The sequence below is a fragment of the Halorubrum ezzemoulense DSM 17463 genome, from assembly GCF_002114285.1.
Taxonomy (GTDB): Archaea; Halobacteriota; Halobacteria; order Halobacteriales; family Haloferacaceae; genus Halorubrum; species Halorubrum ezzemoulense.
Map to the genome: position 1 here is coordinate 1 of NZ_NEDJ01000009.1, position 54,385 is coordinate 54,385.

The 54,385-nt window shown below is 70.8% G+C and carries 58 protein-coding genes (1 of these 58 cut by a window edge); 30 read left to right on the forward strand and 28 right to left on the reverse strand.

Going from position 1 to position 54,385, the window contains the following annotated elements; all coding sequences use genetic code 11:
* Nucleotides 1–269: 269 nt before the first annotated feature.
* From B9H04_RS04305 to B9H04_RS04315, 3 genes are all read left to right on the forward strand, one after another.
* Complete coding sequence (locus B9H04_RS04305; protein ID WP_049930326.1) at nucleotides 270–800, forward strand: DUF5817 domain-containing protein; 531 nt, start codon at nucleotides 270–272, stop codon at nucleotides 798–800.
* Between the two features lie 65 nt (nucleotides 801–865).
* Nucleotides 866–1,885, forward strand: coding sequence for a DUF7490 domain-containing protein (locus tag B9H04_RS04310; protein WP_085682478.1), 1,020 nt, complete (start codon nucleotides 866–868; stop codon nucleotides 1,883–1,885).
* Nucleotides 1,882–2,355, forward strand: coding sequence for a hypothetical protein (locus B9H04_RS04315; RefSeq protein ID WP_049930323.1), 474 nt, complete (start codon nucleotides 1,882–1,884; stop codon nucleotides 2,353–2,355). The genes B9H04_RS04310 and B9H04_RS04315 overlap by 4 nt, the downstream gene beginning before the upstream one ends.
* A gap of 39 nt (nucleotides 2,356–2,394) precedes the next feature.
* Here B9H04_RS04315 and B9H04_RS04320 read toward each other — a convergent pair whose 3' ends face one another.
* Together B9H04_RS04320 and B9H04_RS04325 are read right to left on the reverse strand one after the other, a co-directional pair.
* The gene (locus B9H04_RS04320) at nucleotides 2,395–2,784 is read right to left on the reverse strand and encodes a hypothetical protein (protein ID WP_049930320.1); all 390 of its coding nucleotides are present in this window, start codon (nucleotides 2,782–2,784) and stop codon (nucleotides 2,395–2,397) included.
* A 118-nt stretch (nucleotides 2,785–2,902) separates the two neighbouring features.
* Entirely contained in the window at nucleotides 2,903–3,742 is an 840-nt protein-coding gene (locus tag B9H04_RS04325; RefSeq protein ID WP_049930318.1) for a Rieske (2Fe-2S) protein, read from the reverse strand.
* A gap of 243 nt (nucleotides 3,743–3,985) precedes the next feature.
* Here B9H04_RS04325 and ppc point away from each other — a divergent pair, with 243 nt between their 5' ends.
* Nucleotides 3,986–6,688 carry a phosphoenolpyruvate carboxylase gene (gene ppc / locus B9H04_RS04330; RefSeq protein WP_049930316.1) on the forward strand — a complete coding sequence of 901 codons (2,703 nt, stop codon included), beginning with the start codon at nucleotides 3,986–3,988 and terminating at the stop codon, nucleotides 6,686–6,688.
* Between the two features lie 14 nt (nucleotides 6,689–6,702).
* Here the strand turns inward: ppc and B9H04_RS04335 are convergent, their stop codons facing one another.
* The 6 genes from B9H04_RS04335 to B9H04_RS04360 all read right to left on the reverse strand — a co-directional run bounded on the left by B9H04_RS04335 (nucleotide 6,703) and on the right by B9H04_RS04360 (nucleotide 13,693).
* On the reverse strand, nucleotides 6,703–7,179 hold the full coding sequence (locus B9H04_RS04335; RefSeq protein WP_049930314.1) for an MOSC domain-containing protein: 477 nt from the start codon (nucleotides 7,177–7,179) through the stop codon (nucleotides 6,703–6,705).
* Nucleotides 7,180–7,437: 258 nt separating this feature from the next.
* Nucleotides 7,438–7,893 (reverse strand): 30S ribosomal protein S19e, encoded by a 456-nt coding sequence (locus tag B9H04_RS04340; RefSeq protein ID WP_049930313.1) that lies wholly within the window; start codon nucleotides 7,891–7,893, stop codon nucleotides 7,438–7,440.
* 136 nt (nucleotides 7,894–8,029) lie between these two features.
* A complete protein-coding gene (gene hmgB / locus B9H04_RS04345; protein ID WP_085682479.1) occupies nucleotides 8,030–9,373 on the reverse strand; it encodes a hydroxymethylglutaryl-CoA synthase in 1,344 nt (447 codons plus the stop codon).
* 112 nt (nucleotides 9,374–9,485) lie between these two features.
* On the reverse strand, nucleotides 9,486–11,039 hold the full coding sequence (locus tag B9H04_RS04350; protein WP_049930310.1) for a carboxypeptidase regulatory-like domain-containing protein: 1,554 nt from the start codon (nucleotides 11,037–11,039) through the stop codon (nucleotides 9,486–9,488).
* 459 nt (nucleotides 11,040–11,498) lie between these two features.
* Entirely contained in the window at nucleotides 11,499–13,343 is a 1,845-nt protein-coding gene (locus tag B9H04_RS04355; protein ID WP_049930308.1) for a hypothetical protein, read from the reverse strand.
* Between the two features lie 158 nt (nucleotides 13,344–13,501).
* Nucleotides 13,502–13,693, reverse strand: a complete 192-nt coding sequence (locus B9H04_RS04360; protein WP_049930306.1) for a hypothetical protein — start codon at nucleotides 13,691–13,693, stop codon at nucleotides 13,502–13,504.
* Nucleotides 13,694–13,879: 186 nt separating this feature from the next.
* On the opposite strand from B9H04_RS04360, the gene B9H04_RS04365 reads away from it, so the two are divergent.
* Entirely contained in the window at nucleotides 13,880–14,605 is a 726-nt protein-coding gene (locus B9H04_RS04365; RefSeq protein ID WP_049930305.1) for a nucleoside phosphorylase, read from the forward strand.
* Nucleotides 14,606–14,632: 27 nt separating this feature from the next.
* On the opposite strand, the gene B9H04_RS04370 is transcribed toward B9H04_RS04365, so the two are convergent.
* Nucleotides 14,633–15,079 (reverse strand): UPF0179 family protein, encoded by a 447-nt coding sequence (locus tag B9H04_RS04370; RefSeq protein WP_049930303.1) that lies wholly within the window; start codon nucleotides 15,077–15,079, stop codon nucleotides 14,633–14,635.
* A gap of 136 nt (nucleotides 15,080–15,215) precedes the next feature.
* Here B9H04_RS04370 and tmcA point away from each other — a divergent pair, with 136 nt between their 5' ends.
* Nucleotides 15,216–17,573, forward strand: a complete 2,358-nt coding sequence (gene tmcA, locus B9H04_RS04375) for a tRNA(Met) cytidine acetyltransferase TmcA (protein ID WP_085682480.1) — start codon at nucleotides 15,216–15,218, stop codon at nucleotides 17,571–17,573.
* A gap of 375 nt (nucleotides 17,574–17,948) precedes the next feature.
* Here tmcA and B9H04_RS04380 read toward each other — a convergent pair whose 3' ends face one another.
* Together B9H04_RS04380 and B9H04_RS04385 are read right to left on the reverse strand one after the other, a co-directional pair.
* Nucleotides 17,949–18,278 (reverse strand): 4Fe-4S dicluster domain-containing protein, encoded by a 330-nt coding sequence (locus B9H04_RS04380; RefSeq protein WP_049930300.1) that lies wholly within the window; start codon nucleotides 18,276–18,278, stop codon nucleotides 17,949–17,951.
* A gap of 102 nt (nucleotides 18,279–18,380) precedes the next feature.
* Nucleotides 18,381–20,153, reverse strand: coding sequence for a glutamate--tRNA ligase (locus tag B9H04_RS04385; RefSeq protein WP_049930299.1), 1,773 nt, complete (start codon nucleotides 20,151–20,153; stop codon nucleotides 18,381–18,383).
* A 431-nt stretch (nucleotides 20,154–20,584) separates the two neighbouring features.
* On the opposite strand from B9H04_RS04385, the gene B9H04_RS04390 reads away from it, so the two are divergent.
* A complete protein-coding gene (locus tag B9H04_RS04390; protein ID WP_080508553.1) occupies nucleotides 20,585–20,824 on the forward strand; it encodes a hypothetical protein in 240 nt (79 codons plus the stop codon).
* An 81-nt stretch (nucleotides 20,825–20,905) separates the two neighbouring features.
* On the opposite strand, the gene surE is transcribed toward B9H04_RS04390, so the two are convergent.
* Together surE and carA are read right to left on the reverse strand one after the other, a co-directional pair.
* Nucleotides 20,906–21,793, reverse strand: coding sequence for a 5'/3'-nucleotidase SurE (gene surE / locus B9H04_RS04395; RefSeq protein WP_049930297.1), 888 nt, complete (start codon nucleotides 21,791–21,793; stop codon nucleotides 20,906–20,908).
* Nucleotides 21,794–21,981: 188 nt separating this feature from the next.
* Nucleotides 21,982–23,043, reverse strand: a complete 1,062-nt coding sequence (gene carA / locus B9H04_RS04400; protein WP_085682481.1) for a glutamine-hydrolyzing carbamoyl-phosphate synthase small subunit — start codon at nucleotides 23,041–23,043, stop codon at nucleotides 21,982–21,984.
* 96 nt (nucleotides 23,044–23,139) lie between these two features.
* Here carA and B9H04_RS04405 point away from each other — a divergent pair, with 96 nt between their 5' ends.
* Nucleotides 23,140–23,553 (forward strand): Lrp/AsnC family transcriptional regulator, encoded by a 414-nt coding sequence (locus B9H04_RS04405; protein WP_006114390.1) that lies wholly within the window; start codon nucleotides 23,140–23,142, stop codon nucleotides 23,551–23,553.
* A gap of 64 nt (nucleotides 23,554–23,617) precedes the next feature.
* Here the strand turns inward: B9H04_RS04405 and icd are convergent, their stop codons facing one another.
* The 3 genes from icd to B9H04_RS04420 form a co-directional block, all read right to left on the reverse strand.
* Complete coding sequence (icd, locus tag B9H04_RS04410; RefSeq protein WP_049930294.1) at nucleotides 23,618–24,880, reverse strand: isocitrate dehydrogenase (NADP(+)); 1,263 nt, start codon at nucleotides 24,878–24,880, stop codon at nucleotides 23,618–23,620.
* Between the two features lie 156 nt (nucleotides 24,881–25,036).
* A complete protein-coding gene (locus tag B9H04_RS04415; RefSeq protein ID WP_049930293.1) occupies nucleotides 25,037–26,041 on the reverse strand; it encodes a glycosyltransferase in 1,005 nt (334 codons plus the stop codon).
* Nucleotides 26,042–26,098: 57 nt separating this feature from the next.
* Nucleotides 26,099–27,628 carry an HTTM domain-containing protein gene (locus B9H04_RS04420; RefSeq protein WP_049930290.1) on the reverse strand — a complete coding sequence of 510 codons (1,530 nt, stop codon included), beginning with the start codon at nucleotides 27,626–27,628 and terminating at the stop codon, nucleotides 26,099–26,101.
* A 122-nt stretch (nucleotides 27,629–27,750) separates the two neighbouring features.
* Between B9H04_RS04420 and B9H04_RS04425 the strand changes: the two genes are divergently transcribed.
* The gene (locus tag B9H04_RS04425) at nucleotides 27,751–28,689 is read left to right on the forward strand and encodes an isoaspartyl peptidase/L-asparaginase (protein ID WP_049930288.1); all 939 of its coding nucleotides are present in this window, start codon (nucleotides 27,751–27,753) and stop codon (nucleotides 28,687–28,689) included.
* Nucleotides 28,690–28,744: 55 nt separating this feature from the next.
* On the opposite strand, the gene B9H04_RS04430 is transcribed toward B9H04_RS04425, so the two are convergent.
* Nucleotides 28,745–29,260 (reverse strand): hypothetical protein, encoded by a 516-nt coding sequence (locus tag B9H04_RS04430; protein ID WP_049930286.1) that lies wholly within the window; start codon nucleotides 29,258–29,260, stop codon nucleotides 28,745–28,747.
* A 195-nt stretch (nucleotides 29,261–29,455) separates the two neighbouring features.
* Here B9H04_RS04430 and cofD point away from each other — a divergent pair, with 195 nt between their 5' ends.
* From cofD to B9H04_RS04470, 8 genes are all read left to right on the forward strand, one after another.
* Entirely contained in the window at nucleotides 29,456–30,508 is a 1,053-nt protein-coding gene (gene cofD / locus B9H04_RS04435; RefSeq protein WP_049930284.1) for a 2-phospho-L-lactate transferase, read from the forward strand.
* A complete protein-coding gene (locus B9H04_RS04440; protein WP_049930282.1) occupies nucleotides 30,505–31,359 on the forward strand; it encodes a tRNA-dihydrouridine synthase in 855 nt (284 codons plus the stop codon). Before cofD ends, B9H04_RS04440 begins: the two co-directional genes overlap by 4 nt.
* 47 nt (nucleotides 31,360–31,406) lie before the next feature.
* Nucleotides 31,407–32,408 carry a triphosphoribosyl-dephospho-CoA synthase gene (locus tag B9H04_RS04445; protein WP_049930679.1) on the forward strand — a complete coding sequence of 334 codons (1,002 nt, stop codon included), beginning with the start codon at nucleotides 31,407–31,409 and terminating at the stop codon, nucleotides 32,406–32,408.
* On the forward strand, nucleotides 32,405–33,040 hold the full coding sequence (locus B9H04_RS04450) for a DUF447 domain-containing protein (protein ID WP_049930281.1): 636 nt from the start codon (nucleotides 32,405–32,407) through the stop codon (nucleotides 33,038–33,040). The genes B9H04_RS04445 and B9H04_RS04450 overlap by 4 nt, the downstream gene beginning before the upstream one ends.
* A 104-nt stretch (nucleotides 33,041–33,144) precedes the next feature.
* A complete protein-coding gene (locus tag B9H04_RS04455; RefSeq protein WP_049930279.1) occupies nucleotides 33,145–33,339 on the forward strand; it encodes a 30S ribosomal protein S17e in 195 nt (64 codons plus the stop codon).
* Between the two features lie 83 nt (nucleotides 33,340–33,422).
* Nucleotides 33,423–34,658, forward strand: a complete 1,236-nt coding sequence (locus tag B9H04_RS04460; RefSeq protein ID WP_049930277.1) for a tripartite tricarboxylate transporter permease — start codon at nucleotides 33,423–33,425, stop codon at nucleotides 34,656–34,658.
* 121 nt (nucleotides 34,659–34,779) lie between these two features.
* Nucleotides 34,780–34,959, forward strand: coding sequence for an HVO_2753 family zinc finger protein (locus B9H04_RS04465; protein WP_049930276.1), 180 nt, complete (start codon nucleotides 34,780–34,782; stop codon nucleotides 34,957–34,959).
* A 1-nt stretch (nucleotide 34,960) separates the two neighbouring features.
* Entirely contained in the window at nucleotides 34,961–35,227 is a 267-nt protein-coding gene (locus B9H04_RS04470; RefSeq protein ID WP_049930274.1) for an elongation factor 1-beta, read from the forward strand.
* A 98-nt stretch (nucleotides 35,228–35,325) separates the two neighbouring features.
* On the opposite strand, the gene B9H04_RS04475 is transcribed toward B9H04_RS04470, so the two are convergent.
* Nucleotides 35,326–35,763, reverse strand: coding sequence for a DUF5809 family protein (locus B9H04_RS04475; RefSeq protein ID WP_049930273.1), 438 nt, complete (start codon nucleotides 35,761–35,763; stop codon nucleotides 35,326–35,328).
* 36 nt (nucleotides 35,764–35,799) lie between these two features.
* Entirely contained in the window at nucleotides 35,800–36,255 is a 456-nt protein-coding gene (locus B9H04_RS04480) for a DUF5810 domain-containing protein (protein ID WP_085682482.1), read from the reverse strand.
* A gap of 182 nt (nucleotides 36,256–36,437) precedes the next feature.
* Here B9H04_RS04480 and B9H04_RS04485 point away from each other — a divergent pair, with 182 nt between their 5' ends.
* From B9H04_RS04485 to B9H04_RS04505, 5 genes are read left to right on the forward strand one after another with little or no spacing between them, the layout of a single operon-like run.
* Nucleotides 36,438–37,682, forward strand: a complete 1,245-nt coding sequence (locus B9H04_RS04485) for a translation initiation factor IF-2 subunit gamma (protein ID WP_049930268.1) — start codon at nucleotides 36,438–36,440, stop codon at nucleotides 37,680–37,682.
* 1 nt (nucleotide 37,683) lies between these two features.
* On the forward strand, nucleotides 37,684–38,145 hold the full coding sequence (locus B9H04_RS04490; RefSeq protein ID WP_049930267.1) for a DUF188 domain-containing protein: 462 nt from the start codon (nucleotides 37,684–37,686) through the stop codon (nucleotides 38,143–38,145).
* Nucleotides 38,146–38,166: 21 nt separating this feature from the next.
* Nucleotides 38,167–38,742, forward strand: coding sequence for a DNA-directed RNA polymerase (locus B9H04_RS04495; RefSeq protein WP_006114408.1), 576 nt, complete (start codon nucleotides 38,167–38,169; stop codon nucleotides 38,740–38,742).
* Nucleotides 38,742–38,939 carry a transcription elongation factor subunit Spt4 gene (gene spt4 / locus B9H04_RS04500; RefSeq protein ID WP_006114409.1) on the forward strand — a complete coding sequence of 66 codons (198 nt, stop codon included), beginning with the start codon at nucleotides 38,742–38,744 and terminating at the stop codon, nucleotides 38,937–38,939. Before B9H04_RS04495 ends, spt4 begins: the two co-directional genes overlap by 1 nt.
* A gap of 28 nt (nucleotides 38,940–38,967) precedes the next feature.
* Entirely contained in the window at nucleotides 38,968–39,606 is a 639-nt protein-coding gene (locus tag B9H04_RS04505) for a GTP-dependent dephospho-CoA kinase family protein (protein WP_049930264.1), read from the forward strand.
* Nucleotides 39,607–39,638: 32 nt separating this feature from the next.
* Here B9H04_RS04505 and B9H04_RS04510 read toward each other — a convergent pair whose 3' ends face one another.
* The gene (locus B9H04_RS04510; RefSeq protein ID WP_049930263.1) at nucleotides 39,639–40,223 is read right to left on the reverse strand and encodes a hypothetical protein; all 585 of its coding nucleotides are present in this window, start codon (nucleotides 40,221–40,223) and stop codon (nucleotides 39,639–39,641) included.
* A gap of 149 nt (nucleotides 40,224–40,372) precedes the next feature.
* Between B9H04_RS04510 and B9H04_RS04515 the strand changes: the two genes are divergently transcribed.
* The 4 genes from B9H04_RS04515 (at nucleotide 40,373) to B9H04_RS19410 (ending at nucleotide 43,084) form a co-directional block, all read left to right on the forward strand.
* On the forward strand, nucleotides 40,373–40,678 hold the full coding sequence (locus tag B9H04_RS04515; protein ID WP_049930261.1) for a 30S ribosomal protein S24e: 306 nt from the start codon (nucleotides 40,373–40,375) through the stop codon (nucleotides 40,676–40,678).
* Nucleotides 40,679–40,687: 9 nt separating this feature from the next.
* Entirely contained in the window at nucleotides 40,688–42,430 is a 1,743-nt protein-coding gene (locus tag B9H04_RS04520) for a bifunctional N(6)-L-threonylcarbamoyladenine synthase/serine/threonine protein kinase (protein WP_085682483.1), read from the forward strand.
* A gap of 113 nt (nucleotides 42,431–42,543) precedes the next feature.
* Nucleotides 42,544–42,846, forward strand: a complete 303-nt coding sequence (locus B9H04_RS04525) for a DUF5808 domain-containing protein (RefSeq protein WP_049930257.1) — start codon at nucleotides 42,544–42,546, stop codon at nucleotides 42,844–42,846.
* A gap of 103 nt (nucleotides 42,847–42,949) precedes the next feature.
* Nucleotides 42,950–43,084: a hypothetical protein gene (locus B9H04_RS19410; protein WP_004597316.1), complete on the forward strand. Its 135-nt coding sequence runs from the start codon at nucleotides 42,950–42,952 to the stop codon at nucleotides 43,082–43,084.
* Here the strand turns inward: B9H04_RS19410 and B9H04_RS04530 are convergent.
* From B9H04_RS04530 to pyrH, 4 genes are all read right to left on the reverse strand, one after another.
* Nucleotides 43,068–43,979, reverse strand: coding sequence for a sensor histidine kinase (locus B9H04_RS04530; protein WP_049930254.1), 912 nt, complete (start codon nucleotides 43,977–43,979; stop codon nucleotides 43,068–43,070). The two genes, B9H04_RS19410 and B9H04_RS04530, sit on opposite strands and share 17 nt — an antisense overlap.
* A gap of 105 nt (nucleotides 43,980–44,084) precedes the next feature.
* A complete protein-coding gene (locus B9H04_RS04535; RefSeq protein WP_049930252.1) occupies nucleotides 44,085–44,348 on the reverse strand; it encodes a DUF7573 domain-containing protein in 264 nt (87 codons plus the stop codon).
* Nucleotides 44,349–46,076: a lysine--tRNA ligase gene (gene lysS, locus B9H04_RS04540; protein WP_049930251.1), complete on the reverse strand. Its 1,728-nt coding sequence runs from the start codon at nucleotides 46,074–46,076 to the stop codon at nucleotides 44,349–44,351.
* Nucleotides 46,073–46,792: a UMP kinase gene (gene pyrH, locus B9H04_RS04545; protein WP_049930250.1), complete on the reverse strand. Its 720-nt coding sequence runs from the start codon at nucleotides 46,790–46,792 to the stop codon at nucleotides 46,073–46,075. The genes lysS and pyrH overlap by 4 nt, the downstream gene beginning before the upstream one ends.
* Nucleotides 46,793–46,922: 130 nt before the next feature.
* Here pyrH and B9H04_RS04550 point away from each other — a divergent pair, with 130 nt between their 5' ends.
* The 4 genes from B9H04_RS04550 to B9H04_RS04565 all read left to right on the forward strand — a co-directional run bounded on the left by B9H04_RS04550 (nucleotide 46,923) and on the right by B9H04_RS04565 (nucleotide 50,587).
* Entirely contained in the window at nucleotides 46,923–47,780 is an 858-nt protein-coding gene (locus B9H04_RS04550) for a molybdopterin synthase (protein ID WP_049930248.1), read from the forward strand.
* A 357-nt stretch (nucleotides 47,781–48,137) separates the two neighbouring features.
* A complete protein-coding gene (locus B9H04_RS04555; protein ID WP_049930246.1) occupies nucleotides 48,138–48,398 on the forward strand; it encodes a DUF7123 family protein in 261 nt (86 codons plus the stop codon).
* A gap of 196 nt (nucleotides 48,399–48,594) precedes the next feature.
* On the forward strand, nucleotides 48,595–49,743 hold the full coding sequence (locus B9H04_RS04560; RefSeq protein ID WP_049930244.1) for a site-2 protease family protein: 1,149 nt from the start codon (nucleotides 48,595–48,597) through the stop codon (nucleotides 49,741–49,743).
* Nucleotides 49,744–49,750: 7 nt separating this feature from the next.
* Nucleotides 49,751–50,587 (forward strand): FkbM family methyltransferase, encoded by an 837-nt coding sequence (locus tag B9H04_RS04565; RefSeq protein ID WP_049930242.1) that lies wholly within the window; start codon nucleotides 49,751–49,753, stop codon nucleotides 50,585–50,587.
* A gap of 59 nt (nucleotides 50,588–50,646) precedes the next feature.
* On the opposite strand, the gene B9H04_RS04570 is transcribed toward B9H04_RS04565, so the two are convergent.
* From B9H04_RS04570 to B9H04_RS04585, 4 genes are all read right to left on the reverse strand, one after another.
* The gene (locus B9H04_RS04570; protein WP_085682484.1) at nucleotides 50,647–52,320 is read right to left on the reverse strand and encodes an ABC1 kinase family protein; all 1,674 of its coding nucleotides are present in this window, start codon (nucleotides 52,318–52,320) and stop codon (nucleotides 50,647–50,649) included.
* A gap of 3 nt (nucleotides 52,321–52,323) precedes the next feature.
* A complete protein-coding gene (locus tag B9H04_RS04575; protein WP_049930239.1) occupies nucleotides 52,324–52,698 on the reverse strand; it encodes an Hsp20/alpha crystallin family protein in 375 nt (124 codons plus the stop codon).
* A gap of 152 nt (nucleotides 52,699–52,850) precedes the next feature.
* Nucleotides 52,851–53,555 carry a DUF2391 domain-containing protein gene (locus B9H04_RS04580; RefSeq protein WP_085682485.1) on the reverse strand — a complete coding sequence of 235 codons (705 nt, stop codon included), beginning with the start codon at nucleotides 53,553–53,555 and terminating at the stop codon, nucleotides 52,851–52,853.
* A gap of 88 nt (nucleotides 53,556–53,643) precedes the next feature.
* Nucleotides 53,644–54,385: the 3' portion of an alpha/beta fold hydrolase gene (locus B9H04_RS04585; protein ID WP_049930237.1), read on the reverse strand. Its footprint extends 29 nt past the window's final position; only the last 742 of its 771 coding nucleotides appear in the window; the start codon falls outside the window, past its right edge — the gene reads right to left on this strand; the stop codon is at nucleotides 53,644–53,646.

Consider the following 54,385-nt stretch of genomic DNA (forward strand, 5'->3'; position numbering starts at 1 on the left):
TCGGCCGCTCACTCCGCTCGCGCCCTGCGGTGCTTGCGTCGCCTGCGCCCCCGCGCGACTGCCCCGGCGAGTCCCACCCGCGCGCGCCCGCGCCTCACGCCTCCCCAGCCTCGTCGCTCGCTTCGCTCGCGACTCCCTCGCGCGTGCTCCTCTCGGCCGCCGGAGGCGGCCACTCGGAGGCACGCGCCACGGCATTGTGTTGGGTTGTCGAGGGCCCGGCCGCGTCTCGGAGCCGAGGGTTCAACTTCGGGGCCGGCGAACCCCGTCGCATGTACGCGGTCGTCGGCTGCAACGAGTGCGCCAACATGTGGCTGGTCACGGACCCGGAGACGAGCGAGACGGCGAAGTGCTCGCGGTGCGGCAAGACCCACCGGACCGCCAAGCTCAAGCGCTTCTTCGAGTCCGAGGAGCGCGCGGCGGCCCGCCAGGCGCGGTCCGCGCTGCTCGCCAAGAAGCGCGGCGACAGCGCGGCGTTCGCCGAGGTGGACCACGTCGCCGACCTCGAGGCCGCCGTCGAGGACGCCGGCATCGGCGACCGCGAGTACCTCGAGTCGTCGGGCATCGACGCCGACGCCGTCGACGAGGCCGCCTCGCGCGCCGAGGGCGGCGGGGGCGGCTCCCGGAGCCGCACCGAGGTCGTCCGGGACGCGGTCGACGCCCTCGACGACCCGACAGAGGCGGCCGTCGTGGATCGCGCCGCGGCCGACGGCGTCCCCGCCGACGCGGCCCGCGAGATCCTGACCCGCCTCGCGCACCGCGGCGAACTCACCGAGTCGAACGGGCGGTATCGCCTCCTCTGAGCTCGGTTCCAAGCGCAGACGCCGACTGGACAAAGCACTTATATGACGCTCGTGAGGGGTCGCGTATGGACACCCGCACGGCCCTCCTGGCGGCGGCCGCCGCCCTCCTCGTCGCGAGCGCGGTCGGCGCCGTCGCCGTCCCCGGCGCGATCACCGACCCGCGGGAGACGAACGAGCCGCCCGGCCGGATCGACGTCGCCGGCGCGACCGTCGCGCCCGGCGAGGTGCGCGGCGAGACCGCCGAGCTCCGGCTCGGCACCGACCTCCGCCACCGCGGCTCGACAGTCGAGAACGTCACGGTCCGCCACCGCGCGATCGGCAGCGAGTCCGGCCTCCTCGTCGACGAGACCACGGTCGACGTGGGCGACGTCAACTTCGAGGGGGAGCAAACGGTCAACGGCACGGTCGACGTCGAGCGCGAGGGGGGCTACCGCATCGAGACGGTCGTCTTCGCGGACGGCCAGCGCCGCGAGGAACAGACCACTCGCGTCGGCGGCGTCGCGGCGCTCACGCCCGACTACGCGGACACGAGGGTCGGCTTCACCGACGGGACGGTCTGGCCGACGGTCGCCGTGAGCGTCACCGAGGCCGACAACGAGACGGCGACGCTGTCGGCGTCGATTTCCGTGACGAACCGCGGCGACGAGCCGAGCGACGACGTCGAACTCCGGCTCTACCTCCGGCAGGCGGAGTCGAACGTGATCGCCGGGGAGGCGACGGAGACCGTCGGCACCGTCCGCCCCGGTCGCACCGACACCGTGACGGCGACCGTCAAGGTGCCGAACGGCTACAACTACTACGTCGACGCCGCGCTGTTCGACGACGACGTGCTCGTCGACGAGACGCAGGGCGTCGCGAACCTGAACCCGCAGGAGACCCTCTCCGCGAACGAGACGGCCCGCGACGTGCAGTTCACCGTCGAGGACTTCGAGCGCGGCGAGGGGGGCGTCGGCGGCGACAGTGCCGGTGACGACGGAGCGACGCGAGACGGCGGCGCCAGCGGCGACGCGACGCCCGGTTTCGGCCCGCTCGTCGCGCTCGTCGCGCTCGTCGTCACGGCGCTGCTCGCACGGAGGCGACGATGACTGACGAACCGCCGCGTGCTGATGCGACCGACGAACCGCCACGTGACGGCCCGAGCGACGACCGCGCGACTGCCGACGGCGACCGCACCCGCGACCCACCACAGCCAATGACAGACGACACCGACGCGACCGACCGCACGGAAACGGGTCCCGACCGGACGGACCCGGAAGAGACCGACACGGACTACTGGACAGAGCCGGCCGGCTCCGGCGGCTTCGGCCGCCTTTCGACCGACGACCTCCGCGGGCTGCTCGACCGCGTCGGGCTGGCAGTGCTGTCGCTGCTCGCGGTCGTGGCTGGCTGGGGGTTCTACAGCCAGTCCGGCAACGCGATCCGCACGTGGTTCGATCCGGCCTACCAGTCCGTGGCGCTCGCGGTGTTCAACCTCGCGGTCCTGCTCGTCGCGCTCGCGGGCGTGGCCCACCAGCTCCGTCGGATCCGCTCGGCGGAGTCCGGCGGATCCGAGTAGACCGGCGCCGGAGACAGCCGGCGACGACGAGCCGGCCCGCTACTCATCGGGGATCTGCTCGGTGTCCGTCGGGATTTGTTCCACCTGCCCCGCGAGCGTCGCAGCGTCGCCGGCGACGGTGGAGGGCTCGACGCCGGCCTCGCCCGCGACCAGCCTGACGTGTGCGGCGAGCAGCGCGAGCGCGCGGAGTCCCGCCCCCTCCGGGTCGTCGTCGGTGCGCTGGGCGAACGTGGTGTCGACCTCGCCGTCGCGGACGACGCCGACGTGGACCGCGTCGATGTCGTCGCCGTCGAGCAGGTCGCGGGCGCGGGCCAGTTCTGCCTCGAAGTCGTCGCTCGCGGGGGCGTCCGCACCGCCGGCGGCCGCGGATCGGTCGTCGTCGCCGGCGGCCTTGGAGACGGACTCGTCGGAAGCGGGGTCGTCGCTCATGTCATTCCCTCGGACGAGCGAGGTGAAAAGCGCGGCGACGACTTACACGAGACATCCGAGGGACGAGCGGAGAAGAGGGCGGAGCCGCGACAGGGCGGGGTTACTCCTCGGGCTGGGATTACTCGTCGGGTCGGGGACGCGCGATGAACAGCGCCTCCTCGATGGTGAACGGGTCGTACGTCGACTGGTGGCAGACGCAGTACGAGCCGTCGGCGGCGTCGTAGCGGGCCGACTCCTCTAGCTCCTTGTAGCCCGGAATACAGCAGAAGTGGGTACAGACGTTGAGGTACGCCATGAACCCCTGATCGGTCGAGGCCTGGAGCCACTCGTCGTTCTGGGCCGCCTCCTCGATCTCCGGCGAGCGGATCACGATCGCGTTGAGGTTCGTATCGGAGTCCTCGGAGCGCCACGTGGTCATCGCCGGCTTGCCGACGCCGTCGCTGCCGATCCCGTTCCCCCACTCCTCGTAGTCGTCGAAGTCGTCGATGTGGATCCGGTCGCCGCCCGAGTAGGTGTTCGACTGCCAGTCGTACGGCGGGCCGCTCGCGGCGCGGAACAGGTTGTCGGACTCGAAGTTCGGCTGGACGTTCTCCTGCGACTCGACGCCGCAGTACTGGAACCACGCGCCGGAGTAGGTCGTCCCGCCGAGCTCCTCTTGTGCGACCTCGATCTCCTGTCCCTCCTGGGTGATGGTCGTCGTCTCGGGCCAAATGCCCTCAATGTACCCGTCGTCGTTGACCTGAACCGGGATCTGCGGGAGCCCGCGGGGCGCCGGACCGCCGGTCTGCGCGATGGTCTTCGCGATCGTCGACCCGCCGCCGACGCCGCCGGCGGTCGTCAGGGTGTTCACGGTCGCCGACCCCATCGCGCCGACCCCAGCGAGGGCCGCGCCGCCGACGACGCCTTTCACGAAGCGTCGCCGCCCGGACTCAGACGGATACTTATCGGACGCACTCATGCTCGCTACTGAGGTTGGATCGGTAAAAAGGGTGACGAACCCTCCACAGCGGCGAGAATCGGAGCCATTCCGGGTCGACGGCGACGCTTCGGAACCGGGCCGCGCTCGGGACCGACGAGTCGCCGCCGCCATCGCCTCCGGCCGGGGTCGGCAAGGAACGTTCGTGATCGAATTTACTCGGAACCGGGGCAAGCATTCGTCTAGCCCACGGATTTAACCGATCCCGACCGAACTGTCTGTGGTATGAAGTTGCATAATCGGGACGTGCGGACGGACGTTCGAGAACTCGGGGCGCTGGTGGGAGACGTCCTGGCCGCACAGGCGTCGACGGACGCGTACGAGACGGTCGAGACGCTGCGGAACGCGGCGATCGATTACCGGCGGGGAGACGCCGCGGACCGGGCCGCCCTCCACGAGGCGGTCGCCGACCTCTCGACGACACGCGAGGAGGTCGTCGCCCGCGCGTTCACGACGTACTTCGAGCTCATCAACCTCGCCGAGGAGCGCGAGCGCGTCCGCGCGGTCCGGAACGCCGACGACGGGACCGCCCTCCACGACTCCTTCGACGCGACGATAGCCGAGTTCGCCGAGGCCGGCGTCGACGCAGACGAACTGGAGGAGCTGCTCGCCGACGTGCTCATCGAGCCGACGTTCACCGCTCACCCCACGGAGGCCCGGCGGTCAACCGTGAAGTCCAAGCTCCGCTCGATCGCGAACCACCTCGGCGAGCTCGACGAGCGCAACCTCACCGACCGCGAGCGGCGCGCCGTCTGGCGCGACGTCACCGCCGAGGTAACCAGCCTGTGGGGCACCCGACAGGTCCGCCAGCGGGCCCCCGAGCCGGAAGACGAGGCGCGCAACGTCCAGTGGTACCTCGAGAACACGCTGTTCGACGTCGTCGGTGACGCCTACGAGGAGTTCGAGGAGACCATCTCGAAGGAGTACGACGACGTCGACTGCCCCAAGCTCTTCGAGTTCCGCTCGTGGGCGGGCTCCGACCGCGACGGCAACCCGTTCGTCACGCCCGAGGTGACCGACGAGACGCTCGAACGCCAGCGCGAGGTCGCCGTCGAGAAGTACCGAGACCGCTGTAAGCGGCTCTCCGCGGTGCTGAGCCAGGACGGCGACCGGTACGCCGACGGCGACGCGCTCGCGGAGTCGCTCGCGGCCGACGCCGAGCGGTTCCCGACCGTCGTCGAGGAGGCGCGCGAGCGGTACCCCGACGAGCCGTACCGGCAGAAGCTCCGGCTGATGCGCGAGCGCCTCGACCGCGTCAACGACGTCCGGCCGGGCGAGTACCCCGACGGCGACGCGTTCCTCGACGACCTCGACGTGATCGCCGAGTCGCTCCGCGAGGACGGACAGGAGTCGGTGCTGGAGTCGTTCGTCGAGCCGTTCCGCCGGCAGGTCGACACGTTCGGGCTCACGCTGGCGTCGCTCGACCTGCGCGACCACCGCGAGAACCACACCGAGGCCGTCGCCGAGGCGGTCGCGGCCGAGGGCGTCGACTACGCCGAGATGGACGAAGACGAGCGCGTCGACTTCCTCACCGAGGCGATCCTCCAAGAGGACCCGGTCGTCGACGTCGACGAACCCGGCGACGTCTCCGAGACGACGGAGCGCGTCCTCCGCCGGTTCGCGTCGTTCGCGGGCTGGCAGGACGAGTACGGCCAGCAGGCGATAGACACCTACTGTATCTCGATGACGGAGGAACCCAGCCACGTGCTGGAGGTGCTCTTCCTGGCCGACCAGGTCGGCGTCGTCTCCTTACCCGACCACTGCGCGGTCGACGTCGTCCCGCTGCTCGAGACCGAATCGGCGCTCAACGGGGCCGAACGCATCCTCGGTACCCTCTTCGAGAACGAGGCGTACGCGGCCGCGCTGAAGGCACGCGACGAGGTCCAAGAGGTCATGCTCGGCTACTCCGACTCCAACAAGGAGAACGGATTCCTCGCCGCGAACTGGGACCTCTACGAGAACCAGCGCCGGATCGCCCGGTTCTGCCGCGAGGAGGAGGTCACCCTCCGGCTGTTCCACGGCCGCGGCGGCTCCATCTCGCGCGGCGGCGGCCCGATGAACGAGGCGCTGACCGCGCTCCCGAACGAGACCGTCACCGGACAGGTGAAGTTCACCGAGCAGGGGGAGGCGATCGCCGAGAAGTACGCCAACCCGCGGATCGCCGAGCGCGAGCTCGAACAGATGCTGGACGCCCAGATCCGCGCCCGGAAGGAGGCGAACGAGGAGCCGGTCGAGAACGTCCCGGACCGCTGGGTGGAGGCGATGGAGGTCATGGCGCCCGCCGCCCGGGAGACGTACCGGGAACTGCTGAACAGCGACGGATTCGTCTCCTACTTCGAGCAGGCGACGCCGATCAGCGTCGTCGAGGACCTCAACCTCGGCTCCCGGCCCGCCTCCCGCTCCGGCGAGCGCAGCGTCGAGGACCTCCGCGCGATCCCGTGGGTGTTCTCGTGGACCCAGACGCGGCTCATCCTCCCCGGCTGGTACGCGATCGCCTCGGGGATCGACGCCTACCTCGACGAGGTCGGCGAGGAGGAGGGGATGGAGACGCTCCGCGAGATGTTCGACGAGTGGCCGTTCTTCCGGACCACGCTCGACAACGCCTCGCTGGCGCTCGCGCGCACTGAGCCGGAAATCGCCGCCGAGTACGCCGACCTCGCCGACGACGAGCTCCGCGAGCGCTTCTTCCCCGAACTCGTCGACGAGTACGAGCGCGGCCGCGAGCTAGTGTTGTCGATCAGCGGCCGCGACCAGCTGCTCCGCCGCGAGTGGCTCGAAGAGAGCCTCGACCGCCGGAACCCCTACGTCGACCCCCTGAACCTCCTCCAGGCGAACCTGCTCGGACGCACCCACCGCACCGACGAGGAGGAGCGCACCCTGCGGCTCACCGTCAACGGCATCGCCGCCGGGATGAAAAACACCGGATAACCCGGGGTCGGTCGCTACCAGACGATCTCGTCGCCGACCGCTACCGTTCCCGACTCCACGATGCGGGCGTCGAGCCCGCCGCGACCGTCGAGCGCGGTCACCGCGTCGGACTCCTCCGCGAGATCGGCCATGTAGCCGCAGGGCTCGCAGCGACCCGTCCCCTCGACGGTCGCTTCGCCGACCCGGAACCGCTCGCCGACGAGCTCCCCGAGGTCGACACCACGCGTCGTGACGTTGCGCCGGTGCGCGCCCGCCTCTAGGTCGACGCCGTGTTCGGCGGCCGCGGCCGCAAGCGTCTCGGCCTCAATCAGCGTGATGTCGCTCGGCTCCAACTCCGACTGCTCGTTGTAGATCCCGTCGCCGTCGAAGTAGCGGTCGCCGCGGAGCCCGCGGTCCGCGACCGCCTCGACCGCCTCCCGGGGCTCCGGGTCGCCGCCCGTCCCAGAGGCGACGTGAATTCGTTCGACCGTGCCGACGCGTGACTCCGTCATGCGCGACTCACGCCGGCACTCCGAGACGCGGGATCAAGAAGGTAGCGGGGGAGCGACCGAAGGAGAGCGTCCGAGGAGAAGAAGGCCGACGCGTATGTGTCGATTTACCCGATATCAGATTTTGTATAGCGGTGTTTGGTTTACGACGTGCGCAACGGGCGAACTCGCGAGACGAAGCAGCCGCTTGCGAGACGCGTGCGATGTGACCGAGAAAGCAGTCGCTACGGCGGTAAAGCGGCCAGAAACAGAGATATCGGTTTACGCGTAGCGTTCGAGTTCCGGACGGTCGAGGTCCTCGAAGACCTCGGTCGCGACCTCGGAGAGGAACGCCTCGCCCTCGTCGGAGAGGCGGCGACCCTCGCCGGAGGCGGTCGTGACGAGCCCGTCCTCTTCGAGCGCCTGGAGCGACGAACGGATGAGCTTACGCGAGCCCCCCTCGTGCTCGCCGGGGCGGACGATGTAGCGATTGGAGCCGCGCTTCTTCGAGCCGTACTCGGTCGCGAGCCGCTCGATGCCAATCGGCTCGTTCTGCGCGACCTTTCGCAGGAGGCTCGCGGATCGGACGTACCAGAAGTCGTCCTGCTCCGGCGGGAGCTCCTTGCCTGCGCCGCTTTTGGCGAACTCGACCCAGTCGGGCTCTTCGATCCGGTCCTCGAGGCGGGCGGCGACGGCCTCGATGAGGTCGTCGGCCGGCACGTCGTAGATGGTCACCATTGTGTGTCGATTCACGCCAGCGTCGTTTAAAAGCATCGTATCGCGAACGACCCGTGTGAGCCGTTTTCACGGGATTGCGGGCCGCTGCGGATGACTCACGGTTCGGTGAGCGTGCCGGTCAGCGGCGGTCGCGGCGCTACTCGGCGTACTCGTACTGGCGCTCGTTCATCCGCCCCCAGCCGGTGAAGACGAACTCCCCGTCGGGCTGGGTGAACTCCTCGACCTCGCGCCCGAGGTCGGCGTCGTACTCGTGGACGTCGTGGACGTCCTCGTACTCCTCCCACGTCAGGTCGTAGCGGGCGTCGAGCTGGTCGTCGATGTCGAGCCTCTCGATCTCGGCGCGCCACCCCTCTCGGATCGTCTCGGCGTGGATCTCGGCCTGCGCGCCCGAGCCGTAGGAAGCGACGAGCAGCGTGTCGCCGACGAACTCGCGGTCGCGGGTCAGGGCGTCTCGGAGGGCGCTCACGCGGGCAATGTGGACCGAACTGGTGTACCAGTTGCCGACCTCGCGAGAGAGGCCGAGCGTCGGCTCGACTGCCGTGTCGTACCACGTCTGGTACTGCTCGGTGGTCTTTAACTCGTCCATGTACCCGCGGATCGCCTCCTCGTAGGCCTCCCGGTCGTCGTACTCGCCTTCGCGGGGCTGGCGGCCGATCTCGTCGGCGAGCGCGTCCTCGTGTGCTGTATCGCGGATGACGTGACGGTAGGCGAGGAGCGCCGCCTTCCGGACCATGCCGGGGAACGGCGTATGGAACGGCGCGTACGCGAAGGCTTCCAGCTCGATGTCGTCCGTGACGGACTCGTAGTCTTCGAGGGCCTCGCGCATCCGGGAGAGGTACACCTGGACCGACCGCTTCCCGTCGACGCTGGGGAACTGCTGGTTCGGCTTGAGGAAGTCAGTCTCGTCCTTCGAGCCGTACCCCTGATCCGTCGAGAGCTCGACGATCGAAGGGTCCTCGTCGATCAGCATCGCGACGGCGCCGGCGCCCTGCGTCGCCTCGCCGGGGTCACCGCGAGCGTACAGCGCCGTGTCCGTGGTGATGACGAGCGCGGGGCGGTCGCGGTTCCGGCCGGCGCGAATCCAGTTGTACGCGTCGTCAATGGCCTGCGTTCCGGCGAGGCAGGCGAACTTGCGCTCGCCCTTGTTGGCGTGGGTGAAGTCGCCGTCGTACACCTGTTCGAGGCAGCCGGCGATATACGTCGACACGGGCTTCGAGTGGTCGAACGCCGACTCGGTGGCGACGTCGATCCGGCCGACGTCCTCGGGTTCGAGCCCTTTCCGGTCCATCAGCCCCTTCGCGGCGTTCGCGCCCATCGTGACGATGTCCTCGTACACGTCGGGGAACGAGGAGTTAGTGAGCCCGAGCCCCTTCGTGTACTTCTCGGGGTCGTCGCCCTTCTCCGGCGCGAACGTGCCCGGCAGGTCGAGTTTGAGCTTCCCGGTCCAGATCTCGATGCCGTCGATCCCGACTGCGGTCATACACGGACGTTCATGCGGCCGGCATATGGCTTTGTCGATGAGAAGTACGTTGATTGTGGAACACAGGCGGAGACTCTAGCGAGGAAGCGGGATGCGAGCGCGGCGATCGGCCTCAGTCCTCGTCACCGGCTTCAACGGTCGGATCGGGAGCGAACCACGCGCCGTCGGTCGTGACGGTTCCGCCGTCAGACGCGATCGCGATCGCGCCGTCGGATCCGAGCGCGGTCGCCTGGGCGCTGAACACGCCGTTCGTGAGGTCGATATCGTCCGCGGCGGACAGGTCGACGTCGCCGGGAGCCACGAGCGCCGTAGTGGTGACCGTAGCCCCGCGGGCGGCGATTCGGCCGCCCGAGTCGATATCGATGTCGCCGCCGGACAGACCGAGCCAGCCGGTGAACGAGGCGTCTATCCTCGCGCCAGCGATTGAGACATCCCCGTCCGCGTCAAGGTCGACCGACTCCGCCGACAGCAAGACCCCATCTCGAACCGTGATGCGGTCGGCCTCAGCAGAGAATTCCCCACGGATCTCTGCGTCGTCAAAGATGACGAGGTGGCCGTCGAACTCACCGCGATCCGCCAACTCCGCCGCAGAGAACGTCTCGTCGGCGGTCCCGTCCCCGTCACGGTCGACGTACGCGACGCCGTCGCTCTCGGGAGCAAGCACTTCGACGGTCGTCGTCGCCGTGTCGTTCTCGCTCGCGACCGCGAGTTCGACCGTTCCGACGTCCGTCGGGTCGGGACGCCACGTGATGGAGAGCTCTCGCCGCTCGCCGCCGGGGAGCGTGAGTGGCTCTGACTCGACGACAGCGCCGGCCACGGAAAACTCGATCCGCTGGGTCCCCTCCTCGTCGCCGACGTTCTCGACGGTCGCGTTCACGGTGACCGGCTCGGTGCCGACGACGCGAGCCTCGGTATCGTCGATCCGGACCTCGAACTCGGCGGGTTCGATGGGATCGAGCGTGACGTTGACAGTCTTCGTCCGGTTAGCTTCGACGGTGACGGACCGTGTCACCGCGAGGAAACCGGGCGCGGTCACTGAGAGGTCGTACTCGCCCGGTGCGAGCCCGTCGATCCGATATCCCCCACCGGATCCGGTCCGGGTCTCGGCGACGCGACCGGCGCCGTCGACGACGACCGTCGCGCCCGAGAGGGGAGTGGCCACCTGCCGAAGTCCGAGCGACGCACCCGAGGCGACCCGCATCGACCTCGCGCCGGGGCCGAGGACGGTCCCCTCGATCGCGCCGGTCTCGACGCTCGGTTCGGGCGCCGGCGTCAGCGTCGCCCGCTCGATCTCCCCGCCCGAACCGTCGTGGTAGAGCCGGACCTCGTTCGACGCGTTCGCGACGAGCGCGTCCGAAAACGTGCGGCGGTCGCCCGGACCGAACTCGCCCGGCGGGGGCGCGAACGGGTAGCGAGTCGCGTTGCCGTCCGTCCTGACGACGACCGTCAGCTCGTCGTTCGGGAGCGCGTCGCCTCCCAAGTGGTCGACCCGGAGGTCGCTCCCGTCCGCGCTCAAGTCCGCGGAGACGACAACCTCGTCGACGTTAGATCCTACGCCGCCGACGTAGGCAACCCCGATCGCGCTGGCGCTCACGACGAAGACGGCGAGCAGGAGGATGATTCCGACCGTCTCGGACTGAGCGCGGGCGGTTGCGGGGCGAGGCATAGAGAGAACAGTCAGGTCAACTATTTCCGGTGCGGTATTTTATTATGCGGTCGCAGATATCAACAGCGATAAGCGTAGAAACTGAGACTTACTGCTACCCAACTAGCCGTTGGTAGCCCACTGAGAGTTCATCGCTGTTCCGGCGTGCCTCGTATCAGACTGTGACGTTCTGTTGGAATCGATTCTTTTCAGATCGAGAGAGGTATCTGAGTCCTATTCAGTCAGTGTTCGCGAACCGAGTTTGGTGTCGACTTCCTGCTAAATAACGATTTGATCCCAGCCAATTTATTTCAAGATCAGCCGTTTTTACGCATAGTCTCAGCTACTCGGTTAGATCTTAATACCGCGTTCTTTACCGCGGTCGCAATTGATCGCTCGTGAACTTGAATTACCTTTTGATAAAATACGTCGGTCATGGAGAGATGGCCCGATATAATCCCGTCAGCTGAGGCCGTTCGGTTAGAGGGTCAGCAGGAATGTCTTACTGCTCCCATCACTAAATTGGAGAGTTAGTTCGACGTTTGCCTTGTTCATGTTCGCGTTCTGGTTACTGTCCCTGAACTGGCCGAGCCGGACGTCCGCGCTGTTTCCGCCCGTGATCTGGAGCGTAGGGCTCAGCGTCGCCGTAGTGCCGACATCAATTTGCCCGCTGACTAACGTGGTGTCAGTTCCAGCATTGACGAACGTGTCACCTTCGGTGTCTTCGACGTTATCGACATCGGTATTCCCTGTGTTGGTCTCAACCGACTCAACTGTGATGTCGGTTATTTCGATGCTTTGTGTGTCCGGACCGGACGATCCGATGGTGAACGTGACATCGTTGTTTCCACCCGCCGTGTCTTCTCCGGTTACAGTCGTGCGGTCGGCCATCGTTCCTTGACCGCTCTCGATGACTCGCACCAGGAGTCTATCGACATCGTCACCCGCTGCTGCGTACACGTGGAATTCATCACCGACGTCCGCGTTGTTCGGGGAGAAGACGAGGGTGTCAGAGCCGTCGTGTTCTGGAGATGATAGTGGGTTCAAACTCGGAGAGCCCCCGTTTTGTAGCGGTGCGAAAGAATAATCTATTGTGGCGTCGTTAATCAGATCCCCGCTCTGTCGGTCAAATATCTGAACTTCGAGATCCGTATCGGTGTTCTCAGTGGCGTTCACCGGCGACGATGGTATCCACCTGACATCGAACGTCTGATTTCCGGCTGTGCCGCCGCCCTCTGACACGTCGAAGGTGACCCGCTCGTAGGTCGGCCCGCCGGTCCCGTTGATCGTCGCGATGAGGGCCTCGGTCTCGTTAACTTCGAAGAACGCGCGCCCCCCGTCGCCGGTGGTGCGGTTCGCGCCGTCGAACGCGACCGTCGCGTCGGGCACCGGGTTGTTGTACCGGTCGCGCACCTCGACTGTGACCGTCTCTCCGACCGCGGCGCTCTCGGAGCCGACCGGCACGACGTACGCCGGCTCCGTCTTTCCGGTCGCGTCGAGCGACACCTCGGAGAGCGCCAGCCGATAAGGATCCGAACCGTTCGCCAGCGTGACGTTGATCGCCTCGCCGGTCGCGTTCCGCGTTGCGGTCGCGCCCGCCGGGAGCGCACCATTCCAGCGCTCCGCGAGGGCGGAGGCGTTCCCGACCGCGGTCGGGAGTTCGAGGGTGATCTGCCCGCCTCTCGGTTCGAGCGGAACCGTGGTGTCGCTCGCGGAGACGGCGCGCGGGTCGACGCTACGCGGAACGACGCCGGTTTCCGACACCGAGCCGCTCAGCGCGGTCAGCGAGATCCGCTCCTCGGAGACGACCGTCTGGCCGGTCCGGAGCAGGACCGCGTCGTCGAACTCGGCGGCGACGACGGAGTGCTCGTAGACGAGTTCGGGGGCGCCGTCGAACTCGTTGTACTCCGCGTCGTAGCGGAGCGAGCGCGTCTCGAACGAGGGACTCGTGTTCCAGAAGTCGCGGGCGTTCTGGTGGGCGCCGTCTCCGACCGTCGCGTTCAAGACCCGTATCGGCCCCGTCGGCTCCGTTTCGAGCGACCCCGACACGGGCGGCGGGTTGATGAAGAACGTCCGGGCCGGGTACCGCGTGCCGAGGCGGACCTGCGTCGACCCGGTCGAGCCCGTCGAACCGGCGCGGAGGACGTCGTTGCGGAGGTCGCCGAAGTCGTCCTCGACCTGCTGGCTGTGTTCGAACTCGACGTTCGCGTTCTCCGTCGGGACGACTTGAATCTGGAAGATTCCGAGCGCAACGATCAGGAACCCGAACAGGATCACCGTCCCGACCACGACCGACTGGCCTCGACGGTCGCGACTGAATCGCATTGTGCGGTGTCGACGCCGAGCGGGTATAAAAGTCTCCGTCGACCTCTCAGTCACGATACTCGGACGACAACTGCGGAGACCGGGGATCATCCGCCCGTCCGTCGCTCGGTTCATCCGTTCGCCCGTCGTTCGGTTCATCCGTTCGCCCGTCGTTCGGTTCATCCGCCCGTCCGTCGCTCGGTCAGCCACGCCGACCCGACCGCCACGACGCCAGCGAACCCGCCGAGCAACACCGCCTGCGTCCAGTTGAAGCCAAGCAGCGTCCCGGCGACGAGTGTCACGAGGAGGAACGCGACGGTGAGCGCACCGAGCGTCGAACCGAAACCGGCGGAGGCGTCAGCGTCGGTCATAGTCGAACGTCGCGGCCTCGGGCGATAAAACGGCCCGATCCGGTGGAGTCGGTGGTCCAGCCTGAGGGGGACCGCGGCCGTTCGATCGCTGTTGTAAATCGCATAGCGCGATATCAAATGTGTTTGCGGCGTGATCCCCGCCCGCCGACCGGTCCGTTTTTGCGCGCGGCCGCTGTTGCGGCGCGTATGGCGAAACAGCCGCACCTGCTGGTCGAGGAGGGCGATGTCCACGAGATCGCGGTCATCCCGGGCGATCCGGGTCGCGTCGACCGGATCGCCGACCTGTGTGACGACAGCGAGGTCGTCGCGCAGAACCGCGAGTACAAAGTCGTCAACGCGACCTACGACGGGGTCGACCTCACGATCTGCTCGACCGGGATCGGCTGCCCGTCGGCCGCCATCGCCGTGGAGGAGCTCTCGCGGGTCGGCGTGGAGACGTTCGTCCGGTGTGGCACCTGCGGCGCGCTCCAGCCGGAGATGGAGGTCGGCGACATGGTCGTCGCGACGGGCGCGGCCAAGGAGGAGGGGACGAGCAAGCGGTACGAGTCGGCGAACTACCCGGCGGTCCCGGACTACGACGTACTCACCGGCTTGGTCGATGCGGCCGAGGACAACGACGAGGAGATCCACGTCGGCCCCATCGTCTCGGACGACGCGTTCTACAACGAGGACGACGAGTACGTCGAGGACTGGAACGACGCGAACCTGCTCGCGATCGAGATGGAGGCGGCGACCGTCTTCTCGCTCGCGCGGCGCAAGGGGCTCGCGGCGGGCGCCATCTGTACGGTGGACGGTAACCTCGTCGCGGGCACGCAGAAGGGGGCAGACTCCGACGACGAACTACCGGAGAAGGCGAAGGACAACGTCGAGCGCGCGATCCGGATCACGCTGAACGCGATCACCTCGCTGTAAGCGAAGGGAGCGGCCCCGCGGCCGGACTCACTCCTCCGCGCGGAACTCCACGAGCGTCAGGTCGCGGTCGAGCGCGCACGTCTCGTGCGGGGGGTCGCCGAGCACCTGATCGATGACGCGCTCCTCGTCGAAGTCGGCGCCGTCGGGGACGCAGTAGCCGTGGCTCGGGCACTCGGTGTGCGGGCAGGGACCGGCGAGCGACGCCTTGCTCCCGGCGTACGCGCGCTTCGACGGGACGTTCGCCGGGACCGACGCGGGCTCGACCTCGACCGCGCGGACGCCCGCGTCGTGGACGGCGCAGTCGAGCGTCTGGGCGTTCTCGCGGATGTCTGTCACCCGGTACCGCTTCCCCTCGGTGAGGTTGAGACACTGGCCGCGGTAGGGACACCCTTCGCAGCCGGCCGATTCCCCTTCGTAGACGAACTCGCGGCCCACGTCCGCGAGCCGAGTCCCGATGAGCGTGACCGTGGTCATGCCGGGAGTGACGCGCCGCGCGGCCGTAAGCCTCCCGCCTTTGCCGGCGTCGCCGGAGCGTCGTGAACGAGCAACTCGCCTCGGCGACGCGCGGAGGGGAAGACACATGACCGCGCCTCGGCAACCACGAGCGGAGATGATCGCGGCGGTCGCGCGCGAGCTGCGCGCCGAGGCCGAGCGGACGAACGAGCGGCGCGTCCTCGGGCTGGCGGGCGACCGCGACCGGGGAACCGACGCCGCCTACGACGCGATAGTGTCCCTCGGCGTCGACGACGAGGCGGTCTCGCTCGTCTCGACCCGGGAGGGGTTCCGGTTCGAGGAGCACCGCCCGCGGAGCGCCGACGAGCTGCTCGGACGCACCCGCGAGGCGGTCGTCCTCGACTGCCACGGGCAGTTCGTCCCCAACGCGCTCGGCCGAGCGGTCGGCGCCGTCGACGGCGGTGGGCTGCTGATCCTCCTCACACCCCTCCTCGACGACTGGCCCGGGGTCCGCGACCGCTTCGACGACTCGCTCGCGGTCCCCCCGTACGGCGTCGGCGACGTGACCGGGCGGTTCCGCGAGCGCCTCGTCTCGACGCTCCGGACGCACCCCGGAATCGCGGTCGTCGCACTGGGGGACGACCCCGCGGGCGACGCCCTCGAACGAGACGGCCTGACCGCGGAGAAAGGCGACGAGCGCGGCGGTGGGGACGAACGCGGTGGCGAGGGCGAACCCGACGACGCGGACGACCGCGACGCGCCGAGCCCGCCGCCGGGTGCGGCGTTCCCCGCGGCCGCGTACGGCGCCTGTCTCACGGACGACCAGGCCCGCGCGGTGCGGGCCTTCGAGGCGCTCGCCGACCCCGGATCGGCGGTCGTCGTCGAGTCCAACCGCGGGCGCGGGAAGTCGAGCGCGGCCGGGATCGCGGCGGGCGCGCTCGCGCTCGGCGGCGCCGACGTGCTCGTCACCGCGCCCGCGTTCCGGAACGCCGCGGAGGTGTTCGCGCGTGCCCGAGAGCTGATCGAGAGCGAGACCGATTGGGAACGCGACGGGATCGACCGCGACGGCGATGCGGACGACCGCGACCTCCGGACGCCGGCGGGAGGTTGGGTACGCTTCCTGCCGCCGGCGGCCGCCGCGGCGGCGGCGGGCGAGGCGGACGCGGCGGTCGTCGACGAGGCGGCGGCGCTCCCGGTGCGGCTGCTGGAGGGGTTCCTCGACGCGCCCGCGGTCGCGTTCTGTACGACGGTCCACGGCTACGAGGGGGCGGGCCGCGGGTTCGCGGTCCGGTTCCGGGAGCGGCTGGTCGGCTCGCGGTTCGCGGTCCGAGACGTGCGGCTCGACGAGCCGATCCGGTACGCGCGGAACGACCCGGTGGAGGCGTGGGCGTCGCGGGCGCTCCTGTTGGACGCTCGCCCGGCGGTCGACGACGCGGTCGCGGACGCGTCGGTCGACGACGCGACGTATCGGGCGCTCGACCCGGAGGAACTGCGCGCGGACGAGACGCTGCTCGGCGAGGCGTTCGGGCTGCTCGTCACCGCACACTACCGGACGGAGCCGAACGACCTCGCGCGGCTGCTCGACGCGCCGAACCTCGTCGCGCGCGCGCTCGTCGCGGACGACCGGGTCGTCGCGGTCGCGCTCCTCGCGCGGGAGGGCGGGCTCGACCCCGAGACGCGGCGGCGGATGTACGAGGGCGAGCGCGTCCGCGGCAACATGGTGCCGGACGTGCTCACGAGCCAACTCCGCGACGAGGACGCCGCCGCCCCGCGCGGCCTGCGAACGGTCCGGATCGCGACCCACCACGCGCTCCGGGACGCCGGGTTCGGCTCGCGGCTGCTCGACGAGGTCCACGCGGAGTTCGGGGGGCAAGTGGCGGGCGACGGCGAAGCGACTCACGACGACGGAGAGCCGGTCGACTACTTCTCGGTCGGCTACGGCGCGACGCCGCGCCTGCTCCGCTTCTGGAAGCGCGCGGGATACCGGATCGGCCACCTCTCGACGAGCCGCAACGACGCCTCGGGGGAGCACTCCGCGATCATGCTGCGCCCGGAGACCGCGGCCGGGCGCGACCTGCTCGCCCGCCACGCGGTCGCCTTCCGGGACCGCGAGCGCGACGGGCTCTCCGACGCGCACCGCGACGTCGACCCGGACGTGATCCGCGGCGCGCTGGGTGCGTGTTCCGCCTCCGTCCCGGTCGATCTCACCGAGACCGAGTGGCGCTCCGTCGTCGGGGCGTCGGTCGGGCCGGGGATGTACGACAGCGCGCCCGGCGCGTTCCGCGACCTCGCGCTCGCGGCGCTGGTCGAGGGGACCGACCTCGACGACCGGGCGGAGCGCCTGCTCGTTCGGAAGGTCCTCCAAGGCCGGCCGTGGGAGGAAGTCGCCGACGACCTCGGCTTCGCCTCGACGAGCGCGTGTATGCGGGCGCTCGGCGACGCCTACACCCCCCTCGTGGAGCGGTACGGGACCGACTTCGCGCTCGCGGAACGGGAGCGGTTCACCGGCGAATGAGCGGATCGGCTACGGCCGCTTGCTAACAGGTCTGCGGTGGCGCGTGCCTCCGAACGCCCGTAGGGGATGAGGAGCACGCGCGAGGGACACAGTTCGCGCTCGGAGAGCGCGAACCGCGAGGCTGGGGAGGCGTGAGGTGCCGTGCTGTGCGGTCGGGGCGGGACTCAAAGGGGCAGTCGCGAGGCGAACGCAGGCGACGCAAGCACCGCAGGGAAGAACGCGGTGAGCGACCGAGTGAAGCGCACGGCGAGCGTCCGGCGGCCTCGCGGCTGGGGCTTCGGAGGGGTTCGCAGTCGATCCAATGTGGATCAATCAGAACACGGGGACTCGGTCGACAGAGACCACACGGCCTCAAAAACGACCACTTACAGCCGATTATAACCGGTTTTCGCGCCCGGGGTCCACGTCGATGGCGTCGACCGGACAGACGTCGACGCAGAGCATACAGTCGATACACTGGTCCTCGTCGGCGGGGTTCGCCTTCCGCTCGGACTCGGGGTGGTCGGGGGTGTCGGTCCACTCGAACACGTCGACCGGACAGTCCTCCAGACACGCGCCGTCGGCGAGACAGATGTCGAAGTCGACCGCGACGTGGGTGCCGCGGATCCCCTGTTTCTCCGGCGGCTCGACGGGCCCCCACACGGCGACGCCGTCCTCCTCGCCGACCCGCTCGCGGTTCGCTTCGAAGTTCGAGTCGATGGCCATCGTTGCCCTCGCTTCGCCGGTCGTGGGTTTAAATGCCCCGACGAACGGATTCGGTCGACCGAGCGCAGCGCCGCCGGGCGGCCGGACATCGCCGACCTCGGCCTACGGGTGCGCGTAGTACGCCAGCAGGTCCTCGGTTCCGTTCGGGCCGTCCTCCTCGTCGGTCGCCTCGGGATTGAACCCGTCGATCCGGGCGAAGCCGACGCGCACGAACTGGACGACCGTGTCGGGGCCGACGTCGGCGAGCGCGGGTTCGGCGATCCCGCGCACGTCGCCGTCGACGGTCCGGAGGAGCGTGTCGAGGCCCTCCTCAGCGGGCGCCCAGTGGACCACGTCCACGTCCCCCTCGCGGACGACCTCGATGCCGTCGTCGACGAAGGCGAGCTCGTCGCCCTCGTACCGGACGCAGCCGTACCCCTTGAGCCAGACGCGCTCGCCCTCGCTCGGGAGGTCGGGGGACTCGACGAGGACCCGACCGGCGGGCACCTCGCGGTCGCCACGGTCCTCGTGGTCGGGGTGGAGCGGCGGATGGCCGGCCGCGGGCGCGGGCGCGTCGCCGTCGACGACCGGGAGCGCCACGGCGGGCGCGTCGTCGCGGTCGCGGACGAAGAAGTAGCGGTCCGCCTCGTCGTCGACGAGGTCGCGGTTATGCGCGTAGACGGACGACATCGCGAGGTCGACGTCGGAGGTCGACATCCCCAGCTCCGTCATCGAGTCGACCAAGGCCTGCCCCCGGAGCCCGCGACGGCGCATCGACCGAATGGTCGGGGCGCGCGGGTCGTCCCAGCCCGTCAGTTCGCCGTCCGCGATGAGCCCCTTGATCGTCGAGGTGGAGAGCGTCACGTCGTACTCGTCGACCTGGACGTGGCCCCAGTGGAGCACCTCGGGGTACTCCCAGTCGAAGTAGTCGTAGACGAACCGCTGGCGCTTCGCGGAGTCCTGAAGGTCGATGCCGCGGATGATGTGGGTGACGCCAGTGAGGTGGTCGTCGACGCCGGACTGGAAGTCGAGCATGGGCCAGCAGCGGTAGTCGGCGGCCGCCTCGCGCGGGTGGGGCGTGTCGATCATCCGGAAGGCGACCCAGTCGCGCAGCGCGGGGTTCTTGTGCTCGATGTCGGTCTTCACGCGGAGGACCATCTCTCCCGAGCCGTACTCGCCGTCGACCATGGCCGCGAACTCCTCGCGGACCGTCTCGGCGTCCTTCTCGCGGTGCGGGCACGCCTCGCCCGCGTTCTTCAGCTCGGAGAAGTCGTCGCCGGAGCACGAGCAGGTGTACGCGCCGCCGGCGTCGATCAGGTCGCGGGCGTGCTCGTAGTACGTCTCCAGCCGGTCGGAGGCGTAGAGCACGCGGTCGGGCTCGAAGCCGAGGTACTCGATGTCGTCCAGGATGGCGTCGTACGCGTCTAAGTCGGGGCGTTTCGTCTCCGGGTCGGTGTCGTCGAACCGGCAGATGAACTCGCCGTCGTAGCGCTCCTTGTACGTCCCGATGACGGCGGGCATCCGCGCGTGGCCGACGTGCCACGGGCCGTTGGGGTTCGGCGCGGCGCGCATCACGACCTCGCCGTCCTCGGCGTTCGGGAGATCGGGGAGGACGCGGTCGTCGTCCTCGTCGTCGGCCTCCAGCTCCGCGAGCTTATCGGGGGCGAGTTCGCCGAGCCGCTCCCGGCGGGCCGCCTCGTCCATCTCGCCGACCTCCTCGACGACCGGCGCGAGGACGCCCGGGATCTCGTCGCCGTGCGGGCGGAACTCGGGGTTCTCGCCCATGATCGGCCCCATGATCGCGCCCACGTCCGGGTCGCTGCCGTGTTTGAGCGCGTTGAAAAGCGCCGCGGCCTCGCCGGCCGCCGCGACGCGCTCGCGGAGTTCGTCGTCCATGCCGCTCGCTTGTCGGGGTCGGGTCAAAAACGCCGCGAAACGGCGGGGAGGGGCGAGTCCCGGAGCGGAGCGGGCGACGCGGGGCGCGGGCGGCGTCGCCGCGGCGCCCGTCGCACCGGAACGGCGGGTAGGGGCACTCGACACGAGCCGCCGAACGGTCTTAAACGACCCAGACCGTTCACGGCGGAGAGAGCCCAGAGACGGCGTGAACGGTCGAGAGTCTTTTGACCGTGCGGGACCGAACCCACCGATCGACCGTCGCCGTGGGCACGTCCGACGGACGGTCCGGGACGACGATCGTTCCGCGGTCGCTCCGGCGGCACCGGACTCGGACGAACGGGTTCGGTTCGTCGCCTTGATGTTCGCCGGGGACGTGGTGGGCGCATGAGCGTCGCGCCGGGAGTCGTCGGAACACAGATGAGGGGATCGCGGTGGTAGGACCCATCTCCGAGTCCGAACGGGACGCGGGGAACCGGAAGATCAGGATCGCGCTGCTCGCGATCGTCACGGCCTCGCCGCCGCTCCTCGCCCTCCAGTTGGACCCGTCGCCCCTCCAGTTGCTCGCCGCGCTCGGCGGCGGCTTCCTCGTCGGGCTGGTCGTCGTGTGGTACCTCGGTCGGCTCGCCGCGGAGTTCAGCGGGAGCGGGCGACGGCCCCGGCGGCGTCGCTGAATCGATAGACCGCGCCGCTAAATCGGCAGACCGCGCCGCTGAAGTGGTCGATAGTGGTCGTACTCCGACCGACGACCGCCGTTAATCGGCTCCCGTCTCTGCGCCTCGAACCGGCTCGACGAGTTCGCCCGCCTTTTCGCCCGCGACGGCGCGCGAACTCGACAGCGGGGAGATGCTCACTTCGCCCTCCACGGCCGCGCGGCGGTCCGACCCGGGATCGTCCGCCACGTCGCCGCGCAGGAACTCCCGCCAGAAGCGGTCCCGCAGTTCCATCCCCATCTCGCCGCGGCGCTCGCCGAACTCCCAGCCCTCGGGGACGTTCTCGTCGTCGGGTCCCTCCTCGCCCGGGCGGAACTCGATCACGTCGAAGCCGCGGGCGGGCTCGGTCAGCCGGTAGGTGGGGTCCTCCGCGGCCTCGTCGTCCGCCGCCGGGACGTTGACGTTCAACACGTCGGCGCCGAACGGGAGTTCGAGGGCGCCGTCGCCGGCGTCGCGTTCGGCGCGGTCGATCAGGTCGGCGACGACCTCGCCGGCGACCGCGAAGTCGCCGTTGTCGAGCGTCGGCGGCACGGGGAGGTTCCCGCGGTCGTACAGCGACACGGCGATCGCGGGCGTGCCGAGGAACGAGGCCTCCATCGCGGCGCCGACGGTGCCGGACTGCCCGAGGATGTGCGCGCCGATGTTCGGGCCGTGGTTGCAGCCGGAGACGACCACGTCGGGGTCGAGCCCGAGCGCCACGTCCGCGACCGCGACGCAGTCCGCGGGAGTCCCCTCGACCGCGTAGCCGCGGTCCGTCTCGGTGTAGTCGACCGTCGTGTCCCACCACGAGCGCGCGCCGCCGACGCCGGACTGGTTCGTCGCGGGCGCGACGACCGTCACGTCGTGGTCGCGCGAGAGCGCGTCCGCGAGCGCCCGAAGCCCGACGGCGTCGATCCCGTCGTCGTTGGTGAGCAGGATCTCGGTTGGCATACGACGGTGTGCGGGGGGACGGGAGAAAACGTCGCCGGTCCGCGGCGAGGGGCGCGGAGACCGAAGGACGGACCGAGAGGTGAGAGCGGAGAGCGAAGACGGCGTCGCGAGCGCCGACCGGGTGGTACTCCGAGTGGTCAGTCAGAGGGCGTCGGAACCGCCGGGAGCGGGGAGGGCGGACCGTCGGCTCAGTCGGCCGCGACGCGGCGCGACGAGGTCGCCAGGTCGAGCACTTCGTCGAAGAAGCCGAGCGAGTCGTGCGGCCCGGGGTTCGCCTCGGGGTGGTACTGGCGGGTGATCACGTCGAGATCCTCGCTGTCGAGCCCCTCGACGGTGTCGTCGTTGACGTTCACCTGCGTCACCTCCAGCGGGCCGGTGTCGTCGACCGTGTAGCCGTGGTTCTGGGTGGTCATCACGACCTTGTCGGTGCGGAGGTCCTTCACCGGCTGGTTGACGCCGCGGTGGCCGAACGCCATCTTCTCGGTCGAGCCGCCGAGCGCGCTCGTGATCACCTGCTGTCCGAGGCAGATGCCGGCCATCGGCAGGTCGCCGGCGAACTCGTCGACGACCGCCTGGGCCGCGACGAAGTTCTCCGGGTCGCCCGGGCCGTTCGAGACGACGAGCACGTCGGGCCCGACGGCGGCCACGTCCTCGGGGGCCGCGTCGTACGGGAGCACGTGGACGTCCGCGCCGCGGTCGGTGAGCGAGGAGATGATCGATCCCTTGGCGCCGCAGTCGAGGAGGGCCACGTCGGCGTCGCCGCCCCCCTCGTGGACGGTCGGCTCCGCGACGGACACCTGCGCGCCGATATCGACGTGGTCGCTCATCGGCTCACACGCCTCCATCGCTTCGACGGCGTCCTCGGCGGTCGCGTCCGGGCCGGCGGCGATCCCGCAGGCCATCGCGCCCTCCTCGCGGACGGTGGTGACGATTTCGCGGGTGTCGACGTGGTCGACGGCCGGAACGCCTTCCGCGGCGAGCCAGTCGGCGACGTCGTCGGTCATCTCGCGGGCGACCGCCGCGTTCGGCCGGACCGATTCGGACTCGAACCGCTCGGTTCGGACGCCGTAGTTCCCGATGAGGGGGTACGAGAAGGTGAGGATCTGTTCGGCGTAGGAGGGGTCGGTGAGCGACTCCTCGTAGCCGGTGTACGCGGTCGTGAACACTAGTTCGCCGCGGGTCCGCCCCGGCGCACGGGCGCGCGCTTCGAGCACGCGACCGTCGGCCAGCGCGATGTAGGCGTCCGACATTACGAGAAACGTACGCGTAAAGGATAATAAATGCGTCGTTCGAAGGTTAGTTACGATATTCGTAACGGGTAAGTCGGCGGACCGAGACGGATCGGTATGGACGACCTCGACAGACGGATCCTCTCGATCCTGCGACGGGACGCGCGGACCCCGTACACGGAGATCGCGGACCGGGTGGGGACCTCCGAGGGGACCGTGCGCAACCGCGTCGACCGGATGACGGACGAGGGCGTGATCGAGCGGTTCACGGTCACGACCCGCACCGGCAACGTGAAGGCCATGATCGAGATCTCGGTGGAGATGAACGTCAACACGGACGCGGTCGGCCAGCGGATGGTGGAGTGGGAGGAGGTCGACTTCGTCTGGCAGGTGTCCGGCGAGGAGGACGTCGTCCTCGTCGTCGACGCGGTCGACACGCGCGCGGTCAACGAACTGATCACGCAGGCCCGAGAGATGGACGAGGTCAAGTCGACGAAGACGCGGCTCATCCTCGACGAGCGGTTGGGATAGGCGGGGACGCAGCGACGATTTGGAGAGAAGAGGAGTCGTTGACCGCGGGGTCGACGACGGAGCCTTACGCCAGTTCGTCGATCTTGTCGACGACGGCGTCCGCGAACTCGCTGGTGGCGAGCTTCTCGCCGCCCTCGATCTGCCGGTGGAGGTCGTAGGTGACCTTGCCCGAGGCGATGGTCTCCTCGACAGCGTCGCGCACGAGGTCCGCGGCGTCGGACCAGCCGAGGTAGTCGAGCATCTCGCGGCCCGAGAGGATCATCGCGGTGGGGTTCACCTTGTCCTCGCCGGCGTACTTGGGCGCGGAGCCGTGGACGGGCTCGGCGAGACAGCGGCCGTGACCGCGGTTGATGCCGGGCGCGATGCCGAGGCCGCCGATCTGCGCGCCGGCGGCGTCGGACATGTAGTCGCCGTTGAGGTTCATCGTCGCGATGACGGAGTACTCGTCGGTGCGGGTCAGCAGCTGCTGGAGCATGTTGTCCGCGATGCGGTCTTTCACGACGAGGGTGCCCTCCGGCTGCTCGCCGTCGTGCTCCTCCCAGAGCTGGTCCTCGGTGATCACGTCGTCGCCGTACTCCTCCTCGGCGACCTCGTAGCCCCAGTCGCGGAAGGCGCCCTCGGTGAACTTCATGATGTTCCCCTTGTGGACGAGCGTGACCGAGTCGCGGTCGTTCGCGAGCGCGTAGTCGACGGCCTCGCGGATGAGGCGCTTGGAGCCGAACTCGGAGATGGGCTTGACGCCGATACCGACCGGACCGTCGTGGATGACGTCCGCGATGCCCATGTCGTCCTCGAGGAAGTCGCGTACCTGCTCCGCGCCCTCACTACCGGCCTCCCACTCGACGCCGGCGTAGACGTCCTCGGTGTTCTCGCGGAACGTGACCATGTCCATCTCCCCGGGGCTCTTGACGGGGGACGGGACGCCCTCGAGGTGGTAGGTGGGACGGACGTTCGCGAACAGGTCGAGCGTCTTGCGGAGGGCGACGTTCAGCGAGCGGAAGCCGGCGCCGACGGGGGTCGTCAGCGGGCCCTTGATCGCGACGCGGTGGTCGCGGATGGCCGAGACGGTGTCCTCGGGGAGGTTCTCGTCGTACTTCTCGCGGGCGCTGGCACCGGCGTAGACGCGCATCCACGAGAGGGATCGGCCGGTCGCTTCCGCGGCGGCGTCGAGCACCTGCTGTGCGGCCGGCCCGACGTCGGTGCCGATTCCGTCGCCGTGGATGATCGGGATGATGGGGTTCGACGGCACGTTCAGCTCGCCGGTCTCCTCGTCGGCGAGCGTGATCGCTTCGCCGTCGTCAGGGACGTCGACTTTATCGTAACTCATGAACGTTCGACGATTTCCGTGGCCCCCTAAAGTGGTTGCCGTTTTCGGCGTGAGCGTCGCGCTCGCAGCCTTTGCCGGTTCTCGCCGCGGGCGCTCTCGCAGTCTCTCCCGTTCTCACCGCGGGCGGCCCCGACGCCTCCCCGCGGTGTCCCGCGGTCAGATCGGCTCGACCTCGACGTCGAACAGCGACCGCCAGCGGTAGCGGCGCCCGCCCCAGACGAACGTCCGGCGGGCGAACGCGTACGCCATCAGCGGGGGCGCGATCAGCACGCCCGGCGCGGCGAGCAGGAACGTCGCGCGCCGGATCCCGAACCGGGCGTACGCCGCCCCGGCGAGGGCCGTGACGAGCGTCACCCCGGCGACCGGCGCGAACAGGCAGAGCGCCGCCATCGAGACGCCGAAGGCGGCGTTGAACGCGGTCGCCCCGGGGGCGTGGTACCGGGTGATCGTCAGGAAGCGGACGAACCGCTCCAGCGAGTCCCGGGCCGACCCGCCCGCCCGGACGTACCGCGTCCGGTCGACCGACGCCACGTCGAGGTGGTCGGTGAGCGTCCCGTCGTCGCTGACCGTCCGCAGGAGGTCCCGGCGGAACGCCGCCTCCCCGGCGCGGAGGTCCTCGCGCTCGAATATTACCGCGCCGCCCCACGCGACGCCGGCCGCGAACACCGCGAGCGTCCCGCCGATCACGTACGCGGGTTCGAACAGGCGAGCCAGCGGGTCGAGCCCGACGAACACCGGGACCTCCGTGGTGGGCCCCTGCCGGTCGTAGTCGGCGTCGAGCGTCGCCAGCCAGTCGGGCGGATGGCGGAAGTCGTCGTCCGTCCAGGCGATCCGGTCGTTCGCGGCCGCCGCCATCCCGGCGGCGATCGCGTTGGCCTTGCCGGAACACCCCTCCGGTTCGCCGGCGATGACGATCCGGACGCGGGGCGGCAGGTCTCCCCGCCGGTCGGCGACCGGGTCGTCCGGGGAGTCGCAGATCACGAGGAGTTCGTCGGCGTCCGCGTCGTCGTCGGCCGCGCCGCTCGCCTCACCGCCGAGCGCCTCGGACCCGCGGAGCTGGGCCGCCACCTCGTCGCAGGCGTCGGTCCAGCGGACGGTCGGGAGCAGGACGGACACCGGCGTCGAGTTTCCCGGCGACGCGGTCGGTTCCGGAGCTGTCACGACAGGGGTATCGGGCGGTCCGAAAGTAAACGTCCGCGATCGAGTCTCGCGCCCCGTTCACGGCGCCGAGCACGAGCGCGTCCCGAGTTCGTCGACCCGCGTCTCCCCGTCCCTCACGTCGACGTCGACGGCCGACACCGTGACCGACCGGATCGCGCCGTCTCCACCCTCGGCGAAGCCCCCCGCCCGGTCGCAGAGGTGCGCGAGCAGCGGGTCGACGCGGGCCGAGTCAGGGTTGTTCGCGAGCGCCGTGAGGAGCTTCCGCCAGCGCGCGGTCGGGTACGCGCGGGCGTCGGAGGGCGGTCGGTCGCGCGCGACGCGGTCGCCATACAGCGCGTCGATCCGGTCGCCGTCGGCGGTCGCGGCGGTCGCCGACACGCGCGCGTCGGTCGAGGGCGGGTTCGGCGCGAACATGGTCCAGCCGCCCTCCGTCGGGTCGGACACCGACGCGACCGCGTCGGGCGTCTCGACGGCCCCGAGCGCCATCCCGTTCCACGCGACGACCGCGACGAGGAGGACCGCGGCGAGGACCGGGATCGCGGCCGCGACTCCCTCGCGGAGGACCCGGAGCGACCGCGAACCGGCCGGTCGTCCCGCGGAGCCGGTCCGACGCTCCGCGAGGCGGCGGAGCCGGTCGGCGGCGGGGGCGACCGCGCGCTCGACGCGGTCCCAGACGAACGGCGGGAAGAAGGGCAGCAGCGAGGTCGCGGAGATCGCGGGGAACACGCCGATCTGTAGCGCGGCGGCCATCGAGAGGTGCGCGGCGACGAACGTCCCCGCGAGCGCGGCCCGGACCCGGCCGGCGGCCGCGACCAGCAGCGGGGAGGCGACGAGCAGCGCGAGCCAGCCGTAGGTGGCCGCCGAGAGCAGCGCCGGCCACTCCGGGACGAGCCCGCCGAGCGGGCCGTGGAGGTAGGTGAGCCGGAACACGCGCGCGACCGCCTCGCCGCCGGGCCACATCGACCCTCGGAGCTTCTCGACCGCGTTGGCGACGTACACGACGACCGCGAGCGTCAGGAGGAGCGCCGATGCGGGGCCCGCGACGCGGTCGCGGCCGTCGCCGCTGGGCGGGGCCGCGGCATCGGGGGCGCGGCGGCGGACCGCGTCGACCGACCAGCGAGCGCTGAGCGGGCACAGGAGTCCGGCGCCGAGCAGCTGGAGGAGGAGGGTGTCCCCGGCGTTGAGGACGAAGGGGTTCCGCGCCTGAAGCGACGCGAGCAGGAGCAGGGAGGCGACGACCGCGACGCGGGTCCGGTGGCCGACCGCGAGCGCGACGGCGGCGAGCGCGGCGGCGAGGAACAGCAGCGCGACGGCCCACGCCTCGCCGGAGACGGCGTGGAGCGAGAAGCGGGCGCCGAGTGGATACGCGTCGGTGAGCGTCGCCCGCGGGAGGACGCCGGCGTCCGTGTAGAAGGCGACGAGGTTCCGCGACCGGAGCGCGAGGTCGACGAGGAGGACGGCGCCGAGCGCGATCCGGAACGCGGCGAGCGCGCGGGGGTCAATCCCGAGTCGCCGGCGGAGCGCGGCGCGGAGCCGGAACGCGGCGCGGCGTGGGGCGGCGCCGCCGGCGGAATCGGCCGTCGTCACGATGGCTCCGACTCGCCCAGCGGCGGGAATAGGTCTTGCGGCGGCGGAGCGGGAGGCCGGTCGACCCCAGCGGTCGCCGCCGGCTTCCGGACGCTTATGTGGCCGCCGCGGGAGCCTCCGGTATGCGAGTCATCGTTCACGGCGGCGCCGGCGGCGCCCCGGACGACCCGGAGCCCAGGCAGGCGGTCCTCGACGAGGCGGCCGCGCGCGGCGCCGACGCCGCGACGCCGCTCGACGCGGTGGAGTCGGCGGTCGCCGTCCTCGAATCGGACCCCCGGTTCAACGCGGGCGTCGGCGGCGCGGTCCAGTCCGACGGCGTCGTCCGCACCGACGCGGGCGTGATGACCTCGGACCGCGAGATCGGCGCGGCCTGCTCGATGCCGGGCGTCGAACACGCGGCGAGCGTCGCCCGGATCGTCCGTGACGAGACGCCGCACGTCTTCGTCTCGGGTGAACACGCCGTCGAACTCGCGGCGGAGTTCGGCGTCGAGACGGGCGCCGCCCTGCTCACCGACGAGACGCGGGAGCGATACGAGGCGGAGGACCCGCCGCGGGGCGGCCCGCGGGAGCACCTCGACTGGCTCGCGTCGCGGTTCGGGTCGGGCGACGATCGGGCCGGCGAGCGGCCGGACGACGGCGACGGGACGGGGGTCGAGGCGTCGGGCCGCGCCTCCGATCACGACACCGTCGGCGCGGTCGCGACCGACGGGGAGCGCGTCGCGGCGGTCACCTCGACCGGCGGGCGGTCGTTCGCGCTCGCGGGGCGCGTCGGCGACGTGCCGCAGGTCGGCTCCGGCTTCTTTTGTACCGAGGCCGGCGGGGCGAGCGCGACGGGCGCCGGCGAAGACATCGCGCGGGTGACGCTCTCGCGACGAGCGGTCGGCCACCTCGATGACGGCCTCGGGGCGCAGGAGGCGGCGGACCGGGCGATCGCGGAGTTCGAGGAGCTGACCGGGTCGGGGGCGGGCGTCATCGTCCTCGACCCGACCGCGGCGGGCGCAGACGCGGCCGGGAGCGCGTTCAACACCGAGGGGATGCAGACGAGCGTCGCACACGAATAGCCGCCGGCGAGTCCGGCGCGGCGAGGCGGCGTCCCGGCCGGGCGACGGACCCGCGCTATTCGAGGGCGGTCGCGAGCTTTCGGTTGCGGTTCGTCGTGGGAACGTCGGAGTCGATGAGCTGTCCGCAGGCGTCGACGAACGCGGCGTGACCGACCTCGCCGCAGAGGACGTGGGTTTCCGCCTCGGTGTTGACGTAGACGTCGATCACGTCGCGGTCCGAGTGAGAGAGGAAGTCGCGGGTCGTGTTCCAGCCGCCGACCGCGAACAGCCCGAGGAACGCCGCGAACGCGATCTCGGGGCGGGTCTCGACGCGTCCGGTGTACACCAGCCCGATAGCGCCGACGGTGAGGACGAGCGAGAGGACGAGGAAGAACAGTCCGAGGAACGTGTGCCGGTGGAGGCTCGTGTCCCGCTCGAACTCGACGCTTGTGATATCGCGGACCGGGATCGAGACGGGTTCGTCCGCGGACGGCCGACGGTAGGTGAGTTCCCCGTCGGACGCAGAAAACGAGACCGTGTTTTCTCCGTCGATGATATATTCATCGAGGTGTGCTTCGGTCGTGAAATTCATGAGGGGACAGGACGGTGTCGAGACGGTTCTTTCGGTTCGTCTGATATGTAGCTTTCGACACCTATTGGCGGCTTTCAGCGCCTCCGTCGACTGCCCCCGCGACGGTGACTCGAGGGGACCGCCACTGGTAGCACCGGTCGTACCTCGTCGCCCGCGGAGGCGAGGATACAAGCCCGACCGTCGCCTTGCGCCGGTATGGTAACCTTCCTCGCCGGGGGGACGGGCACGCCGAAGCTCCTCGACGGCGCGGCCCGGGTGTTCGATCCGTCCGAGACCGCGGTCGTCGCCAACACCGGCGACGACGTCGAGATCGGCGGTCACCTCGTCTGCCCCGACGTCGACACCGTGCTGTTCGCGGGCGGCGGCGTCCTCGACCGCGAGACGTGGTGGGGGATCGACGGCGACACGACCGCGACCCACGAGGAGCTCTCCCGCCTCGCGAGCGCCGCGGGCGACGCGCTCGACGGCGAGCCGGGGACCCCGCGCTACCTCGACGACGCGACGCAGACCGCTGGCCGCGAGATCGCCCGCTGGCGGCGGTTCTCCGCGGTCGGCGAGTTCATGGAGATCGGCGACCGCGACCGCGCGGTCCACCTCACGCGCACGGGCCTGCTCGACGAGGGGAAGTCGCTCACCGAGGCGGTCCGCGTCCTCGCCGCGGCGTTCGACCTCGACGTCGACCTCCTCCCGATGTCCGACGACGCGGTGGCGACGCTGGTCCACACCGAGGGCGGCGAGACCATCCACTTCCAGGAGTACTGGGTCGCGCGCCGCGCCGAGCCCGCGGTCGCCGACGTGGAGTTCCGGGGGGCGGCCGACGCGGAACCGACCGACGCCGCGCTGGCGGCGCTCGCCGATCCGGTCGTGATCGGCCCCTCGAACCCGGTGACGAGCCTCGGCCCGATGCTGGCGCTCCCCGGGTTCGAGCGCGCGCTCCGCGAGACGCCCGTGGTCGCCGTCTCGCCGTTCGTCGGCGACGAGGTGTTCTCCGGCCCGGCCGCGGAGCTGATGGCGGGCGTCGGCCGCGAGCCCTCGACAGCGGGGGTGGCCGAAGCGTACCCCTTCGCGGACGCGTTCGTCCTCGACGACGACGACCCGACCGACCTCGACCGACACGTCGAGCGCACCGACACGGAGATCGACGGCGTCGACGACGCCGAGCGCGTCGCCCGGGCCTGCGAACGAGCGCTGACGGCGGTCGCCGGCGGCGCGGCGGACGCGGGGGCGCCGCGGGAGGGGGCGGAGTGACCCGGCGCGCCGACGCGGCCGGAGCGTCCGCGGGCGACGATCCGTTCCTCGTCGCCGCGAGCCTCAGCGGCGCGGCCGACAGCGAGTGGGCCCGCGCTGCGGCCGAGCACGTCGACGCCGCGCTACTCGGCGGGGTCGCGCTCGATCCCGCCAGTCGGGCGGCCGCCCGCGATCTCGTCGCGCGCGGGCGATCGGAGTTCCTCCCGACCGACCCGCTCGGGTTCGTCGCCGACCAGATCGACGCGCTCGCCGAGGTTCCGGTCCGGCCGGGGGTCAACGTCCGGAGCGCGGCGCCGGAGCCGGTCCGGAAGGCCGCGCGGATCTGCGCCGACCGCGGCGCGGTCTGCGAGGTCAACGCCCACTGTCGGCAGCCCGAACTCCGCGCGGTCGGCTGCGGCGAGTCGCTGCTCCGCGATCCGGCCCGGTTGACGCGGTACGTCGCCGCCGCGAGCGGGACGGGCGCGACGACGAGCGTGAAGGTCCGCGCCGAGGTGCCCGGCGTCGACCTCGTCGCCGTCGCGGAGCGCGTCGCGAGCGCGGGCGCGGACTGGCTCCACGTCGACGCGATGGACTCGGAGGCGGTGATCGCGGACCTCGCAGCGGCGGTCGACGCGGCATCCGGGGGCGGAGACCGCCTCGCCGACCTGACAGTCGTCGCCAACAACGGCGTCCGAGGCCGCGAGACGGTCGCCGAATACGCCGCGCACGGGGCCGACGCGGTGAGCGCGGGGCGCCCGACGGAGGACCCGCCGGTCCTCGCGCGCGTCGCGGACGCTGTCGATGAGTGGCGGGCGGGATCGCTGCGGGAGCGCGCCGGCGAAGCGGATCCCGGGCCGGAGGTGCGGCCGTGAGCGGTGACGAGCGCCCGACAGGAGACGCGACGAAACCGGCGGGAGACGTGACGCCGAGCGGGGCGACGGACCCCGTCGACGACGCGACGCTCGCGCTCCTGGTGGAGGTGGCCGGCACGCCGAAGCCCGGGAACGTGGACCGCCGCCGCGACCTCGACGACCTCCGGTTCGAGGCGTTCCTCGGCGGCGCGGTCGGCGCCCGGCCGGGGCTCGAACTGGCTGCCGAGACCGACGGCGGCGTCGCCGAGCGGCCCGCGGTCGGCGCGGCCTTCGAGCGGGCCGTGGAGGGGATGGCCGCACGCGCCGGCACGAACACCCAGTTCGGCTGTCTCCTGCTGCTCGTCCCGCTGGTGCGGGCGGCTGCGGACCCCGACCGCGACCTCTCCCCCGCCGGCGTGGACGCGGTCTGTCGGTCGACGACCGTCGACGATGCGGTCGCGTTCTACCGGGTGTTCGAGGTCGTCGACGTCGCGGTCGACGACCCGCCGGAGGGCGCGGCCGACCTCGACGTGCGCCGCGGGGGCGCCGCCGAGCCCGCGCTCCGCGAGCGCGAGACGACGCTTCGGGACGTGCTCGCGCTGTCAGCGGACCCGGTCGACGCTGGGGCGGCGGGCGGCTCGGCCGCCTCTGACCGCGTCCCGGACCGCAACGCGGCGGAGTGGGTCGAGGGGTTCCCGCGGACGTTCCGCGCGGCCGAGTGGATCCTGACGGACGAGGGGCCGCTGGCCGACCGGGCGGCGCGGGCGTTCCTCGGGCTGCTCGCCGCGGAGCCAGACACCCTCGTCGCGTCGACTCGGGGGGCGGAGACGGCCCGCGAGGCGAGCGCGCGGGCGAGAGAGATCCTGTATCCGGACGGCAGCGACCCGAGCAACCCCGTCGGAGACGTCTCCGCGGTCGACGCCGAGGCCGTTCACGGCGCCGACCTCGACGCCGCGGAGTCGCTGGCGGCGGCGTTCGTCGCCGAGGGGATCAACCCCGGCACGACCGCCGACCTCACCTGCGCGGCGCTGTTCGTCGCGCTCCGGCGCGGCGCGGAGGTGGCGCCGTGAGCGATGGAACGCCGGACGAGGGGTCCGTCGGCGTAGCCCCGGACGGGTGGCCGGTGCCGCTCCGGGGCGTCACGGAGTCGGTGGTGACGACGCGCGGGCCGAACGACCGGTGGAACGTCGCTGCGCTCGGAGTTCACGCCCCGGACGAGCCGGACGAGCCGGTCACCGCGCGCACCTACGGCCGCACCCGGACGTGGCGGAACTTCGCCGAGCGCGGGGGCGGCGTGGTCCAGTTCACCGTCGACCCGCGGACGTTCGTCGACGCGGCGCTGACGGTCCGGGAGACGGACGACCCCGTCCTCCCGAGCGCCGACGCGTGGGTCGAGGTGCGCGCGGAGGAGGTCGCGGCCGAGGCCGAGGGCGAGACCACGATCCGGACGTGGGAGCTGTCGCCGGTCGAGTCGGCGGTCGTCGCCGAGCGCGTTCCCACCGTCAACCGGGGGTTCGGCGCGGTCGTCGACGCGACGGTGGCCGCCTCGCGGCTGGACGTGCCGTCGTTCGACACGGCCGAGCTGCTCGACCGGCTCCGCTACTTCGCCGACGTGGTGGAGCGCTGCGGCGGGCCGGCCGAGCGCGAGGCGTTCGATCGCATCGACGAGGCGACCGGGTGGCGCGAGCGCGACGGCGAGTGACGGGGCGGGAGCGACCGGGGCTCGCTTCGGCCGCCGGGAGCGCGCCTCGCGGCCGCTCGCGGCGGAACGAACCCTTTTAGTTCGGGCCGCCGGTACCGCTCGGTATGGCCATCAAACCCAAGTACATCAAACAGCTCGGGAACCTCCTGCTGGAGCAGTATCCCGACTCGTTCAACGCGGACTTCGAGACGAACAAGGAGAGCGTCACGGCGCTGACGACCGTCGAGTCGAAGGGAGTCCGTAACCGGATCGCCGGCTACGTCACCCAGAAGAAGTCGCAGGCGGCGCAGAACGCGTAACCGCTCGGTTCGAATCGTCCGGTTCTGCCGACGGGTCCGACCGTCCGACCGCTTAAGTCCGGAGCCGCGGCCACGCCGCCTCGATGGACGCGCTCGTGCGGCCGACGGTCGACCCGGCGTTCGCGGCCGGGGCGCTTGCCTTCCTCCTCGCCGGGGTCGCGCTCGGGACCGCGAGCGGGCTGGTCCCGGGGCTCCACGCCAACAACTTCGCGCTGCTCTTGGCCGGGTTCGCGCCGTCGGTACCCGCCGATCCGCTGTTCGTCGGGGTCGCGATGCTCGGCGCCGGCGTCGTCCACTCGTTCCTCGACATCGTCCCCGCGCTCGCGCTGGGCGTCCCCGACGCCGCGACCGCGGTCGCCGCGCTTCCCGGTCATCGGTTGGTGATCGCGGGGCGGGGGAGAGAGGTGGTCCGCCTCTCCGCCGTCGGCTCTGGGTTGGCGGTCGCGCTCGCGGTGCCGCTGGCGGGCCCGATCACGTGGCTCATGATCCGGTGGTACCCGACGCTGCGGGCGCACCTCCCGCTGCTGCTCGGCGCCGTCGTCGTCGCGCTCGTCCTGACGGAGTCGTCGCGGCGGGCGGCGGTCGGCGGACTCGTCGCCTTCCTCGCGAGCGCCGCGCTCGGCCTCGCGACGCTCGACGCCGACCCCGCGGCCCCGCTGTCGACCGGCGGCGTCCTCGCGCCGCTCTTCGCCGGGCTGTTCGGCGTTCCGGTCCTCGTCGACGCGCTCGGCGGCGACGGCGTCCCGCCGCAGGCCGACCCGCAGATCGCGATGGACGCGCGCGACCTCGGAACGAGCGCCGGTGCCGGCTCGCTCGCCGGCGCGGTGGTCGGCTACGTGCCGGGCGTGTCGGCAGCCATCGCCGCCGTGGCCGCGATGCCGGCGGTGCCCTCCGAGTCGGTCGACCGCGGGTTCGTGGTGGCGACGAGCGGCGCGAACACCGCGAACACGATCTTTGCGCTGTTCGCGCTGGTCGCGCTCGGGACGCCCCGCACGGGCGTGACCGTGGCGATCGACCGCGCTGGCGTGCCGTTCGCGCTCCCGTTGCTGCTCGTCGCGGCCGCGACCGCGGCGTGTTTCGGGTTCGCGCTGGTCGTGCTCGTCGGCGACCCGTACCTCCGGATCGTCGGGAACGCCGACTACACCCGGCTCTCTGTCGGCGTGTTGGGGCTGCTCGCGCTCGTTTCGTACGCGTTCGCCGGGGCGTTCGGCGTCGGCGTCCTGATCGTCGCCGGCGCGCTGGGGCTCGCCCCGCCCCGGGTCGGCGCGCGGCGCGTCCACCTGATGGGCGTGTTGATCGGACCGCTGATCGCCGGGTGAGACGTCGCGGAGACCGCGGCGGGACGCGGCGGATCGCCCGAGCAGCGGCACGGTACCGTCACGCACGGAGGGTTCCGAGGCAAAGAACAACGGTTAAAAGTCGCGGCCGGTAGGTACGTGTATGAGCCAGAGCGACTCTCAAGCCACCCCGCAGTGCGTCTCCTGTGGGATTCAGGTGTCCGGGATGAACGCCGCGCAGTTCTCCTGCCCGGACTGCGGCGCCACCATCTACCGGTGCGCGAAGTGCCGGAAGCAGAGCAACCTCTACGAGTGCCACGACTGCGGCTTCCGGGGGCCCTGAGATGGGCGACGTCGCCGCCAAGATCAAGGTCATGCCGAACAGCCCCGAGGTCGACCTCGACGAGCTACAGGACCGGTTGGAGGAGGTCCTCCCCGAGGGCGCGAAGATCCGCGGCTTCGAGCGCGACGACGTCGCGTTCGGGCTGGTCGCGCTCCTGCCGACCGTCATCGTCCCCGACGGCGCCGGCGGCACCGAGGCCGTCGAGGAGGCGTTCTCGCAGGTCGAGGACGTCGAGTCCGTCAACGTCGAGAACGTCGGTCGCCTGTAAGGCCGGGGCCGCCGTTCGGACGGCACCCGCGGTCCGGGTTTTGCGGTTTCCGTTCCGCTCGGAGAGCCGCCGCTCCGGCGTTCGTGTCGGTCGGCCGATTACCGCCCCGACTCGTAGAACTCCTCGCGGTACACACGCCCGAAGGCGTTGCGCCGGAGGGTGCTGGCCGCCGCGTCCGGCTCCTCTTGGTACGTCGCCGCGACGACGGTGTCCGCGAAGGGAATCGGGTGCCAGACGACGTTGTCGACGCTGTCGGAGCCGATCCGTACGACCGCGTCCTCGTCGAACTCGCTGTCGGCGAGCCACGCGTCGAACTCGTCGCCCTCGCCGACGTGGACCGCGAGCAGCTCGGCGAACGTCGCGTCGCGGGCGGTTCGGATCACCTCAGGGGTGACGCGCTCGTCGTACTCGTCGGCGCCGAACGACATCGCCTTCGTCGCCTCGCGGACGACCACCTGCGCGACCGGACCGACCTCCTCGTACCGTTCGAGCGCCTCGGCGCGCGTCTGGGGGGCGAACGTGCCTCTGGTCTCCATGGACACGATTGACCGGGGGCGGGCAAGGGCGTTCCGCTACGCGGCGGGGTCGGGGTCGGCGGAATCGGACTCCTCATCGGCGTCGTCTGCGGCCGCGTTTCTGGTCATCTCGCGCGCCTCGCGGAGCGCTTCGGCGACCGCTGGGTCGTCGACGGCGTCGGGATCCGGGACGCCGGCCCCGGAAGCGGGGTCGGCGTGGCCGTGGTCGTGAGCGTGGTCTGAGGGAGCCGCGTCCCCGCCCGACCCCATTCCGACGTCCGGGCGGCCTCGGGGGACCGTGTCCTCGAACACCTCGTCGTACTCGGCGTCGTCGGCGTGCGGCGTCACCTCGGCCGCGAGTTCCGCCGGTTCGCGGTCGCTCCAGTCGTCGACGCGTTCGTCGAGCCACGCCTCGTGGTCGCCGCCGTGGAGCATCGCCGTGAACGCGAGGTGATGCGCGAGGTGTTCGCCGTCGCGCTGCGGGGTGTCGCAGACGGGGCACGCGTATCCCATGTCGGTCGAAGATTCGCGGGTGAGCCGTAAAGCCGCGTCGAAGGTGGAGCGCCCCGCGCCGAACGGCGACCGCTCGCGACCTCGCCCCGGGTTGTCGCGCGCGCTGACGCCGCTATAACAGCAACTTTATCACTCGCACGGGGCGAAATTCGCATAAGACTACTCCGTTAGGAGGTCCAACAGTGACTGAAGCCAACACACAACCGGAGGTGAACATCGGTCTCGTCGGTCACGTCGACCACGGGAAGACGACGCTCGTACAGGCGTTGTCCGGCTCGTGGACCGACCAGCACAGCGAGGAGATGAAACGCGGCATCTCGATTCGGCTGGGGTACGCGGACGCGACGTTCCGGCGCTGCCCCGGCGTCGACGAGCCCGAGTGTTACACCGTCGACGAGGAGTGCGAGGACGGCTCCGAGAGCGAACCGATCCGAACGGTGTCGTTCGTCGACGCGCCGGGCCACGAGACGCTGATGGCGACGATGCTCTCGGGCGCGTCGATCATGGACGGGGCGGTCCTAGTCGTGAGCGCGACCGAGGACGTCCCGCAGGCCCAGACGGAAGAGCACCTGATGGCGCTCGATCTCATCGGGATCGAGAACATCGTCATCGCGCAGAACAAGGTCGACCTGGTGAGCCGCGACCGCGCCGTCGACAACTACGAGCAGATCCAGGAGTTCGTCGAGGGAACCGTCGCGGAGGACGCGCCGATCGTCCCCGTCTCGGCCCAGCAGGAGGTCAACCTCGACCTACTCATCGACGCGGTCGAGTCCGAGATCCCGACGCCGGACCGCGACCCGGGCGAGAGCGCCCGGATGTACGCCGCCCGCTCGTTCGACATCAACCGCCCCGGCGCGACCGCCGAGGACCTGAAGGGCGGCGTCGTCGGCGGATCGCTCGTCAGCGGCGAGCTGTCGGTCGGCGACGGGCTGGAGATCCGACCGGGGCGCGAGGTGGACGAGGAAGGCCAGACGGAGTGGCGGCCGCTGGAGACGACCGTCCGGTCGCTCCAAGCCGGCAACCGCGACGTCGACACCGCCCACCCGGGCGGCCTCCTCGGCGTCGGCACCGGGCTCGACCCGAGCCTGACGAAGGGCGACGCCCTCGCCGGCCAGGTCGCCGGCGAGCCGGGGACGCTCCCCCCGACCCGCGAGGAGTTCGAGATGACGGTCGACCTGCTCGAGCGCGTCGTCGGCAAGGAAGACGACGAGAGCGGCGAGAGCGACATCGAGGAGATCAGCACCGGCGAGCCCCTGATGCTCACGGTCGGTACCGCGACGACGGTCGGCGCGGTGACGAGCGCGCGCGACGGTGAGTGCGAGGTGAGCCTCAAGCGGCCCGTCTGCGCCGAGGAGGGCGCGCAGATCGCGATCAACCGGCGCGTCGGCGCGCGCTGGCGGCTCATCGGCGTCGGAACGCTCACGTAGCGTGGCCGACGACGCCCCCGCAGACGGTCCCGACGCGACGCCCGCGGACGACGACCGCGCAGAGGGGCTCGGGGGAAGCGGCGTTCCCGTCGTCGCGCTCGACGCGAGCGCGCTGATGGCGCCGGTCGAGGCCGACCTGCGGCTGTTCGAGGAGTTGGATCGGCTCCTCGGCGGCTACGAGACCGTGGTGCCGGCGGCGGTCCTGGCGGAGCTCGACGGGCTTCAGGCCGGGAACGGCGCGGAGGCGACCGCGGCGAGCGTGGGCGCGGACCTCGCGGAGCGGGCGGAGGCGGTGGAGACGGACGAATCGTACGCCGACGACGCGCTCGTCGCCTTGGCCGCGGCCGGCCGGGTCGACGCCGTCGTCACCAACGACGGCCCCCTCGCGAAACGGGTGCTGGCGGCGGACGCACCAGTAATCGGTTTAAGGGGTCGGAACACACTGGCGATAACGGAACCCTAGCGGCCGCGGACAACCAACAACATGTACAAACGAGTTCGACTCAAGGACACGGTCGAGGTCCCGCCGAAGCACTTGGCGGACGTCACCGACGAGCGGGTGAAAGCCCTGCTTCAGGACAAGCTGGAAGGACGGATGGACGAGGACGTCGGCAGCGTCGTGAGCGTCATCGAGGTTCACGACATCGGCGAGGGGGCGGTGTTACACAACCGGCCCGGCGTCTACTACGAGGCGGAGTTCGACGCGCTCACCTACGACCCCGACATGCAGGAGGTCGCCGACGGAACCGTCGTCGAGACGGTCGAGTTCGGCGCCTTCGTCGGGATCGGACCGGTGGACGGGCTGCTCCACGTCTCGCAGATCACCGACGAGTACCTCACGTTCGACGGCGCGAACCAGCAGCTCGCCTCGTCGGACTCCGACAAGACGCTCGGGGTCGACGACGCGGTGCGCGTCCGCGTCGTCACCAAGAGCATCGACGAGCGCAACCCCCGGGACTCGAAGATCGGGCTCACGGCGAAACAGCCCGGCCTCGGGAAGCACGACTGGCTCGAAGGGCAGCGGAAGCACCGCGAACAGACCGGTGAGGAGGCCGACTGATGGCCGAGGACCGCCTGGCGTGCCGGGAGTGTCACCACGTCAACGACCCGGACGCTCAGACCTGCGCGCTCTGCGGGTCGTCGTCGCTGACGGAGGACTGGGCGGGCTACGTCATCATCACCAAGCCCGAGGACAGCGATATCGCCGAGGAGATGAACGTCTCCGAGGCGGGCGCGTACGCGCTCAAGGTGCGGTGACTCAACGCCGCGCCGCCGGACGAAGCCGATGAGCGACCCGCTCCTCACCCTCCCCGAATCGCTCCGCGACGCCTTCAAGGAGCCGCTGGGACCGGTGACGACGGACGCCGGCGCGCTCTTGGAGGCCGTCGACGAGGCCCGCGAGCGACGCGGCTCGTCCGCGGGGGGACCGCCGCAGCTGATCGCGGTCGGCGACGTGGTCACCTACCACCTCCGAGAGGCCGGCCGCGTCCCGGACGTGGCGTTGGTCGACGGGAAGACGGAGCGCGAGGCGGTCCGCGAGGAGATCGAGACCGCGCTCGCGGCGACGGAGGAGCGGCGGATCGCGGTCGAAAACCCGGCCGCGGCGCTGTCAGCGGCGCTGCTCGACGCGCTCGCCGAGGCGCTCGCGGCGGACGAGCCGGTGACGATCGAAGTGACCGGCGAGGAGGACCTGGCGGCGCTGCCGGCGATGCTCGCGGCCCCGCTCGGGTCCACCGTCGTCTACGGACAGCCCGGCGAGGGGATGGTCCGCGTCGCGGTCACGCCCGAAGCCCGGCGACGGGCTCGGGAACTGTTCGAGGGGCTCGCCGGCGACACTGCGGCCGGCTACGACGCCCTCGGCGTCGAGCTGAGTGAGAGCGACGATGGTGGCCCGGACGGGAGAGATCCGACGGATCCGGCGTGACGGCCGCCCGAGCGACGCGGCCTCGACCGGCGTCACTCGCCGTCGACCGCGACGACGGTCGCCGTGAGGACCCCGAGACCGGCGATCAGTCCGGCCGCCGTCGCTAGCAGGGGCGTCGTCGGAATCGCTCCCATAGAGAGGTACGGCTCGACGCCGTTGCGGCGGAGCGCTTCGAGGGCCTCGACGCCCCAGTGCCCGCTCGCCAGCAGGACCAAGCCGACGCCGACGCCGAGTCCGCCGGTGACGAAGCCGATCCCGGTCAGCGCGTCCTCGAGGGCGAGGAACGTCCAGACCTGGTCGTCGCTCGGTTCGGGACCGCGCGCGAGCCGGCGCTGGAGCGCGACGAGCCCGAGGCCGGCTCCGCCGGCGGCGACCGTCCCCGCCAACACGACTGCCACGACGCCGAGGTGGGCGGCGAGCGGCGGCCCGGAGAAGTTCGCCTCGCGGACGGCCGGGGGGAGGGTCGCGACGAGCGGGCCCGTCAGTGCCCCGAAGAGAGCCAGCGTCCCGCAGATCCGGGCCTTTCGGACGGGGGACAGCGGGACGACGACGTTCGCCGCCCGAGTGAGTTCGTACTGCGACCGGTCGGTGGGGTCGAATCGGGTGTCGTCTGACATCCGCGTGGTAACGGTACGCACGCACCGGAGGGGGGAAACCCTGACGCCGAACAGTGTGTCTCGTCGGCGGTCGGTCCAGAGTTCGGCGGCGACACCCCCGCTTCGAAATCCTTTTACAGCTTTCGAGGGGATATACGCCCAACTGAACCATGGACGTCGATATCATCTCCGAGGAGGAGAACCCGATGCTGCACCGCACGGACATCCGTTTCGAGACGACCCACGAGGAGGCCACGCCTTCCCGACTGTCGGTCCGCGACTCGCTGGCGGCGAAGCTCGACAAGGACTCCGAGGAGGTCGTCGTCCACGAGCTCGACACGAAGTTCGGCATGCGCAAGACGGTCGGCTACGCGAAGGTGTACGACTCCGCGGCCGACGCGCTGGATGTCGAGCAGGACCATATGCTCGAGCGCAACAAGATCGGCGGCGACGAGGCGGACGCCGAGGAAGCGTAACTCCGCCGGATGCGCGTTCTCGGCATCGAGGGTACCGCGTGGTGCGCGAGCGCCGCGCTGTACGACGCCGAGGCCGACTCAGTTCTCATCGAATCAGACCCATACGAGCCGGATAGCGGCGGCATTCACCCGCGCGAGGCCGCCGAACACATGTCGGAGGCGATCCCGGAGGTGGTCGATAGCGTCCTGACCGCCGCCGAGGAGCGACACGGTCCGGACGCGGTCGACGCGGTCGCCTTCTCTCGCGGCCCCGGGCTCGGTCCCTGCCTCCGGATCGTCGGGACCGCGGCGCGGTCGCTCGCCGGGACGCTCGGCGTCCCGCTCGTCGGCGTCAACCACATGGTGGCGCACCTCGAGATCGGTCGCCACCGCTCCGGCTTCGACAACCCGGTCTGTCTGAACGCCTCCGGCGCGAACGCGCACCTGCTCGGTTACCACGACGGGCGGTACCGGGTCCTCGGCGAGACGATGGACGCCGGGGTGGGCAACGCGATAGACAAGTTCACGCGCCACGTCGGGTGGAGCCACCCCGGCGGACCGAAGGTGGAGTCGGCGGCCGCCGAGTTCGCGACGGGCGCGGGCGAGGTCGGCAGCGAAGGGGAAGGGGCCGGAGGCGAGGAGGGGTCGGCCGCCGAGACCGACCTCCTCGATCTCCCCTACGTGGTCAAGGGGATGGACTTCTCGTTTTCGGGGATCAGCTCGGCCGCCAACGACGCCGCGGACAGCGGCGTCCCCGTCGAGGAGATCTGCTTTTCGCTCCAGGAGCACGTGTTCGCGATGCTGACGGAGGTCTCGGAGCGCGCGCTGTCGCTGACCGGCGCGGACGAGCTCGTGTTGGGCGGCGGCGTCGCACAGAACGACCGGCTGCGGGAGATGTTGGCGACGATGTGCGAGGCCCGCGGCGCCGACTTCCACGCGCCGGAACCGCGATTCCTCAGGGACAACGCCGGGATGATCGCCGTGTTGGGCGCGAAGATGGCCGCCGCCGGGGACACCGTCCCGATCGCGGAGTCCGCGGTCGACCCGAGCTTCCGGCCGGATCAGGTGCCGGTGACGTGGCGAGACGGGGAGTCGGTCGCGCGCGGACGCGGGGGGGCCGAGTCGCGAAGCGCGGCGCGCGACGCGGAGGCGGACCGCCGCGGCGCGGAGGCGACCGTGACGGTCGAGGGGACGGACGGCGACCGGCGCGTGGTCAAGCGACGGGTGCCGAAGTCGTACCGACACCCCGAACTCGACCGGACGATCAGGCGCGACCGGACCGTCGCGGAGGCCCGGCTGACGAGCGAGGCGCGGCGCGCCGGCGTGTCGACGCCGCTCGTGTACGACGTCGACCTCGCGGAGGCGACGTTGACGCTCCAGCACGTCGGGGAGCGCGACCTCGCGGCCGCCCTCGACGAGGGGACGGCGGAGGCCGTCGGTCGCCACCTCGCGCGGCTCCACGGCGCCGAGATGGTCCACGGCGACCCGACGACGCGGAACGTTCGGGTGTCGAAGCGCGGCGAGCGCACGGAACGCGACGGGCGGTCGAGCCCGCCGCCCGAGACGTACCTCATCGACTTCGGGCTCGGCTACCACACGGGCCACGTCGAGGACCACGCGATGGACCTCCACGTGTTCGAGGGGTCGGTCCGGGCGACCGCGACGGAACCCGGCCCGTTGCTAGCGGCGTTCGAGAGCGGGTACGAGGCCGGCGGCGACGAAGCGGTCCTCGACCGACTCCGAGACGTGGCGGACCGCGGCCGCTACCGGTGACGAACCGCCGGCTCGGCCGGGGTCAGAGCCCTGACCGGCGACGGCCGCAGCGCCGTTCCGATCGGCGCGCCGGGTCGCCACGATTTATGGTGTCGGCCGATAGATAGACTCGTATGGCAGACAAACCGTCTTCGGGAGAGGTTCTCGGGATCCCGTACAACTTCGAGCGACCGAGCCTCGGTCGGCTGCTCTCGTCGTACTGGCAGCCCGGCAAGGGGATGCTCGTCGAGAAGCCGTTCGGCATCGGCTACACGCTGAACCTCGCCAACTGGCGGTCGTGGATCGTCCTCGCGGTCGCCGGCGGGCTCTACTACCAGCAGCAGCAGTCCGGCGGCGCCGACCTGTCCGGCGGTTCCGACGAGGACGCCGCCGACGACGGCGACGGACCGGTCGAAGTGATCGTCGACGACGACTGACGCCGTGCGCGACGGCGGGTGAGAGACGGCACCGCGATCACCGGTTTTCACCGCTGATTCCGCGTCGGTGTCTTTTAAATATCAGCAGGATGAAGGAGAGGTAATGAAAGTCCAGTTCGAGTGCTCGTGTTCGGAGGAGATCTCCGAGTTCACCCGCGGCGAGACGAGCCGGGGAGTCCACGTCGAATGCGGGAACTGCGGCGCGGTGTACGCCGTGACGATCACCGAGTTGGAGTAGCGGGCGGCGACGCGGACTCGAATCGGAGCCGGACTGTCGTACCGTCGTCGGTCGCGTCGAACCGGACGGTTCCCCCCTGCGTCTCGCACATCCACTTGACGAGCCACAGCCCGATGCTGCTCGCGTGCGAGAGCGGCGTCTCCTCTTCCGCCTGTAAGACCTCACGCTCGTCGGGGGGAATCCCTGGGCCGTTGTCGATGACCTCCAGACAGGTGGTCGTCCCGTTCTTGCGGATCGTCGCCGTCACGCGGCGCGTCGCGCCGTCGTTGTGGGTGACCGCGTTCTCGAACACCTCGCGGATCGGGAACTCGACGGTGTCGTCCGCGCGGATCCACGCCTCAGAGGGGGTCTCGACGGTGAGCGCGGCGCCGTCGGCGTCGACGACGTCGAGCGCCTCGTGGACCGCGGCGACGAGGTCGACGCGGCCGTCCGGTCGTTCGGGCGACGCGTCCTCGATGACGCGGAGCTTCTCGCTTATCTCGACGATGTCGTCGGTCGTCTCCCGGACCGTCTCCAAGCACTCTCGACTCCGCTCGTCGTCGATCCGGTCGGCCAGCAGATCGGTGTACCCCCGGATCACGTTGAGATCGTTGCGGACGTTGTGCCGAAACACACGACTCAGAACCTGTATCTGCTGGTTAGAGGTTTCGAGGTTTCGGCGCGCGGTCTCCGCCCGTTGGCGGTGGTGCGTGACCGCTCCGTAGAGGAGCCCGCCGGACCCGGCGACGAGCAGCCAGTCCCCGACGAGACGCGTCGGCGTCCACCCGCCCGCGACCCCAATCGTCGACGCGACGGCGAGGTCGACCGCGACCGCGGACGCCGCCGCGATACACAGGTACGCCGCCGTGAGGGCGGTCGCCGACCGCCCGTGGAGTAGGTCCGGAATATATTTCATTTATATCTAATTTAACTCCAAACGAATTTTCCGTTCACGGAACACCTTGACGGCCGACGGCTTAAGTTTTGACCGCCAGTCGGGGAGGCGACCGCGGCGGCGCGGTCACCACGAGGCGCAGTCAGGACAGACGAAGGCGTCGTCGTCGCGCCAGCGGCGGTCGACACGCTCGCCGCACCGGTCGCACTCGGCGCCGTCGGCGTGCCACGTCGAGGTGGCGGTCGCGGGAGCGGCGTCGGTCGCGGGAGCGGCGTCGGTCGCCTCGTCGGGGTCGACGCCGTCACCTTCCGCGTCGTCCGGAGCGCTCTCGGCGGACTCGTCGCCGTCGTCGTCCGCGGCGAAGTCGTCGAGCGAGCGGTCCTCGGTCATCTACGCCTCCCGTCGGAGCCGGTCGACGACGTAGTCGCGCTCCAGCTCGCCGAGGAACTCCCCGAGCCGCGGCCCTTGCGTGTCGTCGAAGAAGAGGCGGTAGCCCGCCGCGAAGAACTCGCTCACCTCGATGTCGTGGTCGCGCGCAGTCTCGTACATCGCCCCTTGGATCTCCTCCCCGTCGTGGCCGGCCGCGACGAAGTCGGCGAGGTCGTCGAGCGCGGCCGCGACGTCTCCGTCGAACTCGACCGCGGGGAGGTCGGTCTGGAGCCGGTAGTCGTACTCGTTCCCCGTCCGCTCGGCCCAGTTCCGCGCCTGCTCGACGCGGGCGAGCGCGGCGTCGACGATGTCGGCGTCGGCGTCGTCCGGGATATGGCCCTCGTCGCGGGCGAGGCGCTCGCGGAAGTCGGGGTCGTCGACCATGCCGAGCACCGCCGCGAACGTGTACGGGAGCCGGATCGGCTTCTCCGTCGGCGGGTCGTCGGGCTGGCCGACGACGAACGGGTAGGCGCGCTCGGCGAAGGCGACCAGATCCGGGTCGTCGACCTCGCCGAAGTAGGCGCGCTCGAACCGGTCGAAGCGGTCGACCAGTTGGTCGAGCCGCTCAATGTCGAGGTCGCGGGCCTTCTTCGGGTGGAGCGCGAAGAAGTAGCGCAACACCTCGGGCTCGATCAGCTCCAGGAGCTCTTGGACCGTGACGACGTTGCCCTCGGAGGAGGAGAACGCGTCGCCGTTGAGCGTGAACCACTCATATACCATCGGCACGGGCGGCTCCTCGCCGAAGACGTTCCGCGCGACGTCGACGCCGGAGGGCCACGACCCCTCCGCGTGGTCCTTACCGAACGGCTCGAAGTCGACGCCGAGGACGCCCCACTGCGCGGGCCACTCCAACCGCCACGGGAGCTTTCCCTCGCGGAACGTCGCGGTGCCCTCGTGGCCGCACCCCTCGATCGTGTTGCCGCCGGCGTCCATGTCGGTACAGACGTAGTCGACGGTCTCGGCCTCTGCGTCGATCGCCGTCACCGTCTCCGTGACCTTGCCGCACTCCGCACAGACCGGGTTGAACGGGACGTACTCGTCGTCAACTTTGTCCTGATACGGGGAGAGCACCTCGCGGACGCGCTCAACGTCGGCGAGTACCGTCCGAATCGCCTCGTCGAAGTCGCCGTCGGCGTACAGATCGGTGTTCGAGAGCATCTCGACCGGGACGTTCAGGCGGTCGGCGTCGGCCTTGAGCAGGCCCGCGAAGTGGGCCGCGTACGACTCGGCCTCGCCGAACGGGTCCGGGATCTCGGTGTACGGCTTCCCGAGGTTGCGGCCGAGCGCGCCCGCGTCGACCTCGCCGAGCCCGACGATCTCGCCGTCCGCGTTCGCCAGTTTGCGCGGGACCTTCCGCAGCGGGTCCTTGTCGTCGGAGGTGAACACCTGCCGGACCTCGTGGCCGCGGTCGCGGAGCACCTCGGCGACGAAGTAGCCGCGCATGATCTCGTTGAAGTTCCCGAGGTGCGCGACGCCGGACGGCGAGACACCGCCCTTGATCACGATCGGCTCGTCGGGGTCGCGGGCCTCGACCTCGTCGGCGACGACGTCGGCCCAGAAGGCGTGGAAGGTCTCGGTCGACTCCTCGGCGGCGTCCTCGCCGTCGTCGAGGGCGGACCCCCCGGAGAGGATGTGCGGGGAGTCGTCGGGGGCGGCGGACGCGTCGTCGGAGGCGTCGTCCGCGCTCATCGTGCCTCTGTCCAGCGGCTCGGTTCGCCGGCGCCCGGGGGGACCACGTCCGTTCCGGTGTGATCGCCGCGCAGCACGGCGTCGACGACGGCGCTCGGGTCGGTCCCGTCGAGCACGATCGACCGGAGTTCGGCCCGGTCGATCAGCTTCGCCGCGAGGAGGTCGACGGGGGCGGACGCGCCGGCGTCGCGGCTCATCGGGAGGACGACCTCGACGAGCTCGGCCGGCGACAGCTCCGCGAACTGCGCCGCGTCGGGGTCGGCGTTGGGGTCGGCGTCGTACACCCCGTCGGCGCTCGTCGCGTACACGAGCAGGTCGGCGTCGACGGACTCGGCGAACGCGGCGGCGACCGCGTCGGTCGTCTGCCCCGGCGTGACGCCGCCCATCACCGACACCTCGTCGCGGCGGAGGGCCGCCGCCGCCTCCTCGGTGTCGACCGCGGGCGCGAGGCTCGCGCGCTCGCCGAGGGCGGCGATCAGCAGCCGGGCGTTGAGCCGGGTCGTCCCGATCCCAAGCCGGTCGAGCTCGACCTCGTTGGCCCCGATCTCGCGGGCCGTCTCGATGTACTCGCGGGCGACGCCGCCGCCGCCGACGACGACCCCGACCTCGCAGCCGTCGGTGACCAGCCGTTCGATCGCCTCGGCGTACGCGGCCACGCGCTCGGGGTCGAGGTCGGGCGCGAGCACGCTCCCGCCGACAGAAACGACGATTCTCATTGCCGAGGAGTACCCCTGTCGCAGTCTTAAGGATTGTCAAGCCCGGACGCGGTGGAAGCGGCCCCGAGCCCGATCCGGCCCGACGCGTCGGGCGGGAAACGCCTAAATCGGTCGCGGCCCGCTCTCGGGTATGCGACCGATATCGATCGTCGGCGACGGGGCGGCGACGCTGGCCCGGCGGCTCGCGGACCGACTCGACGGGCGAGTCGCCGTCGTGGAGCGCGACGACGACCCGAACGGCGCCCCCGAGAGCGACTCGACACGGAGCGACCCGGCCGCGGACGGGGGAGTCGTCGGTCCGGCGCAGCGCTCGGGCGCGGACACCGCCGTCGCGTTCGACGCAGACGGGAACTGGCGCGGTCGGGGGAGCGTCGAGGGGTTCGACGACCTGCTCGACGGGCTCGCCCCCGACCACGACTACCTGCTGGCGGTCGGCGAGCCGTGGTTGCGCGTGCCCGCGGTCCTCCTCGGGTCCGACCCGGACCCGGAGCGCGTCCCGGGGACGGTCGTCGCGAGCGCGACCGCCCCCGACGGGGTCGACCTCGGCGACGTCGTCGCCGACCTCGACAGCGCGGAGCCGTGGATCACCCGTGAGACGCTGGTGCGCCGCGCCGAGGCGTCGCCGGACGCGGACCGGGCGGGGGCGATAGCGACGTTCACCGGCCGCGTGCGCGCCCGCGACGGCCCGGACGACGACCGGACGACGCACCTCGCGTTCGAGAAGTACGACGGGGTCGCCGAGGATCAGATGGCCGCCATCGCGGAGGAGCTAGCGGCCCGCGATGGGGTCTTCGACGTGCGGATGCACCACCGCACCGGCGTGATCGAGGCGGGTGAGGACATCGTCTTCGTGGTCGTGCTGGCCGGGCACCGCGGGGAGGCGTTCCGGACGGTCGAAGACGGGATCGACCGGCTGAAAGACGAGGTGCCGATCTTCAAGAAAGAGGCGACGGAGTCGGAGACGTTCTGGGTCCACCGCCGGGACTGACCGGCGCGCGGCGTCGCCGCTTCCGGTTTCGTCGCGGCCGCGATCGGTCCCAAGAGGTCGTCTCGGCGGTCGCGGGGAGGACGCGCGAGCGCGCCGAGACCGAGAATACGCGGCGCTTTTTGTTTCTTTCCGGCCGTCGGACCGGACGGCGGCGAGTTACTCGCGTACCGAGTCAGCGACGGAGAAAACGTGTTCAAAACGGGTTATAAAATTTCTAGCGTGTTCTAGAAGCGTTGTAAAGAGTCCGTCAGACACGTTTTACCCCGGCGAGTTCGGTGAAACGCCCTGAAACCCCCTGAACGTCGCCCAACGGTGACGCCTTTATAACACCCTCCGGGAGCAAGGGTGAGGTGTACTATGAGCGCGACTGCGAACCCCTCCACGAACGCGAGCGCGAACGACGACCGCAGCAAGGAAGAGCGGCTGAAGCAGTACCTGCTCGACCGCGCCCAAGACGGCGAGATGTACTTCAAGGGGAAGTTCATCTCCGACGACGTCGACCTCTCGCCGAAGGAGATCGGCGCCCTGATGGTGAAGCTCCGCGACTCGGCGACGGAGCTCACCGTCGAGAAGTGGTCGTACACGGGCGCGACGACCTGGCGCGTCGAACCCGCCTGAGGGACGCGCTCCGCCGACCGACGAACGCAGTACCGCTCCGAGGCGCACTCGGTTCACGAACCGGTCCCCGTCCCGCGCTTTTCTGACCGCGAGCGCGTCCGCGTCGAGTTCCGCCAGCCCACGCGCCGCGCCGTGTTTGCGGTACCCGTGCCCGCCGACGCGGGGTTTATACTCGCCGACCAGCTACGACCCCACGATGCCAGAACACGAGGACGCGGCGACGGCCGGCGACGGCGCGCCGCGTCCGGAGCCGCTCCGGACGTTCTTTCGGATCGACGAGGTCCGCCGCGAGGACGGTCGCGTGCGATACCGCGGCGAGTCGTACGTCCCGGAGCGGACGCTGTTGCGCAAGCTGACCCCCCACTTTCGAGAGGCGGGGTACGAGGTCGACGTGGAGGTCGTCGACGGCGGCCACGTCGTCGTCGCGACGCCGTTCGACCGCGGCCGGGACGGGATCCCGTGGGTGAACGTCGCCATGTTCGCGGCCACGCTGCTGTCGACGCTGTTCGTCGGCGCGTACGGCTGGTACTACGTGCCGCTCGCGGAGATCCAGTCGAACCCCCTGACGCTGCTCCGGGCGTGGCCGTTCACGGCCGCCGTTCTCGGGGTGTTGATGACCCACGAACTCGGCCACTACGCCGCCGGTCGCTACCACGGCGTCCCCGTCTCGTTGCCGTACGTTATCCCCTTCATCTTCCCGTTCGGCACGCTCGGCGCGGTGATCCGCATCCGCGGCCGGATGCCGTCGCGGAAGGTCCTCTTCGATATCGGCGCGGCGGGACCGATCGCGGGGCTGTTCGCGACCGTCGTCGTGACCGCGATCGGCCTCTCGCTCGACCCGATCCAGGTGCCGGCGGAGCTCGCGAACTCGTCGGGCGCGGTGATCCGGTTCAACAACCCGCCGCTCTTGGACTTCATCGCCGGCGCCCTCGGCCAGCCGACGAGCTACGGCGACCCGCGGCTCACCGCCCACCCCGTGGTGATCGGCGGGTGGGTCGGGATGTTCTTCACCGTCCTGAACCTCCTCCCGGTCGGCCAACTCGACGGCGGCCACATGGTCCGGGCGATGCTCGGGCCGCGACAGGAGACGGTGGCGGCGCTCGTCCCCGGCGCGCTGTTCGCCATCGCCGCCTACCTCTACTTCTGGCGGGGGCTCGGCCTGAACGAGTCGGTGGGTCTGTGGGCGTTCTGGGGCGTGTTCGCGACGGTCATCGCGTTCAACGGACCCGCGAATCCGGCCGACGAGGACGGACTGGGGCTGCCGCGGATCGCGGTCGGGGCCGTCACGTTCGCCGTCGGCGCGCTCTGTTTCCTCCTCGTCCCGATTCAAGTCATCGGCGCGTGACACCGCGATGCCCTCGATAGCACGGCTGCCGTCGCTGGTTCGGTCGCGCGTCGAGCGGCTCGGCTTTCGAACCCTGTACCGGCTCGCCGACCTGACGTACGCGCTCGGCGTCGCGACGCCGAAGCGGACCGTCGCCGGCACGTACTGGAGCTACGAGCCGACGAACCCCCACGGCGACGACCCCGGACTGGCCGCGCTCGACCGTCTCCCGGAGGACGCGGTGATCCTCGACGTGGGCGCGCACGTCGGCGAGCACGCGATCCCGCTGACCCGCGGGACCGACCGTCGCGTAGTGGCGTTCGAGCCGAACGGCGAGAGCGCGGACCGGCTGGCGCGGAACGCCGAGCGGAACGGGCTCGGCGATCGGCTCGACCTCAGGCGGGCGGGCGTGGGCGACGCGAACGCGACGCTTACCTTCTATCGGTCGACGTTCTCGAAGTGCTCGGCGTTCGACCGCGATCTGGCGACGAGGTGGGGCGCGAGCGTCGCCGGGACGGAGTCGGTCCCGGTCCGACGGCTCGACGAACTCGTCGAGGGCGTCGGCGACGAGAGAGCCGACGGGGGCGGGACAGTCCCGCCGCCCGACGCCGTGAAGGTCGACGTCGAGGGGCGCGAGGGGGCGGTCCTCCGGGGCGCGGCGGAGACGCTCGCGACGTACCGTCCGCTGCTCGTCGTGGAGGTCCACGAGTCGGGGGCAGCGGAGGGAGTTGCGGCGGACGAGGGGACGATGAGCCCGGACTCCGCCGCCCTCCGCGAGTGGCTAACGGCGCGGGAGTACGCGGTCGAGGAAGCGGAAGACGTGTGGATCTGTCGGGCGACAGGAGAGTCGATAAAAGGCCGCTGAGTCGGTCGCCGCGCCGCCGGTCCGGTCGCTGTGCCGTTGAGTGGCGCCCCGTCGCCGAGTCAGTCGTCGCGCCGCTGTTTCATCCCCTGGCGGGTGAACTGCGGCGTGGTGCGGAGTCCCCGCTTCTTCCGGAACGACCGGTACAAGGCGATCGCGAGCGGCGAGGCCAGCGCGAGGACGACGAGCGCGAGCCGCCAGTTGTTCGCGAACGAGTAGAGGATCGTCGCCGAGAGGACGCCGACGGCGAGTAGCACCGAGTAGGCGATCCGCATCGCCAGCTTCTCTAAGACCTTCGTGTCGTCCTCTAAGACGACGTTGACCGTCAGGTCGTCGCGGTTGGCGCGGTCGAGGAACTCGTCGGCCTTCGGCGGGACCGTGAACAGCGCCTCGGTGGTCTGTTGCACCTGCCGGCCGGCGTCTTCGGCGAGGTCACGGGCGGTCTGCTCGTAGTACCCCTCCTCGCGGAGGTAGTCGGTCGCCGTCGAGATGAAGTCGAACTCGGGGTCTAAGGTGGCACAGACCCCCTCGACGACGGTGGCGACCCGGAGGACCAAGGCGAGGTTCGGCGGGAGCCGGAGCGGGAACTCGTAGATGGACGACTCCACCTGCTCGATGATCTGGTTCACCTGGTACTGCTCGACGTCCTCGCCCCGGACGTCGGCGATGGCGAGCTCCATCACGTTCCCCATCACCTCGCGGTCGGCCTCCGGCGAGAGGGTCCCCATCGAGATGAGCGTGTCGAGGATGGCGTCGATATCCTGCCGCGCGACCGCGACGTAGAACTCGACGATCTTCTCCTGGACGAACGGGTCCACCCGCCCCGCCATGCCGAAGTCGTAGAAGATCACGGACCCGTCGTCCGCGACCGCGAGGTTCCCCGGGTGGGGGTCGGCGTGGAACACGCCGTCGTCGATGATCATCTGGAGGTACACTTCCTGGAGGATCTCCGCGATCGCCGTCCGGTCGTGACCAGCCTCGTCGAGCGCGTCGATGTCGCTGATCTTCGTGCCCGGGACGTACTCCATGGTGAGCACCCGCGGCCCCGACACCGACTCGTACGTCTCCGGGATCCGGATCCGATCGTTGTCCGCGAAGTTGCCGCGGATCTCCTCGAGCATCGTCCGCTCGCGGGCGTAGTCCATCTCCTCGCGGATCGTCTTGGCGAACTCGTCGGCGAGGTTCTCCAGGGAGAACGACCGGCCGGCGCCGGTGAACCGCTTGACCAGCGGGATCGACCAGCGGATCGTGCGGAGGTCGGCCTCGACGAGCGACTCGATGCCGGGCCGACGCACCTTCACCGCGACCTCGTCGCCCTCGTAGGTGGCGGTGTACACCTGTCCGAGGCTCGCGCCGCTTATCGGGTCGCGGTCGAAGTCGTCGAACGTCTCGTCGACCGGCCCGAACTCGTCTTCGAGGACGACCCGCGACTCCTCCCACGGCGCGGGGGGAACGTCGTCTTGGAGTCCCTCCAAGACCTCGATGTACGCCGGGGGAAGGAGGTCGGGACGCGTCGAGAGGATCTGTCCGAGTTTGATGAACGTCGGCCCGAGCGTGAGCAGGATGTCGAGCAGCACCGCGGCGCGCTCGCGCTGGGTCTCGGCGTCGACCTCTCGGCTCCCGCCGAACAGGAAGTACCGGCGGCGGTCACGCCAGTAGGCGACGATGAGCGGCGAGAACTGCCGCAGAACGACGACGAACCGCCAGTAGGCGCGAAGGTTGACCAGCGTGACCACCCGTCAGGCGTCGCCCTCGTCGTCCGCGTCGTCGACGGGGATGGTCCGGGAGACGTCGCGCTCTCGCTTGGGGAGGGAGATTTCGAGGACGCCGCGGTCGATCTCGGCGTCGGCGCCCGCGCCGTCGGCGTCGTTCGGGAGGGGGAGTTCCGCGTCGAGGAACAGCGGGCGGTCCTCCCGGACGTACTCGAACCCGTCGGGGACGGCCTTCTCGCGGCGACCCTCGATGTCGATACGACCGTCCTCGACGAGCACCTCGGTCGTCGCTGCGGTCGCGCCCGGGAGGTCGACGACGAGGACGTACCCGTCGTCGGACTCGAGTAGGTCCGCAAACACCGCGTCCGGGAGGTCCCGGAGCGCGTCGCGTAGCGCTGACATAGGGGTCGGTAGGATCGCCGCGGCGAAAAACCTGTGGAAAAGGCGGATCGGGGCGGGAGATCCACCGCGGGTGACGCGGAGCGAGTGCCGCTGGTGACGCGGAGCGAGTGCCGCTGGTGGCGCGGAGCGAGTGGGGCTCCCGGGGAGGCGGCTCAGTCGCGGTCGCCGATGTCGAGGTCGAACTTCCCGAGGTCGTCCCCCTGCGACTCGCCGGGGAGGATGTCGCCGAGGCCCGCGCCGAACGCCGCCGCGGCCCAGACGACCGCGACCCGGCTGACCCGTTCGAGCGCGGTGGGGTCGCCCTCGGGGAGGCGCCCCCAGAACAGCAGCATGGCCGCCGACGTGGCGAGCGAGACGAGGAGGACCCCGGCGTAGCGGCGCGGGATGACGCCGAGGATCGGGTGGTGGATCGCGATCTGCCGGAAGTCGGCGTAGTAGAGGAGCCCGGCGGTCGCGACGAAGACGAAGCCGACGTGGCCGATCAGGAGGACCGGGACGCCCGCGACGGTCGTCGCCGCGAACCAGGCCGCGATCTCGAAGACGCCGCCCTCGACGAGCAGCGGGAGCGCGAACAGCACCGCCCCGACGAACGACTCGGCGAGGTCTCTGGATGTGTACTTCGTGATCCGCTCCGCGAGCGCGCCGCTCCCGGGCATCCGCTCGACGAGCGAGATCGTCTGTCGAACCTCCTCGCGCTCGTGGCCCTCGTCGACCGTGTCGCGCAGGGCGTCGAGCTTCGCGAGCAGGTCGTCGATGTCGGGGTCGCCCGGGGGCGGTTCGGCCGGAGGCTGTTCGGCGCCCGCCGGCGCTCCGGACCCGTCGGCACGGCCGGTATCGCCGTCGTCGCTGTCGACCATGTGCCCACGGGACGCGCGACCGACCTAAATCTCGCGGCGGTCGGCTGGTCCACGCGGTCGCGAGCCGACGACCGGCGGGACGGGCGGCCTACAGCCGACCGAGGAACGCGGAGAGCGCGTCGTTGAACGCGGTCGGCGCTTCGAGCATCGCGAGGTGCGCGGCGTCGGGGACCTCCGCGAGCTCTCCGGCCGGGATCCCGTCCGCGAGGTACTCATGGTACGCGGGCGGCGTGAGCTCGTCGTGCGCGCCGACGAGCGCGAGCGCCGGGACGCCGATCTCGCCGAGTCGCTCCCGGACGTCGAACCGGTGGCAGGTGAGGAAGTCGCGTTCGGTGACCGCTCGCCCGCACTCGCGCATGGCCGCCTCGGAGAGCTCGACGTACTCGGGCGGCGCGTCGTGGAAGAGGCGGTCCGGCTCGTGGAGCAGCGAGACGGCCCGCTCGAAATCGTCGGCGAGCGCGCCGCGGAGGGGCTCGGCCACCGCGAGCTTCGCGCCCGTGCCCGCGAGGACGAGGCCGTCGAGCGCGAGGTCGCGCTCTAAGGCGACCCGCAGCGCGACCGCGCCGCCGAGGGAGTTGCCGCAGAGGACTGTCGCCCCCGTCTCCTCCGCGACGGCGATCACGTCGTCCGCGTACGCGTTGAGCGTCTCGGGGCCGGCGGGTGTCGCGACGTCGTCGCTGTCGCCGTGCCCGGAGAGGTCGACGGCGACGCTCGAAACCCGGTCGGCCAGCCTAGCCTGCGACTTCCAGATGTCTTTCGTGCCGCCGCTGCCGTGAACGAAGCAGACTGTCGGCCCGTCGCCGCCGCGGTCGAAGCGGCGGTACGCCGTC

Bases quoted from the DNA above. Each gene is read 5' to 3' on its own strand.
- B9H04_RS04305 (WP_049930326.1), top strand. From the start codon at position 270: ATGTACGCGGTCGTCGGCTGCAACGAGTGCGCCAACATGTGGCTGGTC.
- B9H04_RS04310 (WP_085682478.1), top strand. From the start codon at position 866: ATGGACACCCGCACGGCCCTCCTGGCGGCGGCCGCCGCCCTCCTCGTC.
- B9H04_RS04315 (WP_049930323.1), top strand. From the start codon at position 1,882: ATGACTGACGAACCGCCGCGTGCTGATGCGACCGACGAACCGCCACGT.
- B9H04_RS04320 (WP_049930320.1), bottom strand. From the start codon at position 2,784: ATGAGCGACGACCCCGCTTCCGACGAGTCCGTCTCCAAGGCCGCCGGC.
- B9H04_RS04325 (WP_049930318.1), bottom strand. From the start codon at position 3,742: ATGAGTGCGTCCGATAAGTATCCGTCTGAGTCCGGGCGGCGACGCTTC.
- ppc (WP_049930316.1), top strand. From the start codon at position 3,986: ATGAAGTTGCATAATCGGGACGTGCGGACGGACGTTCGAGAACTCGGG.
- B9H04_RS04335 (WP_049930314.1), bottom strand. From the start codon at position 7,179: ATGACGGAGTCACGCGTCGGCACGGTCGAACGAATTCACGTCGCCTCT.
- B9H04_RS04340 (WP_049930313.1), bottom strand. From the start codon at position 7,893: ATGGTGACCATCTACGACGTGCCGGCCGACGACCTCATCGAGGCCGTC.
- hmgB (WP_085682479.1), bottom strand. From the start codon at position 9,373: ATGACCGCAGTCGGGATCGACGGCATCGAGATCTGGACCGGGAAGCTC.
- B9H04_RS04350 (WP_049930310.1), bottom strand. From the start codon at position 11,039: ATGCCTCGCCCCGCAACCGCCCGCGCTCAGTCCGAGACGGTCGGAATC.
- B9H04_RS04355 (WP_049930308.1), bottom strand. From the start codon at position 13,343: ATGCGATTCAGTCGCGACCGTCGAGGCCAGTCGGTCGTGGTCGGGACG.
- B9H04_RS04360 (WP_049930306.1), bottom strand. From the start codon at position 13,693: ATGACCGACGCTGACGCCTCCGCCGGTTTCGGTTCGACGCTCGGTGCG.
- B9H04_RS04365 (WP_049930305.1), top strand. From the start codon at position 13,880: ATGGCGAAACAGCCGCACCTGCTGGTCGAGGAGGGCGATGTCCACGAG.
- B9H04_RS04370 (WP_049930303.1), bottom strand. From the start codon at position 15,079: ATGACCACGGTCACGCTCATCGGGACTCGGCTCGCGGACGTGGGCCGC.
- tmcA (WP_085682480.1), top strand. From the start codon at position 15,216: ATGATCGCGGCGGTCGCGCGCGAGCTGCGCGCCGAGGCCGAGCGGACG.
- B9H04_RS04380 (WP_049930300.1), bottom strand. From the start codon at position 18,278: ATGGCCATCGACTCGAACTTCGAAGCGAACCGCGAGCGGGTCGGCGAG.
- B9H04_RS04385 (WP_049930299.1), bottom strand. From the start codon at position 20,153: ATGGACGACGAACTCCGCGAGCGCGTCGCGGCGGCCGGCGAGGCCGCG.
- surE (WP_049930297.1), bottom strand. From the start codon at position 21,793: ATGCCAACCGAGATCCTGCTCACCAACGACGACGGGATCGACGCCGTC.
- carA (WP_085682481.1), bottom strand. From the start codon at position 23,043: ATGTCGGACGCCTACATCGCGCTGGCCGACGGTCGCGTGCTCGAAGCG.
- B9H04_RS04405 (WP_006114390.1), top strand. From the start codon at position 23,140: ATGGACGACCTCGACAGACGGATCCTCTCGATCCTGCGACGGGACGCG.
- icd (WP_049930294.1), bottom strand. From the start codon at position 24,880: ATGAGTTACGATAAAGTCGACGTCCCTGACGACGGCGAAGCGATCACG.
- B9H04_RS04425 (WP_049930288.1), top strand. From the start codon at position 27,751: ATGCGAGTCATCGTTCACGGCGGCGCCGGCGGCGCCCCGGACGACCCG.
- B9H04_RS04430 (WP_049930286.1), bottom strand. From the start codon at position 29,260: ATGAATTTCACGACCGAAGCACACCTCGATGAATATATCATCGACGGA.
- cofD (WP_049930284.1), top strand. From the start codon at position 29,456: ATGGTAACCTTCCTCGCCGGGGGGACGGGCACGCCGAAGCTCCTCGAC.
- B9H04_RS04455 (WP_049930279.1), top strand. From the start codon at position 33,145: ATGGCCATCAAACCCAAGTACATCAAACAGCTCGGGAACCTCCTGCTG.
- B9H04_RS04460 (WP_049930277.1), top strand. From the start codon at position 33,423: ATGGACGCGCTCGTGCGGCCGACGGTCGACCCGGCGTTCGCGGCCGGG.
- B9H04_RS04465 (WP_049930276.1), top strand. From the start codon at position 34,780: ATGAGCCAGAGCGACTCTCAAGCCACCCCGCAGTGCGTCTCCTGTGGG.
- B9H04_RS04470 (WP_049930274.1), top strand. From the start codon at position 34,961: ATGGGCGACGTCGCCGCCAAGATCAAGGTCATGCCGAACAGCCCCGAG.
- B9H04_RS04475 (WP_049930273.1), bottom strand. From the start codon at position 35,763: ATGGAGACCAGAGGCACGTTCGCCCCCCAGACGCGCGCCGAGGCGCTC.
- B9H04_RS04480 (WP_085682482.1), bottom strand. From the start codon at position 36,255: ATGGGATACGCGTGCCCCGTCTGCGACACCCCGCAGCGCGACGGCGAA.
- B9H04_RS04495 (WP_006114408.1), top strand. From the start codon at position 38,167: ATGTACAAACGAGTTCGACTCAAGGACACGGTCGAGGTCCCGCCGAAG.
- spt4 (WP_006114409.1), top strand. From the start codon at position 38,742: ATGGCCGAGGACCGCCTGGCGTGCCGGGAGTGTCACCACGTCAACGAC.
- B9H04_RS04505 (WP_049930264.1), top strand. From the start codon at position 38,968: ATGAGCGACCCGCTCCTCACCCTCCCCGAATCGCTCCGCGACGCCTTC.
- B9H04_RS04510 (WP_049930263.1), bottom strand. From the start codon at position 40,223: ATGTCAGACGACACCCGATTCGACCCCACCGACCGGTCGCAGTACGAA.
- B9H04_RS04515 (WP_049930261.1), top strand. From the start codon at position 40,373: ATGGACGTCGATATCATCTCCGAGGAGGAGAACCCGATGCTGCACCGC.
- B9H04_RS04520 (WP_085682483.1), top strand. From the start codon at position 40,688: ATGCGCGTTCTCGGCATCGAGGGTACCGCGTGGTGCGCGAGCGCCGCG.
- B9H04_RS04525 (WP_049930257.1), top strand. From the start codon at position 42,544: ATGGCAGACAAACCGTCTTCGGGAGAGGTTCTCGGGATCCCGTACAAC.
- B9H04_RS19410 (WP_004597316.1), top strand. From the start codon at position 42,950: ATGAAAGTCCAGTTCGAGTGCTCGTGTTCGGAGGAGATCTCCGAGTTC.
- B9H04_RS04530 (WP_049930254.1), bottom strand. From the start codon at position 43,979: ATGAAATATATTCCGGACCTACTCCACGGGCGGTCGGCGACCGCCCTC.
- B9H04_RS04535 (WP_049930252.1), bottom strand. From the start codon at position 44,348: ATGACCGAGGACCGCTCGCTCGACGACTTCGCCGCGGACGACGACGGC.
- lysS (WP_049930251.1), bottom strand. From the start codon at position 46,076: ATGAGCGCGGACGACGCCTCCGACGACGCGTCCGCCGCCCCCGACGAC.
- pyrH (WP_049930250.1), bottom strand. From the start codon at position 46,792: ATGAGAATCGTCGTTTCTGTCGGCGGGAGCGTGCTCGCGCCCGACCTC.
- B9H04_RS04550 (WP_049930248.1), top strand. From the start codon at position 46,923: ATGCGACCGATATCGATCGTCGGCGACGGGGCGGCGACGCTGGCCCGG.
- B9H04_RS04555 (WP_049930246.1), top strand. From the start codon at position 48,138: ATGAGCGCGACTGCGAACCCCTCCACGAACGCGAGCGCGAACGACGAC.
- B9H04_RS04560 (WP_049930244.1), top strand. From the start codon at position 48,595: ATGCCAGAACACGAGGACGCGGCGACGGCCGGCGACGGCGCGCCGCGT.
- B9H04_RS04565 (WP_049930242.1), top strand. From the start codon at position 49,751: ATGCCCTCGATAGCACGGCTGCCGTCGCTGGTTCGGTCGCGCGTCGAG.
- B9H04_RS04575 (WP_049930239.1), bottom strand. From the start codon at position 52,698: ATGTCAGCGCTACGCGACGCGCTCCGGGACCTCCCGGACGCGGTGTTT.
- B9H04_RS04580 (WP_085682485.1), bottom strand. From the start codon at position 53,555: ATGGTCGACAGCGACGACGGCGATACCGGCCGTGCCGACGGGTCCGGA.